Source organism: Pseudomonas sp. B6001, assembly GCF_013386015.1.
GTDB lineage: Bacteria > Pseudomonadota > Gammaproteobacteria > Pseudomonadales > Pseudomonadaceae > Aquipseudomonas.
Genome location: NZ_JACAOX010000016.1, coordinates 1 through 57,671 on the forward strand (window position 1 = coordinate 1; position 57,671 = coordinate 57,671).

The 57,671-nt window shown below is 61.4% G+C and carries 34 protein-coding genes, 3 pseudogenes and 1 riboswitch (1 of these 38 running past the window's edge); of the genes and pseudogenes, 19 read left to right on the top strand and 18 right to left on the bottom strand.

What is annotated here, in order from left to right; translation table 11 throughout:
- Window positions 1-75 precede the first annotated feature (75 nt).
- The 4 genes from gspE to HX821_RS16730 all read left to right on the top strand — a co-directional run bounded on the left by gspE (window position 76) and on the right by HX821_RS16730 (window position 17,117).
- A complete protein-coding gene (gspE, locus tag HX821_RS16715) occupies window positions 76-1,494 on the top strand; it encodes a type II secretion system ATPase GspE (RefSeq protein WP_003210467.1) in 1,419 nt (472 codons plus the stop codon).
- Window positions 1,494-2,705 (top strand): type II secretion system inner membrane protein GspF, encoded by a 1,212-nt coding sequence (gene gspF, locus HX821_RS16720; protein WP_008432563.1) that lies wholly within the window; start codon window positions 1,494-1,496, stop codon window positions 2,703-2,705. Before gspE ends, gspF begins: the two co-directional genes overlap by 1 nt.
- A gap of 483 nt (window positions 2,706-3,188) precedes the next feature.
- A complete protein-coding gene (locus HX821_RS16725) occupies window positions 3,189-4,352 on the top strand; it encodes a substrate-binding domain-containing protein (RefSeq protein WP_003210472.1) in 1,164 nt (387 codons plus the stop codon).
- A 201-nt stretch (window positions 4,353-4,553) separates the two neighbouring features.
- The gene (locus tag HX821_RS16730; RefSeq protein WP_177036093.1) at window positions 4,554-17,117 is read left to right on the top strand and encodes a filamentous hemagglutinin family protein; all 12,564 of its coding nucleotides are present in this window, start codon (window positions 4,554-4,556) and stop codon (window positions 17,115-17,117) included.
- Window positions 17,118-17,409: 292 nt separating this feature from the next.
- Here HX821_RS16730 and HX821_RS16735 read toward each other — a convergent pair whose 3' ends face one another.
- The 3 genes from HX821_RS16735 to HX821_RS16745 are packed head-to-tail and all read right to left on the bottom strand — an operon-like array spanning window position 17,410 to window position 20,605.
- Complete coding sequence (locus tag HX821_RS16735; RefSeq protein ID WP_177036094.1) at window positions 17,410-18,330, bottom strand: ABC transporter substrate-binding protein; 921 nt, start codon at window positions 18,328-18,330, stop codon at window positions 17,410-17,412.
- Window positions 18,327-18,659, bottom strand: coding sequence for a (2Fe-2S) ferredoxin domain-containing protein (locus HX821_RS16740; protein WP_177036095.1), 333 nt, complete (start codon window positions 18,657-18,659; stop codon window positions 18,327-18,329). The genes HX821_RS16735 and HX821_RS16740 overlap by 4 nt, the downstream gene beginning before the upstream one ends.
- 11 nt (window positions 18,660-18,670) lie before the next feature.
- Window positions 18,671-20,605 (bottom strand): TonB-dependent siderophore receptor, encoded by a 1,935-nt coding sequence (locus HX821_RS16745; protein ID WP_003210480.1) that lies wholly within the window; start codon window positions 20,603-20,605, stop codon window positions 18,671-18,673.
- 93 nt (window positions 20,606-20,698) lie between these two features.
- A riboswitch (cobalamin riboswitch) is annotated at window positions 20,699-20,906 on the bottom strand.
- A gap of 101 nt (window positions 20,907-21,007) precedes the next feature.
- Here HX821_RS16745 and lexA point away from each other — a divergent pair.
- From lexA to uvrA, 6 genes are all read left to right on the top strand, one after another.
- A complete protein-coding gene (gene lexA, locus HX821_RS16750) occupies window positions 21,008-21,625 on the top strand; it encodes a transcriptional repressor LexA (RefSeq protein WP_017475310.1) in 618 nt (205 codons plus the stop codon).
- Complete coding sequence (gene imuA, locus HX821_RS16755; protein ID WP_008432576.1) at window positions 21,625-22,236, top strand: translesion DNA synthesis-associated protein ImuA; 612 nt, start codon at window positions 21,625-21,627, stop codon at window positions 22,234-22,236. The genes lexA and imuA overlap by 1 nt, the downstream gene beginning before the upstream one ends.
- Before the next feature lie 7 nt (window positions 22,237-22,243).
- Window positions 22,244-23,659, top strand: coding sequence for a DNA polymerase Y family protein (locus HX821_RS16760; RefSeq protein WP_177008684.1), 1,416 nt, complete (start codon window positions 22,244-22,246; stop codon window positions 23,657-23,659).
- Window positions 23,635-26,724: an error-prone DNA polymerase gene (locus tag HX821_RS16765; protein WP_371316180.1), complete on the top strand. Its 3,090-nt coding sequence runs from the start codon at window positions 23,635-23,637 to the stop codon at window positions 26,722-26,724. Before HX821_RS16760 ends, HX821_RS16765 begins: the two co-directional genes overlap by 25 nt.
- A gap of 113 nt (window positions 26,725-26,837) precedes the next feature.
- On the top strand, window positions 26,838-28,547 hold the full coding sequence (locus tag HX821_RS16770) for an ATP-binding protein (RefSeq protein ID WP_023658732.1): 1,710 nt from the start codon (window positions 26,838-26,840) through the stop codon (window positions 28,545-28,547).
- Between the two features lie 165 nt (window positions 28,548-28,712).
- Window positions 28,713-31,241: an excinuclease ABC subunit UvrA gene (uvrA, locus tag HX821_RS16775; RefSeq protein ID WP_177036097.1), complete on the top strand. Its 2,529-nt coding sequence runs from the start codon at window positions 28,713-28,715 to the stop codon at window positions 31,239-31,241.
- A gap of 37 nt (window positions 31,242-31,278) precedes the next feature.
- Here uvrA and HX821_RS16780 read toward each other — a convergent pair whose 3' ends face one another.
- Window positions 31,279-32,226, bottom strand: coding sequence for an AraC family transcriptional regulator (locus HX821_RS16780; protein WP_087694703.1), 948 nt, complete (start codon window positions 32,224-32,226; stop codon window positions 31,279-31,281).
- Between the two features lie 161 nt (window positions 32,227-32,387).
- Here HX821_RS16780 and HX821_RS16785 point away from each other — a divergent pair, with 161 nt between their 5' ends.
- The 3 genes from HX821_RS16785 to HX821_RS16795 are packed head-to-tail and all read left to right on the top strand — an operon-like array spanning window position 32,388 to window position 34,945.
- Window positions 32,388-32,816 (top strand): hypothetical protein, encoded by a 429-nt coding sequence (locus HX821_RS16785; protein WP_177036098.1) that lies wholly within the window; start codon window positions 32,388-32,390, stop codon window positions 32,814-32,816.
- A 3-nt stretch (window positions 32,817-32,819) separates the two neighbouring features.
- A complete protein-coding gene (locus HX821_RS16790) occupies window positions 32,820-34,292 on the top strand; it encodes a M48 family metallopeptidase (protein WP_023658733.1) in 1,473 nt (490 codons plus the stop codon).
- Window positions 34,289-34,945 carry a hypothetical protein gene (locus HX821_RS16795; RefSeq protein WP_003210505.1) on the top strand — a complete coding sequence of 219 codons (657 nt, stop codon included), beginning with the start codon at window positions 34,289-34,291 and terminating at the stop codon, window positions 34,943-34,945. The genes HX821_RS16790 and HX821_RS16795 overlap by 4 nt, the downstream gene beginning before the upstream one ends.
- A 74-nt stretch (window positions 34,946-35,019) precedes the next feature.
- On the opposite strand, the gene HX821_RS16800 is transcribed toward HX821_RS16795, so the two are convergent.
- Together HX821_RS16800 and HX821_RS16805 are read right to left on the bottom strand one after the other, a co-directional pair.
- The gene (locus HX821_RS16800) at window positions 35,020-36,072 is read right to left on the bottom strand and encodes a DUF1176 domain-containing protein (protein WP_177036099.1); all 1,053 of its coding nucleotides are present in this window, start codon (window positions 36,070-36,072) and stop codon (window positions 35,020-35,022) included.
- A 163-nt stretch (window positions 36,073-36,235) separates the two neighbouring features.
- A complete protein-coding gene (locus tag HX821_RS16805) occupies window positions 36,236-36,997 on the bottom strand; it encodes a BPL-N domain-containing protein (RefSeq protein WP_177036100.1) in 762 nt (253 codons plus the stop codon).
- Window positions 36,998-37,330: 333 nt separating this feature from the next.
- Here HX821_RS16805 and HX821_RS16810 point away from each other — a divergent pair, with 333 nt between their 5' ends.
- Entirely contained in the window at window positions 37,331-38,062 is a 732-nt protein-coding gene (locus HX821_RS16810) for a hypothetical protein (RefSeq protein WP_177036101.1), read from the top strand.
- Window positions 38,063-38,312: 250 nt separating this feature from the next.
- Here the strand turns inward: HX821_RS16810 and HX821_RS16815 are convergent, their stop codons facing one another.
- A complete protein-coding gene (locus HX821_RS16815) occupies window positions 38,313-39,914 on the bottom strand; it encodes a PLP-dependent aminotransferase family protein (protein ID WP_008432589.1) in 1,602 nt (533 codons plus the stop codon).
- Between HX821_RS16815 and HX821_RS16820 the strand changes: the two genes are divergently transcribed.
- Both HX821_RS16820 and HX821_RS16825 read left to right on the top strand, forming a co-directional pair.
- The gene (locus HX821_RS16820; protein WP_008432591.1) at window positions 39,913-40,575 is read left to right on the top strand and encodes an FMN-binding negative transcriptional regulator; all 663 of its coding nucleotides are present in this window, start codon (window positions 39,913-39,915) and stop codon (window positions 40,573-40,575) included. The two genes, HX821_RS16815 and HX821_RS16820, sit on opposite strands and share 2 nt — an antisense overlap.
- Window positions 40,560-41,324 carry a sulfite exporter TauE/SafE family protein gene (locus HX821_RS16825; RefSeq protein ID WP_003210527.1) on the top strand — a complete coding sequence of 255 codons (765 nt, stop codon included), beginning with the start codon at window positions 40,560-40,562 and terminating at the stop codon, window positions 41,322-41,324. Before HX821_RS16820 ends, HX821_RS16825 begins: the two co-directional genes overlap by 16 nt.
- 435 nt (window positions 41,325-41,759) lie before the next feature.
- Here HX821_RS16825 and HX821_RS16830 read toward each other — a convergent pair whose 3' ends face one another.
- Window positions 41,760-42,959, bottom strand: a complete 1,200-nt coding sequence (locus HX821_RS16830) for an MFS transporter (RefSeq protein WP_177028431.1) — start codon at window positions 42,957-42,959, stop codon at window positions 41,760-41,762.
- Window positions 42,960-43,057: 98 nt separating this feature from the next.
- Here HX821_RS16830 and HX821_RS16835 point away from each other — a divergent pair, with 98 nt between their 5' ends.
- Window positions 43,058-43,999: a LysR family transcriptional regulator gene (locus HX821_RS16835; protein ID WP_177036102.1), complete on the top strand. Its 942-nt coding sequence runs from the start codon at window positions 43,058-43,060 to the stop codon at window positions 43,997-43,999.
- A gap of 102 nt (window positions 44,000-44,101) precedes the next feature.
- Here the strand turns inward: HX821_RS16835 and HX821_RS16840 are convergent, their stop codons facing one another.
- The 7 genes and pseudogenes from HX821_RS16840 to HX821_RS16870 all read right to left on the bottom strand — a co-directional run bounded on the left by HX821_RS16840 (window position 44,102) and on the right by HX821_RS16870 (window position 53,202).
- Window positions 44,102-44,902 carry a GNAT family N-acetyltransferase gene (locus HX821_RS16840; protein ID WP_177036103.1) on the bottom strand — a complete coding sequence of 267 codons (801 nt, stop codon included), beginning with the start codon at window positions 44,900-44,902 and terminating at the stop codon, window positions 44,102-44,104.
- A gap of 385 nt (window positions 44,903-45,287) precedes the next feature.
- Window positions 45,288-46,784, bottom strand: coding sequence for a methyl-accepting chemotaxis protein (locus HX821_RS31935; protein ID WP_177036104.1), 1,497 nt, complete (start codon window positions 46,782-46,784; stop codon window positions 45,288-45,290).
- Between the two features lie 286 nt (window positions 46,785-47,070).
- A complete protein-coding gene (locus tag HX821_RS16850) occupies window positions 47,071-49,479 on the bottom strand; it encodes a TonB-dependent siderophore receptor (protein WP_371316414.1) in 2,409 nt (802 codons plus the stop codon).
- Between the two features lie 113 nt (window positions 49,480-49,592).
- Complete coding sequence (locus tag HX821_RS16855) at window positions 49,593-50,540, bottom strand: FecR domain-containing protein (protein WP_256344178.1); 948 nt, start codon at window positions 50,538-50,540, stop codon at window positions 49,593-49,595.
- Window positions 50,540-51,040 carry a sigma-70 family RNA polymerase sigma factor gene (locus tag HX821_RS16860; protein WP_177036105.1) on the bottom strand — a complete coding sequence of 167 codons (501 nt, stop codon included), beginning with the start codon at window positions 51,038-51,040 and terminating at the stop codon, window positions 50,540-50,542. Before HX821_RS16860 ends, HX821_RS16855 begins: the two co-directional genes overlap by 1 nt.
- A 396-nt stretch (window positions 51,041-51,436) precedes the next feature.
- Window positions 51,437-51,884 (bottom strand): annotated as a pseudogene (locus tag HX821_RS16865) (transposase); the annotation flags it as partial.
- A gap of 304 nt (window positions 51,885-52,188) precedes the next feature.
- Window positions 52,189-53,202, bottom strand: a complete 1,014-nt coding sequence (locus HX821_RS16870; RefSeq protein ID WP_177036106.1) for a hypothetical protein — start codon at window positions 53,200-53,202, stop codon at window positions 52,189-52,191.
- 452 nt (window positions 53,203-53,654) lie between these two features.
- On the opposite strand from HX821_RS16870, the gene HX821_RS16875 reads away from it, so the two are divergent.
- Window positions 53,655-53,954 (top strand): hypothetical protein, encoded by a 300-nt coding sequence (locus HX821_RS16875; protein WP_087694689.1) that lies wholly within the window; start codon window positions 53,655-53,657, stop codon window positions 53,952-53,954.
- Window positions 53,955-54,045: 91 nt separating this feature from the next.
- Here HX821_RS16875 and HX821_RS16880 read toward each other — a convergent pair.
- Window positions 54,046-54,156, bottom strand: a pseudogene (locus HX821_RS16880) (YeeE/YedE family protein); the annotation flags it as partial.
- Between the two features lie 328 nt (window positions 54,157-54,484).
- Between HX821_RS16880 and yiaY the strand changes: the two are divergent.
- Window positions 54,485-55,633, top strand: a complete 1,149-nt coding sequence (gene yiaY, locus HX821_RS16885) for an L-threonine dehydrogenase (RefSeq protein WP_102368759.1) — start codon at window positions 54,485-54,487, stop codon at window positions 55,631-55,633.
- A gap of 141 nt (window positions 55,634-55,774) precedes the next feature.
- Here yiaY and HX821_RS16890 read toward each other — a convergent pair.
- Window positions 55,775-56,572, bottom strand: a pseudogene (locus HX821_RS16890) (methyl-accepting chemotaxis protein); the annotation flags it as partial.
- Window positions 56,573-56,855: 283 nt separating this feature from the next.
- Window positions 56,856-57,671 carry the 3' portion of a LysR family transcriptional regulator gene (locus tag HX821_RS16895; RefSeq protein WP_003209726.1) on the bottom strand. It continues 78 nt past the right edge of the window, so 816 of the gene's 894 nt are visible here — the last part of the coding sequence; its start codon lies beyond the right edge, outside the window; its stop codon occupies window positions 56,856-56,858.

Sequence of the window (57,671 nt, forward strand, 5' to 3'; positions counted from 1 at the left end):
CGCTGTAAGAGCGGAACCAATCGAAGCCGTAACCGAAGGAATGGATATGTACTCAACCAAACGAAGCCCAAAAGCATGAGCCTCCTGCCTTACGCCTGGGCCAAATCCCAACGCATCCTCCTTCACCCGGGAACCCAGGGCCCGACGCTGACCATCTGCCCCTCGACCCCCGGCTGGTCCATCAGCGAAGTCCACCGCCAGTTCGGCCAAACCCACCTGATCCAGGTGCGCGACGACGAACTGGACGGCCTCCTGGCCACTGCCTACGCCGACACCGGCAGCGCCGCCGCCGTCGTGGGCGCCGCCGAAAACGAAGTCGACCTCGACCGCCTCATGCAAGACATCCCCGAAATCACCGACCTGCTCGACACCCAGGACGGCGCCCCGGTGATCCGCATGATCAACGCCTTGCTCACCCAGGCCGCCCGCGACGAAGCCAGCGACATCCACATCGAACCCTACGAAACCCACTCCGTGGTGCGCTACCGCGTCGACGGCACCCTGCGTGACGTGGTGTCCCCGCGCAAGGCCCTGCACGGCGCCCTGGTCTCACGCATCAAGATCATGGCCCAACTCGATATCGCCGAAAAACGCCTGCCCCAGGACGGCCGCATCGCCCTGCGCGTGGCCGGTCGCCCCATCGATATCCGCGTCTCCACCGTGCCCACCGGCCATGGCGAGCGCGTAGTGATGCGCCTGCTGGACAAACAAGCCGGCCGCCTGCAGCTGGAAACCCTCGGCATGGACCCCGCCGTCCTGGCCAAACTCGACACCCTGATCCGCCAACCCCACGGCATCGTGCTGGTCACCGGCCCCACCGGCAGCGGCAAGACCACCAGCCTCTACGCCGCCCTGGCCCGGCTGGATGCGAGCACCAGCAATATCCTGACCGTCGAAGACCCGGTGGAATACGACCTGCCGGGCATCAGCCAGATCCAGGTCAACGCCAAGATCGACATGACCTTCGCCCTGGCCCTGCGGGCAATCCTGCGCCAGGATCCGGACATCATCATGATCGGCGAAATCCGCGACCTGGAGACCGCACAAATTGCCGTCCAGGCCTCGCTCACGGGCCACCTGGTGCTCGCAACCCTGCACACCAACGACGCCGTCTCGGCGGTCAACCGCTTGATCGACATGGGCGTCGAACCGTTCCTGCTGGCCTCGTCACTGCTCGGCGTATTGGCCCAGCGCCTGGTGCGCCGGCTGTGCCCGCACTGCAAGCAGGAAGACCCGGCCGCGCCCGGCACCTGGCGGCCGGTCGGGTGCGCGCAGTGCAACCAGATCGGCTACAGCGGGCGTACCGGTATCCATGAATTGTTCTGCATCGACGACGAGCTGCGCGGGCTGATCCACCAGGGCGCCGGCGAGCAGGCCTTGAAAGCCGCCGCACGCCGCGCCGGCATGTTCAGCATGCGTGAGGATGGCGAACGCTGGGTACGCAGCGGCGCCACCGCCCCCGAAGAAATCCTGCGCGTAACACGGGACGCCTGATGAACCGATACCGCTACGAAGCCGCCGACGCCAGCGGCAAGCTGGAGTCCGGGCACCTTGAGGCAGACAGCCAGAGCGGCGCGTTTGCCCACCTGCGCAGCCGTGGCCTGACGGCCTTGCGGGTGCAGGTCGAGAACAACAACGAGCGTGCCGGCGGTGGCGGCCGGTTCAGCGCCAAACTCTCGGACAATGACCTGGCCTGGGCCACGCGCCAGTTGGCGAGCCTGCTCGGTGCTAGCCTGCCACTGGAGGCCGCGTTGAGCGCCACGGTGGAGCAAGCCGAGAAAAAACACATCGCCCAGACCTTGAGCGCGGTGCGCGCCGATGTGCGCAGCGGCATGCGCCTGGCCGATGCGTTGGCCGCCCGGCCCCGGGACTTTCCGTCGATCTATCGGGCGCTGATCGCGGCGGGGGAGGAGTCCGGCGACCTGGCCCAGGTCATGGAGCGCCTCGCCGACTACATCGAGGAACGCAATAACCTGCGGGGCAAGATCCTCACGGCGTTTATCTACCCGGGCGTGGTGGGGCTGGTGTCCATCGGCATTGTGATTTTCCTGCTCAGCTACGTGGTGCCGCAGGTGGTCAGTGCGTTTTCCCAGGCTCGCCAGGACCTGCCGGGCCTGACGTTGGCGATGCTCAATGCGAGTGACTTCATCCGCGCCTGGGGCTGGCTGTGTTTTGCCGGGATCGTGGGTGGTTTCTGGAGCTGGCGCCTGTACCTGCGCAACCCCGTGGCACGGTTGAGCTGGCACAGCCGGGTGTTGCGCCTGCCGTTGATCGGGCGTTTTGTACTGGGCCTCAACACCGCGCGGTTTGCCTCGACCCTGGCGATTCTCGGCGGGGCGGGCGTGCCGTTGTTGCGCGCCCTGGAAGCGGCGCGCCAGACCTTGTCCAACGACCGCCTGAGCCAGTGTGTCAGCGACGCGACGGCCAAGGTGCGCGAGGGCGTCAACCTGGCTCCTGCGCTGGCGGTGGAAAAGGTCTTTCCGCCCGTGCTGATCCACCTGATCGCCAGCGGCGAAAAAACCGGCTCGCTGCCGCCAATGCTCGAGCGCGCGGCGCAAACCCTGTCGCGGGATATCGAGCGTCGGGCGATGGGCATGACGGCGTTGCTTGAACCCTTGATGATCGTGGTGATGGGCGCCGTTGTGCTGGTCATCGTCATGGCCGTGCTGCTGCCGATCATCGAAATCAACCAACTGGTGACCTGACTGCTGACGAAACGCGGTCAAAAAGGTGGGAGCGGGCTTGCTCGCGAAAGCGGTGTGTCAGTCAACACATGTCGCGCCTGATCCACCGCTTTCGCGAGCAAGCCCGCTCCCACATTTGAACTGCGTTTCTTCAAGACTATTTTCGCGCGCCCGACACGCGGGTCCCAACCTCGGGTTCCTCATTCTGTCATCTGCCCAACCCCACCACACGGCCCGTAACGCCTCCAGCCCGGTACTCGAAATCCGCGCTGAAACCTCGCTGTCACCTCACCCCCAAACCGCTCAAAAGTGTGACCAAAACACCCGAGAATCTTTTTAAAAATCAAGCCGTTCCTCCCGAGGTTTTTTCCTTTAGCTGTCATCGGATGCTGCGAAATTTCATACCCATGGCCTCACCCCTGGGTACCCCCCGGAACACAGCCCGGGACCGAAGCCATAGCGTCATCTACCCCAACGTACAAACACGACGAAAGGAGCTTCTTCATGTTTAAGCGCAACGTTCTCGCGGTATCCATGACCCTCGCTGCACTGTGCTCGGCCCAGGCTGCTATGGCAGACATCAACGGCGGCGGCGCCACCCTGCCACAACCGCTGTACCAGACCTCCGGCGTATTGACCGCCGGTTTCGCCCCGTACATCGGCGTGGGCAGCGGCAAGGGCAAACTGGCGTTCCTGAACAACGACTACAGCCAGTTCGGCACCGGCACCAAGAACGTTCACTGGGCGGGCAGCGACTCGAAGCTGACCTCGACTGAACTGTCCACCTACGCCTCCACCAAACAAGCGACCTGGGGCAAGTTGATTCAAGTGCCTTCGGTCGCCACTTCGGTTGCCATTCCATTCAACAAGGCCGGTACCAATGCAGTTGACCTGAGCGTTGATCAACTGTGCGGCGTGTTCTCGGGCCGCATCACCACCTGGAACCAACTCCCGGCTACCGGTCGCACCGGTAACATCGTGGTGGTTTACCGTAACGAAGCCAGTGGCACCACCGAGCTGTTCACCCGTTTCCTGGCGGCCAAGTGCGTCAATGAGTCCAAGAAATTTGTGGTCACCACCAACTTCGCGGACAGCTTCGGCGTGCCACCAGGCGCCGTGCCTGCCGTGACCAGCCAAGGCGTGATGACCGCGCTGAACGCCGGTGATGGTCGCATCACCTACATGAGCCCGGACTATGCCGCGCCTACCTTGGCTGGCCTGGATGACGCCACCAAAGTGGCCAAGGTCGCCGGTGTTTCTCCAGCCCCTGATAACGTTTCCGCCGCCATCGCTGCTGTGCCCGTACCGGCTGCTGCCAACGTCGCCAACCAGAACGCCTGGGTACCGGTGTTTGCTGCCGCCGCCGATGCCAACGACCCAAGCGTCGTGCCTTACCCAAGCAGCGGTTATCCGATCCTGGGCTTCACCAACCTGATCTTCAGCCAGTGCTACGCCGACGCCACCCAGACCTCGCAAGTGCGTGCATTCTTCACCCGTCACTTCGGTGCCAGCGCCTTGAACAGCAACGACAACGCGATCAAGGCCAACCGCTTCGTGCCACTGCCAGCTGCCTGGAAAGCCGCGATCACCAGCAACTTCGTTACCGCAACCAGCGCGCTGAGCATCGGCAAGTCTGATGTCTGCAACGCCATCGGTCGTCCGCTGTAACCCACGCTTTTACCGACCGGCAACACCCGATCAGCAACGGCCTGTGCCGTTGCTGATTTTTGCGTTTGCGGCTCGGCTATCAGCCTTACATGAACTTTCCATGACAGAAGTTCAGTCCCGCCCCTCGCCAACCGCCTAACTCCCATACGTGACGCACGTCGCCAGTTCCCCATGGGCAATAACAAAGAAGGAAGCTTCCTGATGGTCCGCTGCAAACCACCGGTCAACCTGAATGCCCAAGGCCCTGGCGGCCAGACGATCCTGCGCCTCAAACCCCTGGCCCAGGCGATTGCCTTGTTCATGGTGGCAGGCAGCGCCCACGCGGCGACAGCGTTCAGCTCCGGCTGGTTTGCCGACAAGGGTGCCTCCCAGGCGGCGACAGCGGCCCGCCTCAACGGGGCGCAGGTGCCGGGGATTCCGTCGTTGAATCAGCAGGCGCGGGCGAACCAGCAGTTGTCACGTTCCATCAGCACGCTCAACAACAGTGTCGCGGCGATTGCGGCCCAGCAGGCCGCCCAGGCCGCTGGCCGGCAAGCGGCGCTCGGCCAGGTCTCGACGATTCCCGACGGCCTCGGCAAGGGCGGCTTGCAGGTGGACAACAGCCTGACCCAGGGCTGGACCAACGCCAAGGGCCCGACCCAGAGCCAGTCCGGTGGCAAGACCACGGTGACCATCGAGCAGACCGCCGACAAGGCGATCCTCAACTGGGAAACCTTCAACGTCGGACGCAACACCACGGTCGATTTCCAGCAGCAATCGAATTGGGCCGTGCTCAACCGTGTCAACGACCCCAACGCGCGCCCCAGCGAAATCCAGGGCCAGATCAACGCCCCTGGCACAGTGATGATCATGAACCGCAACGGGGTGATCTTCAGCGGCAGCAGCCAGGTCAATGTGCGCAACCTGGTGGCGGCCGCCGCCACCATCACCGATGACCAATTCACCCAACGCGGGATCTATGTGGATGCCAACGGCACCCAGCCGACCTTCACCGACGCGGCGGGCAAGGTCGAGGTGCAGCGCGGCGCGTTGATCCAGACTCACAACCCGGCCACCTCTACCGACGCCGGTGGCTACGCCTTGCTGCTCGGCTCGGAGGTCGAGAACGCCGGCAGCATCATCACCGCCAGGGGCCAGGCCACCCTGGCCGCCGGCGACAGTTTTTATATCCGCAAGGGCGTCGGCACCACCGGCAACGACCGCTCCACCACCCGTGGCAATGAAGTGGCCACCAGCCTCAAGGCCGGCAGCACGTCGGGCAAGGTCAGCAACAGCGGCCTGATCATGGCGTCGACCGGCGACATCACCCTCACCGGGCACCAGGTGCAGCAGAACGGCGTGGCCCTGGCCAGCACCTCGGTGGATACCCGCGGCACGATTCACTTGCTCAACGCCGCCAGCGACACCAGCGCCAGCGTGACCCTGGGCGAGGGCAGCACCACGGCGATCCTGCTGGACGCCAGCGGCAGCACCGCCCTCAACAGCCAGAAGGACAACGGCCTGATCAAGCTCGACGGCTTGCCTGCCAACCTGATCACCGGCCAGTTCAACAACCTCAGCGCGGTGGCCGACCGCACTGACCAGTCGCGGATCGAGATCGTCAGCGGCGGCACTGTGGATTTGCGCAAAGGCTCGATCACCCTGGCCACCGGCGGCCAGGTGGCGGTCAGTGCCGGCCAGCGCAGCCTGGTGCGTGACGGCGCGATGATCGACGTGTCCGGCGCGATTGGCGTCAAGGTGGCGATGGAAGCCAACAACATCAAGATCAACGTGCAAGGCAACGAACAGCGCGACGCGCCCGCCAACCGTGACGGCGGGCAATTGATCAACAATGACGTGTGGGTCGATCTGCGGGACCTGGTGTTCGTCCCGGCCGGCACCAACGGCTATGCGACGGACCGCTGGTACACCGCCGGCGGGCTGCTGGAAGTCGGCGGTTACCTGGGCACCCAGGGCCACTCGGTCGGCGAGTGGATGGCCCAGGGCGGCACTGTGACGTTCACCGGCAAGGACGTGGTGACCCAGCAGGGGGCCCAGGTCAATCTGTCGGGCGGCACCGTCGATGTGCAGGCCGGCTACATCCGCCAGACCTGGCTCAAGGGGCCTGACGGCCAGCTCTATGAGCTGTCGAAAGCCCCCGGGGACATTCTCTACGCGGGGATCTACAAGGGCTTTGAAGACACCAGCGCCCGCTGGGGCCGCAGCGATTTCTACTACAACCCGCTGGTGGCCCAGCAAAGCCGCTACGAGGCGGGCTACACCGTGGGCCGCGACGCCGGCAAGCTGGTGGTGGGCACCACCAACGCGGTGCTGGAAGGCCAGTTGATCAGCGATGTATTCCAGGGCGATCGCCAGACCCAGGCACCGAATATCAACCTTGATGGTTATCAGCAGTCACAGCAGGCCATGGCCCAGCGGGCGCAGTTGATCATTGGCCAGTACACGCCGGTGTACAACAAGGCCACCGGCACCTTGCGCTACGCCTTGACCCCGACCATCGACCAGGTGCTGATCGAGAGCAGCGCGCAAAAAATCGCCGACGGCCTGGACCTGGCCACTGCGCTGCCGACCGAACGCCAGGGCAAACTGGTGCTCGACAGTGACCAGCTCAATGGCTACCGATTGGGCGCGATCAAGGTCGGCGCAAAGCAGCAGATTGACGTCAATGGCGCACTCAAGGTGGCTGACGGCGGCGACATCACCCTGTTCGGCCCCGTGATTTCAGTCAATGCCAACCTCACGGCCCACGGCGGCAGCATCAACGCGGGCAACCTGCTGAATCAGGTCGACCTCAATCGCTCCAATGTCGTTGGCGATGTGATTCTGCCGGGCATCGGCCGGCTCGATGTGGCCGCCGGAGTCAAGCTGGACAGTTCCGGGCGCTGGAATAATCTGGCGCTCGACCCCTCGGCCACTGACGGGGTGGCGTATATCAACGGTGGCAAGGTGTCGTTGCGCAACTCCGGCGACGTGAACCTCGCGGCGGGCAGCCTGGTGGAAACGTCGTCCGGGGCGACCATCGGCCTGGATGGCAAAGTCCGGGGCGGCAAGGGCGGCGACGTGACCGTGGGCGCACTGGGGGCTTTGGACCTGGGCGCCGAGATTCGCGGCTATGGCGTCAGCGCAGGCGGCACCCTGACCTTGCAGGCCAACAAGGTGCGGATCGGCCAGAGCCCGCAGGCGCCGGACGCCAAGACCTTGCAGTTGGCCGGGGATTTTTTCAACAAGGGTTTTTCGGCCTATGACATTACCGGCAACGAAGGATTGCTGGTCGCCGATGGTACTCAGGTGGATGTGAACGTGCCGGCCTACCGGCTCTCGGAGCAGGCCGCCACGACGCCGGGTGGCGGCGATGCGGCCAGCGTGATGGAGCGCTGGACCCCGCCGCTTTACCAGGAAGACGCCAGCAAGGGCGTACTCGGCCAACGCCGTGGCGCCAGCCTGACTCTTTCCGCCGGCCACCTGGAGTCGCCTGCCGAGCAACTGCCGACAACCGCGCTGGTGGTCGGCAAGGGCGCGGTGATCCGCGTCGACCCGGGCCAGTCGATCAACCTGCGCAGCATCGGTCAACTGACGGTCGACGGCACGCTCAATGCCTGGGGTGGCAGCGTCAACCTGAACGGCCTGACCACGCGCGCGTTCGAGCCGGCCAACGCGGTTGGCCACGGCCGCTCCATCTGGCTGGGTGAAAACGCACTGATCGATGTCTCCGCCCGGGCCGCGACTGCCGTGGACAATCGCGGGAGCCAATACGGGTTGGTCCGTGACGGCGGCAAGATCAGCATCGGTGGCGAGATCAACCTGAGCACCGGCACGGTCACTGCCAGCGACCTGTTTGTGGTGGTACGCGAGGGCGCCCGGCTGGACGCGTCGGGCACGCAAGCGGTGTTGGATGTGCCGGGGCAGGGCGCAACCCGGGTGGCCAGCAATGGCGGCAGCATCAGCCTGGCGTCCAACAATGGCTTGTACCTGGACGGCAGTCTGGTAGCCCGGGCCGGCGGTGCCGGCGCAGCGGGCGGCAGCCTGAACGTAGCGCTGGACAGCCCGTATTACACCAAGAGCAGTGTCACGGATCGCGTGCTGAAGGTGCGTGAATTGGTGCTCGGCCAGACCCATCAGGCCCACACGCTCGCCGGCACCGCCGCCGACGCGGCCGACAGCCTGGAATACGGCCACGCTCGCCTGGGCGTCGACCAGGTCAGTGCGGGCGGCTTCGACAACCTGGCATTGATGAGCAACGGCCTGTTGAGTTTCGACGGCGATGTGTCCTTGAACATGGGCCAGAGCCTGCGCCTGTACAGCGGTGCCTTCAACCTCAGTGAGGGCGCGGCAGCCAATGCCCGGGTGAATCTGTCGGCACCGTCTCTGCTGCTGTCCGGCATGGATTCGCCGGCCCGGGAGTTCTACGTGAACCCGGTGTCGGTGTTGCCGTTACCCTCGCTGCGTGCCACCGAGGCGCAGTTCAATGCCAGCGGCAGCTTGATCGATGTGCGCGGCAGCGTGTTGTTTGGCAGCAAGGGCAAACTGCGCCAGGCCGACGACAGCCTGATCGGCCTTGAGCGTCGCGGCTTTGATCAGGTCAACCTGACCAGCCAGGGCGATCTGCGCTTCCTGGCGGGTGCGAACCCGGACGGCGTGGCCTTGAGGGTCAGCACCCAGTTATTGACCCAGGGCGATATGACCTTGCGGGCGGCGCAGTTGTATCCGGCCACGGAGGTCGGTGCGCGGGTCATTGCCGGCTACCTGAGCGAATTCAACAGCCTCAACATCACGTTCGACCCGCTGCGCACCCTGACCATTGGCCGTACCGGCAACACGGATGCCGCGGTGCCTTACTCGGCATTCGGGCGCCTGCAACTGGGCGCCGCGACGGTGCGGCAGGGCGGTGTGGTGCGGGCGCCCCTGGGGTTGATCGATATCGGCAGCATGGGCAGCAGCCAGGTGCAATTGCTGCCGGGCAGCGTGACGTCGGTGAGCGGCAGGGGCCTGGTGCTGCCGTATGGCGGCACCCTGGACGGGCAGGTCTATAAGTACAACGGCAAGACCGTGACGTTTGTCGGCCAGGGCGGGCTGGTCAACCAGGACGCGGAACTCAGCGTCGGGGTGATTCTCGGCGGCCAGTCGGTGCAGGTGCAGCCTGAGGCTACCCTGGATCTGTCGGGCGGCGGCGAATTGCTGGGGGCCGGTTTCGTTTCTGGGCGCGGAGGCTCTACGGATGCGCGCTACAGCCCACTGGTGCAGTTTGGTGCCAATGGCGGTTTTGTGTTGCCGGGCCTGGGCACCAACCCGATTTACGCCATCGTGCCCGGGGTGCAGCCTGGCTCGGCGCCGGTGGCACCGGAGAAAGGCGCAGTCGATCCGTTGGTGGGCCAGCAGGTCACCATCGGCGCCGGAGTGCCGGGGCTGCCGGCGGGCACTTATACCCTGATGCCGTCCACCTACGCCTTGATGCCCGGCGCTTTCCGCGTCGAGATCAACGGCCTGGCCGGGCTCGGCAGTGATGCCGCCACCCAGCGCATGCGCAATGGCTCCTGGTCCACCGCCGGGCGCTTGTCCATCGCCAACACCGGGATCGGCAACAGCGTTGCCAGCCAGTTGATTCTGACCTCGGCCGATACCTTGCGTCGCTATTCCCAATACAACGAAACCAGCTACGCCCAGTTCGCCATGGCCGACGCTGCGAAACAGGGTGTGCCACGCCCGATGCTCGCCGTCGACGCCAAGACCCTGAAACTGGCCTTGCGGCCAGGGGGCGGCGCTGATGCGTTTTCGTTCCAGGGCATAGGCCGTTTTGAGGCCGCGGCGGGTGGCTATGGCGGCGCGGTGGCGGTGATTGATCCAGGCAAACTGGGTATTGAAGTCGTCGCGGCGGGCAGTTCCGCAACCAGCGGTTTTTCCGGCATTACCTTCAACGATGACAGCCTCAACGCCTTGGGAGCCTCGCGTTTGATGGTGGGGGGGATGACGGCAGTTACGTATGGCCAGTCCGGGAATTACATCGTCCTGGCTGGCGGTACGAGTCGGGCCAACAGCACCGTCACGCTTCGGGAAGGTGTGACGCTCGCAGCGCCGGAAGTCTTTTTGTTGAGTGACACCAACGCGATCGTCCTGGAGCAGGGCGCATCCATCAACACCATCGGCCGTGGCAAAGCCAGCTACGACGCTCGTGACGGTTTTATCTACAAAGTCACCAATATGCTGGCGGCGTCCAACGGCTTGCTCAATGTCATTGCATTCAATACGACGGTGCCCAGCGGCGGGATCAGCATCGGTGTGTGTGACACGGGCCTGTGCAGCGGGCAAACCGGGCTGTACTCCGAAGGCAGCATCGTGGCATTGACCAACAATACCTTCCAGTTGGGCGACCAGGTGCGCTACGGCACCCGTCACCTCAACCTGGGGGTCAACACCATTAACCTCGGCAGCGCCCAAGCCCTGGCCGCTGCCGCTGTGGCCAATCAGTTGCCGGCCGGCCTGACACTCACCCAGGCGCTTCTTGATCGCCTGCTCAAAGGTGATTCACAGTTCGGTGCGCCGGCGCTGGAAACCCTGCAGCTCTCGGCACGGGACAGTTTCAACTTCTACGGCAGTACCTCCCTGGACACCTATGACCCACTGACGGGTAAATCGCGGCTGAGCAACCTGATGCTTTCCACTCCGGCGATCTACGGTGCCGGTGGCGCTGGCGACGTGGCCAACATTCATACCGCCAACCTGATCTGGCAGGGCGCGACCACCCCACCGGGCTCGGTGATCGCCGGCGGGGCGGGTACTGGCAGCGGGCGCCTGGATATCAACGCCGAGCGTATTGAGTTCGGCTACGGCGCCTTTGCCCAGACCAACACCGTGAGCAGTTTCGATCGCCTGGCTTTGGGCTTTGCCAGCGTGAACCTCAATGCCAGCGAGCGCATTACCGCCAACCACAAGGGCAGCCTCTCGGTGTATCAGAGCCAGGGCGCCTATGATCCGGTGAAGGGCTTCCAGTACAGCGGCGGCGACCTGAATATCCTCACCCCGCTGATGACCGGCGAAGCCGGTTCGGTGAACCGCATGACCGCAGGTGGGGCGATTGATATTGCAGCGTCCGCGGGGGCGCGTGGCAAGGCCGACGGCCAGGGCGCCGAACTGTCCCTGCAAGGCGATAGCATTCGCCTGGCCACGGCGGTAGTGCTGCCCAGCGGCAAAGTCAGCCTGGGCGCCCGGGGTGATGTGGTGCTGACGGATGCGGCGTTGATCGACGTGGCCGGTGGCGCCACTGTGTTCAACGATGTGAGCCAATACGGCGCGGGCGGCACTGTGCTGCTGGACAGCCGCAGCGGCAACATACTGCAGGCTGCCGGCTCGACCATCGACCTCTCGGCCAAAAACAACCAGGCCGGCAAACTGCGGGCGGTTGCGGTGGACGCGGCGGGCGGTATCGTCGACCTGCAAGGCACGATCCTCGCCGGCAGCAGTGGCTATTACGATGCGGGCGGGACCACGATGCCTTATGAGGCCGGTACCGTGGAAATCCAGGCCCAGCGCCTGGGCAGCAGCGGTTCGCTGGACCAGCAGTTCGCCGACCTCAACCAGCGCCTGAATCAAGGCCAGGTGTTCGGCACACGCAGCTTCCAACTCAAGCAGGGCGACTTGACCATCGGTAATGGCCTCAAGGCCGGCACCGTCAACGTCTCCGTGGACAACGGCAGCCTGCGGGTCACCGGCCTGGTGGACGCCAGTGGCGAGCGCGTCGGCAGCATCAACCTGGCCGGCAAGCACGGCCTGACGCTGGACGGCGGCGCGGTACTCGACGCCCATGGCAGCAAGCTGCGGGTGGACAGCTACGGCAAGATCATCGATTCGCCCAACCGGGCCATGGTGGTGCTCGGCTCCGGCACCGGTCAACTGACCCTGGCCGATGGCGCACGCATCGACCTGCGCCACGGCACCGAGGCGGTCCAGGGCAATGACGGGCGCAACCGCGGCACCCTGGAACTGAATGCACCACGGCTGATCAACGTCGATGGCACCAGCAACGACATCAACATCGATGCCCATGGCCGCCTGACGATCCAGGGCGCGCGCTCGATCACCCTCAACGGCATGATCAGTTACGACGATGCGCCACTGGTCACCGATCCGACGGCCAGCGGGCGGCCTTACCAACAGATCGACCAGGCCTACCTGGATGGCAAGCATGTGCTGAGCACGGCCTTTATCAACGGTGCATTGCTCAACCAGAACCTGCTGCAAAACAAACTCGCCGGGCTTAACAATGCAACCTACGCCGATGCCTTCCACCTGCGCCCGGGCGTGGAAATCGTCAGCAAGACCGCGGACAGTGACCTGGTGGTGCAGGGCGATCTGGACCTGTCCGGCTTCCGTTACGCCAGCCTCAACCCCAACAGCCAGAAAACCTCGGTGTATGGCTCCGGTGAGTCGGGCAGCCTGACCCTGCGCGCCGGTGGCGACCTGAATATTTACGGCAGCATCAACGACGGTTTCGCGCCGCCACCACAGACCGTCGATGACAAGGGCTGGGTGTTGTTGCCGGGCATCGACTTTACCGGCGGCACGATCATCGTGCCGGGTAACGGCATCACCCTGGCGGACGGCACGACCTTCCCGGCGGGCACCGTGCTCAACTACGACCTGCCGATCAAGGCCGTGGGCGTGGCCGCCGGTACGCGCTTGCCGACCCGGGCGACGCTGAACCAGGACCTGACGCTGCCTGCCGGTACGGTATTGGCCGCAGCGGTGTTCGACAGCGCGGGCAATGTGCTGTTTGCCGCAGGCACGTTATTGAGCCAGGCACACACCCTGGCGGCCGGCTCACAGCTGGACGCCGGCAGCCTGCTGACCCAGGACACCCGGCTCGGGGCGCTGACCTGGCCCAAAGGGGTGCCGTTGCCGACGAACTACGAGGCGCTTAACCCGACGCAAAACTACGTGACCCTCAATGGCGACATACCGCTGCCGCGCGGCGCGTTGATTCCTTCCGGCACCAACGTCAAGTTGCCGGGCGGGGCTGAGTCGGTGGCGTTGCGCCCGGAAGTGGCGGGGCGCCAGGGCAAGCTGTGGGCCCTCTCGCCGATGCTGGCCGAAGGTTCGCAATCCTGGTCGCTGCGGTTGGTTGCAGGTGCTGACACCGAGGCGGCCGACAGCCGCATCCTGCAAGCCCATCCGCGCAGCGGCGACCTGCGTTTGGCTGACAGCCACTACGGCATGTTTGCCAAGGAGATGCCCGCCAAGGGCAAGTTGACCTGGACCGCCTTCGCGGTGGAGGACTTTGCGGCCAATGGGGTGGTGGTCAAGGAAGGCGACCCGATCGACCAAAAGATCCTCGATGATTTCGGCCTGGGTTCGATTGATGATTTCTGTGGGGGCAATCCGGCGTACTGCGCCGTGAAAGTTGGCTATGTCTGGACCGAATTCGGCGCCAAGGACCTGGCGGACAACGGGATTATCGTCACCGTCGGAACGCCGATCGAGCAAAGCATCCTGGACCAGTTCGGTATCCCTTCCATCGATGAGTTCTGTGCAAGCTCGCCCGCCTACTGCCAGGCCCAAAGCGGCAAAGAGTATGCGGCGACCCCCTCCAGCAGCCGTTTCAGTGTGATTCGCACCGGTACGGGCGACCTCGAACTGCTCAGCGCCGGCAACTTGAGCATGTACTCCCTGTATGGGGTCTACACCGCCGGTACATCGTCCACTGCAACCGGTGCCAGTGACCCCTACAACCAGCCCAAGGCGCTGAACAGCGCGAAGACGGTGCTGAACGATACCAACAGTTATTTTGAACAGTTCGTCAACGGCTCATCTGACAGCCTGTACCGTGCCTGGTACCCGGAGGCAGGGGGGAATTTGAGCATGAACGTGGGGGGCAACCTGACGGGGAATATCCTGGGAGGCGTCTTCAACCCAAGTCGGCCCAACCCCCTGGATAACGGCATCGACTCCGCCGATGTGGCCAACTGGCTGTGGCGCCAGGGCAGCGGCACGGTGAACACCGGCGGGCAGGCGCAGCCGACGGCCTGGTGGATCAATTTCGGGAGCTATACCGCCAACGCCTCCAAGGCTGATGCGTTCGTCGGGTTTACCGGTTTCGGCACCCTCGGCGGCGGTGACGTAGATGTTCAGGTAGGCGGGGATGCCGGTGTGCTTCGGCGCATGGACGGCAACCCAATGTCGGCCTCTGCCAACCCGCGCAGCCAGGGGCTGGTGCTGGCGGTCGGCAGTACCGGGCGGGTTGCCGGTGATGGCAGCCTGCAGTTGACGGGCGGTGGTGATTTACGGGTGCGTATCGGTGGCGCCCTGAACCCTGGCAGCGTGGTTGATGTAAACGATCAGAACGGCCAGTTGGTGAATATCCGGGGCAATGTCCAACTGCAAAGTGCGACCACGGGCCGGATCGACCTGACCTACGGCAGCAACAGCTCTGAGCAGAGCCCGGGCGAAACCCGCGCATTCGATCCGTTCCAGGCGACCCGTGGCCGGGCAGTGGGGGGTATCACCCTGGTGCCGGGGGATGCCACATTCAACCTGACGACATTGGGTGACCTGGTGCTGCAGCAAGTGATTGACCCGGGCCGTGTCGTCCTGCTGAACAACTCATCGTTTACCCGTGGCGGGACGAGTGGGACCGGCGAAAGTTGGTTCTCGTTGTGGACCGGTCACACGGCAATCGACCTGTTTTCAGCGGGGGGCAACTTGACGCCATCTGTCTCCGCCGCAGCGTCCGACCTGGCAACTGTCTACCCATCGATCGTTCGAGCGACGGCGGCTGGCGGCAGTATTTATTACGGAAGCGCCGTCCTGGGGTACCAAGCCGATACGAGTCCGATAAATGCCTTGGTGCTCGCCCCCGGTGCCAGCAGCCAGTTGCAATTCCTGGCCCATGACTCGATTTATGCGGGCGGTATGTTTGTCACGCCTTCCGGGGCCGACCCCAGCATCATGGCCACACCTTGGCGGCCGGCGTTCGTCGGGACCATTGATGGTCAGGTGGTTGCCGATGGCAACAATCTGTCGGAGAACGGTAGCTCGTCGGGTTCCATTCCGCGTCCTTTGTTTGCCTTTGGCTCCGCCACGGCGTCGGCAGCCGCTTACGCGCCAACGGAACCGGCGCGGTTCTATGCCTTGACCGGCGATCTGGTGGGGGTCAGCAGCGGCCGGACCCTGACGTTCAATTCTTCCCCCTCGTTTTTGCATTCGGGGCAGACCTGGTATGAGGGTAACGGGCCGGTTTGGATGATGGCGGGGCGAGACATTGTCAGCAGTGGCAGCCGTTTTAATACGGCCCCCGGTGCGGTCAGCGAGCAGTCGACCGGCAACCTGTTCATCCACAACAACCCCACTGACATCTCCATCGTCTCCGCCGGGCGCGACATTCTGTACAGCAACTTCCAGGGTGCCGGTCCTGGCCTGCTGGAAGTGACGGCGGGCGGCAATATCCTGATGTCCGGGCGTGACCCGGCGAAGGGCGGCGAAGTCAGCATCACCAGCCTGGGCCCGGTGGTCGCGGGCGACAACCGCCCTGGCGCAGGCATCGTCATGCAAGCTGGCGTCGGCCCCAACGGCCCGGATTACCGGCGCTTTGTCGAGGCCTACCTGGACCCGGCCAACCTCGTCCAGCCAGGCGAAGCCCTGTCGATCCAGGGCGGCAAGGTCGCCAAGACCTATGAGAACGAACTGGTCACCTGGCTCGCCGAGCGCTTCGGTTTCGTCGGCACCCGCGAGCAGGCCCGCGCGGTTTACGCCGCACTGCCCGCTGAACAGCAACGGGTGTTCGCCCGTGATGTGTACTTCGCCGAACTCAAGGCCGCCGGCCGTGAGTACAACGCGGTGGGCGGTGTGCGCCAGGGCAGCTATGTACGGGGGCGTGCAGCGATTGCCGCGCTGTTCCCGGACAAGGACGTGGCCGGCAACCCGATCACCTACAAGGGCGATATCACGTTGTTCGGCGGCTCCGGTGTACACACCAATTTCGGTGGCTCGATCCAGATGCTCACCCCGGGCGGTGGGCAGACCTTCGGCATCGAAGGCGCGGCACCGCCGTCCACCGCCGGTGTGATCACCCAGGGCGCCGGCGATATCCAGCTGTATTCCATGGGCAGCATCCTGCTGGGCCAGAGCCGCATCATGACCACCTTCGGCGGCTCGATCATGGGCTGGTCCGGCGAGGGCGACATCAACGCCGGTCGCGGATCCAAGACCACCGTGGTGTACACGCCGCCCAAGCGTGTCTACGACAACTGGGGCAACGTGACCCTGTCGCCGGCGGTGCCGAGCACCGGGGCGGGGATTGCCACCTTGAACCCGATTCCCGAAGTGCCGGCCGGAGACATCGACCTGATCGCCCCGCTGGGCACCATCGATGCGGGTGAAGCGGGGATTCGGGTCTCGGGCAACATCAACATTGCCGCGTTGCGCGTCGTTAATGCCGCCAACATCCAGACCCAGGGCAAGTCGTCCGGGGTGCCGGTGTCGGCGGCGGTAAACACCGGGGCCATGACCTCGGCGAGCGCAGCCGGTGCGGCGGCGTCCCAGGCGGCGGAAGATGCCGCGCGCAGCCAGCAGGCGGCGGCCAAACAGGGCCGGGCGTCGATTGTCACAGTGGAAGTGTTGAGCTTTGGCAGCGAGCCAGTGGAGCGCAAGCCGGAGGACGGGCAGAAGACTTCGGGCTACAACCCCAACAGCCCGGTGCAGGTACTCGGCGCCGGACCGTTGAGTGACCAGGCGCGGGCGCGGTTGACGGATGAGGAGCGCCAGCAGATCAGCTTGTAGTTTTAGAAAAGGACCTCTCGTTGTATTTGGGGCGATCATTGATCGCCCCTTTTTTTCGTCTTGGGGGCCCGGCTTTTCCCGGTGGATGGTGGCGCGGTCGAGCCGGTAGTCACTGAGGCCGGGATGAGTGATATCTCGGCCACCAAGTGCGAGCTCTATCACCCTGATCTGTCAGGCCAGGAGCTGGAGGCGATTAAAAGTACGAAGCGCTCAGCATTGGAAACCTACAGCGTTTCACAACTTTGGTCGGTGGCATGGACTGAGTAAATTGGTCAGGCGCTTCGCTCGTGAATTATTCAGCCAGTTGTTTGAATTGCCTCGCCAACTCCAACACGACTCGGCCGCTATTCGCGGTGGGCACCAAATGGGTAAAGGGAATATCGATCATCCGGTTCTCCCGCACCGCCCGCAAACGCGACAGCACCGGGTCGGTGGTCAGCAACTGACGTTTGCGGCTGGCCGGTGACCACAGCGCATCTGCCAGCAAAATCACATCCGGGTCACTCATCAGCAGGGTTTCGCTGCTCACGGTGACGCGGTATTGGTTGATCCCGGCAAATAAATTGCGCGCACCAGCAGCCGCCACCAACGTGGTGACAAAACCACGCCGACCCTCGCTGTCCAACCCGTTGACCTCACTGTCCAGGTAAAACACCGACAGCGGTTTACCCTCACCAGCCAGCGCCTGGGCACTGGCCAGGTCGGCGTCCATGGCATCGCTCAACGCCCGCGCCCGTTGCTGTTTGTGCACCAGGGCGCCGAGGGTAAACAGGTCGTTGCGAATATGCCCGAAGTAATCCAGCGAGTGCCCGTCGCACGCCGACTCCAGCAAGTACGACCCAACCCCGTTGCCTGCCAACCCTGTGCGAGAGGTGACACCAGTGCCAAAGGCAGTGGCGAATCCACCGACCACCAGATCCGGTTTCTGCGCATAGAGCACTTCGCTGGACGGGTACTTGGGCGCAATCACCGGCACGCCGAAATACTCGCCGTGTCGGTGGGCCACACCGTTGTCATCCAGATACGCCACGCCCACCAATGCGGGACCGACATCCAGCGCCAATAACAGGTCGGCCGCATGCTGATTGAGGGCCACGATGCGCGAGGGCGGTGAGTGGGTGGCCGTCCAATCCTGGTTGCAGTTGCGATAACGGTCCGCCAGCGCCAACGATGGGCAGAGCAGGGCGCCCAACAGCAACCACGACGCTTTCATGGGCGCTCCTTGATCAGCAGATCCTCGACGACTTCGCCGCCCACCAGATGCACTTCCACCAGCCGTTGCACGTCTGCGTTGCTGTGCACGCCGTACCAGCAAGTGTCCGGGTACACCGTCACGATCGGCCCCAGGTTGCACGGGAACTGGCAGTGGGTGCGTGTCAGCAGCACGCCGCCAGGCTTTTCGATGCGGTCGTGTTGCAGCAGGTGGCGGCGCAGGGTTTTCCACAGTTGCAGCGCGCCACGCTGGGTGCAGCGCGGGCCGGTGCACAGGAACACGTGACGGGCGTGGTCAGGCACATGGGACCAGTCCGGATGAGTTTCCACGGGCGTACTCATCAGAAGCGATACGTGTAGCGTACTTCGGAGGTGAACGGCCGCCCGAGGTTGTCGACGTTGCTGGCGCGGCTGGTGACGTAATCGCGGTCGAACAGGTTCTCTACCAGCAGGCTGACGCGGTGTTGGTGGGCGTTGTCGAGGTAGCGATAGGCGTCGGCATCCACCACGGTGTAGTTGCCGTATTCGACCTTTTTCGAGCTGACGATATCGCCGATGTAACGCACGGAGGTGCCGGCGCCCCACAGGCGGTCCGCCGATTCATAGCCGACCCGCGAGCGGGCGAAGAAGCCCGGGATATCGTTGATGGTGACACCCGCACGGGACTCGGTGAGGTTGCGGGTCATGTCGGCCTGCACGCTCCATTGTTCATTGAGCTGCAGCTTGGCGTCGGCCTCGAAACCACGCATCTGGATCTGCCCCTGGCCGTTGACCCACTGGATATCGTCCAGGGTGATCAGGTCGGTGATCTTGCGTTTGAACAGCGTGACGCTGGCGCTGAAGTCCCGGGCCAGCAGGCTGCCCTTGTAGTCGACGCCCAGTTCGGCGTTGCGGCTCTTCTCCGGCTTGAGGTTGCGGTTGCCTTTTTCATCGTCTTCGTTGACGAACAGTTGCTCGGCATTCGGCAGTTTGTAGGCAGTGCCGTATTGGCCGCGCAGGGCCCAGTTGTCGTTGAGGTCGTAGAGCGAAGTGAGCATGCCGACGGTGGCGCTGTCGCCGCCGCTCATGGCTTCGTGGCGTACGCCGATGCTCGGGTGCCAGTTCGGCAGGGCTTCGATAGTCGGGCGCAGTTGGGTGTACAGCGCGTGGGCCTGGGCCTTGTTGTCGTCGATGATCAATACATCGTCCTGGCCCTTGAACCACTGGTTATCGGACCCGAATACCAGCACGTGCTCGCCGGGCAGCACGGCCTTGCCTTCGGCCTGCACGCCCCAGTCGGTGAAGCCCCAGTAGTCGTTGTGGTTGATGACCCGGGTGCCGCCGCCTTCGATATTGTTGATGCGGGTATAGCGCGTGTCCCAATCGTTGATATGGCCTTTGACGAAGTAGCTCAGGCGCTCGTTGAGGGTTTGCTCGAAGGTGGCCGTGGCGATCTGTTGCACGCGGTCGTTGGTGGTCTTGTGGTTGTCCACCGGGCGGGCGAAATCGAGGTTGGCGTCGGCGTACTGGTAAAACAGCTCAAGGCGCGTGTCATCGCCAAACGACTGGATCGCCTTGGTGCCGAAGGTGGTGACTTCGTAGGAGCGTTTCTTGTCGCTGACGTTTTTCATGTCGCGGTTGCGAAACGGCTGGTAGCCCTCGGAGGCGTTGCGGCTGACGTAGGCCAGCAAGCCGAGGTCGCCAAATCCGTTATTGAAAATCTTCTCGACCCGGGCGTCGCCGGTGGTGCCGCCGAAGGTGTCGGCACCCAGGTTCACCTCGCCGGACGCCTCGCGGGTTTGCGGGCTGCGGGTGACGATGTTGATCACTCCCGACACCGCCTGGGTGCCGAACAGCAGGCTCTGGCCACCCTTGAGCACTTCGATGCGCTCGATGGCGTTGGCGGGCAGGGTGTCCAGGTACAGGCCGCCGTACAGGCGGTTGTTCAGGCGCACGCCGTCCAGCAGGATCAACGTGTCATCGTTGCGCCCGCCCAGCAGGGAATAGGTGCCGTAGTCGAACGGACCGTTCTTGGGTGCCACGTACAGGCCGGGGATGAACATCTGCATCACGCGCGACACATCGGCGGCGGGGCCGGCGCGTTCGATCTGTTCGCGGGTGACGATCTCGACCTTGCTGCCGTACTGGGCCATGTCGGCCACGGTAGTGGATTCCACCGACGGTGCGGAAATGATCTGCTGCTTGAGCTCAAGGGGAGGGTCGTCGGCCAGCAGCAGGGGGCTGAACAGGCAGCCGAGCAGCAGGCTGGGCACGGAAGTATTGTAAGGTCGAATCATAGTCTTCTCGGAAAAGTATCTTTCGCGAAAAGCACGCACGAGTAGGCACCGAGCACACGCCAATACCGGCCCATGCCCGCCCACCGCAGGATTTTGCCAAACAGAATTCCAGGCCGGTCTCCGGGCTCACGCGTATGGACACCTTCACCTTCCCATGGCGCGCAGGCCACAGTGGTGTGTCGAAGGGGTCACGCGTCTACCGTTGCGGGGGCAGCACCGGACTGGCTCGAAAAGAGCGGCACCGGTTTCCCGTTTCACCCCATGCACGGCGGCATGAGGCACCTGAAACAGGCCGGCATCTGAACATTCGAAAGACCGTTCGTCAACTTGGCGGGTACTTTTCCGGCGGTTGCCAGGGAAGCGACTGACGGATATTGCCAGAAAATTCCCACAGGAGTACAAATGTACTCCATGACGAATCTAACGCCCCGCCGTACCGCCATCCTGACCTTTATCCGCGACCGTATCGCGCAGCAAGGCCAGTCCCCCAGCCTCGCCGAGATCGCCGAGGCGTTCGGCTTTGCCTCCCGCAGCGTGGCGCGCAAGCATGTGCTGGCGCTGACCGAGGGCGGCTTTATCGAGGTCAACCCCAACCAGGCGCGCGGCATCCGCCTGCTCAATCAACCGGCGCGGCCGGAGCTGCTGGATATTCCGGTGCTCGGCCGGGTGGCCGCCGGTTTGCCCATTGGCGCCGATGCCGAAGTGCACAACCGTCTATTGCTCGACCCGGGCATGTTCGCGAAAACCCCGGATTACCTGCTGCGGGTGCAGGGCGATTCGATGATCGAAGATGGCATCCTCGATGGCGACCTGGTAGGCGTACGCCGCAGTGCCGAGGCCTTGAACGGGCAGATCGTGGTGGCACGCCTGGACGGTGAAGTCACCATCAAACGTTTCGAACACGTGGGCGAGCGCGTGCGCCTGCTGCCGCGCAACCCCGCCTATCAACCCATCGTGGTGCGGCCCGATCAGGACCTGGCCATCGAAGGGGTGTTCTGCGGCCTGGTGAGGCAAGGCTGATGGGCGCCGTCGTTGCACTGGACTCGCTGTTCAATGGCGGCCGGGTCTGGAAAGGCCGGCCCGCCGCGCCGCCGGCCAGCGTCCATCCCACCGGGCTTGCGGCCCTGGATGCGGTGCTGCCCAGCGGTGGCTGGCCGGAAGCGGCGTTGAGCGAAATCCTGATGGCGAAGGAGGGCGTGGGCGAGTTGCAGCTGGTGTGGCCGACCCTGGCACGGTTGGCGGCGGCCGGTGAGCGCATCGTGCTGGTGGCGCCGCCCTACACGCCGTACCCCCACGCCTGGCAAAACGCCGGGGTGGATGTGCGCCAGCTGTCAGTGATCCAGGCCGATGAACGCGATGCCTTGTGGGCAGTGGAGCAATGCCTGCGTTCCGGCAGCTGTGGCGCGGTGCTGTGCTGGCCGCGCAAGGCCGATGACCGCGCCTTGCGCCGCTTGCAGGTGGCGGCGGAAACCGGCCAGACCCTGGCCTTTGCCTGGCGCTCCTTGAACGAGGCCATCAACCCGTCACCGGCCGCGTTGCGCCTGGCGGTTGAGGCGAGCCCTGCGCAAGTGCGGGTGCTCAAGTGCCGGGGTGGCCTGGCCCATCCCGCGCCCATTGCGCTTGGGCACTGAGGTTGGCATGCGCTGGGTGTGTATTGTGTTCCCGCAATTGGCGCTGGACGGGGTGCTGCGTTCGCGCCCCGAACCGGACCAGCCGTTGGCCCTGCTGGCCGGCACGCCGCAGCGGCGGGTGCTGCAAACCGTCAATGACGCCGCGCGCAAACTCGGCCTGCGCCCCGGCCAGTCGCTGACGGCGGCCCATGCCTTGACCAAGGCTTTTGCCTGCGCCGAATACGACCCGGCGCAGATCGAATACTGGCAGCAGTTTCTCGCCGCCTGGGCCTACCGTTTCAGCTCCCAGGTCAGCGTGTTCTACCCACGGGCGTTGCTGTTCGAGATCGAGTCGAGCCTGGGCCTGTTCGGGCCGTGGCCGTTGCTCGAAGCGCGCTTGCGCAAGGAACTGACCGAACTGGGGTTTCGTCACCGCATCGTCGCCGCGCCGAACCCGGCGGCGGCGCGGATATTGGCGAATGTCTACGACGGCCTGGCCGTGGCCGATGAGCAATACCTGCAACACGCCCTGGCACCGATCCCCATCGACCGCGCCGGCCTCGACCCGCAAGCCGCCACCGCATTGTCGCGCATGGGCTTGCGCACCCTGGCCCAGGTGCAGGCGTTGCCTCGGCATACCCTGGCCCGGCGCTTCGACGCTGCGCTGCTCAAGCACCTCGATGCACTGTGCGGCCAACGGCCCCTGGCGCTGGCGTTCTACCAGCCGCCGGACCGGTTTGATGTGCGCATCGAGCTGAATTTTGATGTGTTGTCCCACCAGGCCTTGCTGTTTCCCTTGCGCCGTTTGACTGGCGATCTGTCGGCGTTCCTGTGTGGCCGCGACAGTGGCGTGCAGCGTTTTGACCTGCACCTGGAGCACGCGGCCGAGCCCGACAGCGTGATCAAGGTCGGCCTGCTCAGCGCCGAGCGTGACGCGGCGATGCTGTTCGAACTGGCCCGCGGCCGCCTGGAGCAGGTGCAAGTCACCTCGCCGGTGCGTGGCTTTCGCCTGGTGGCCCAGGACCTGCCGGTGTTTGTGCCCCAGCGCCAGGACCTGTTCGACGAGCGCCCGCAACAAACCCTGCCGTGGGAACAACTGCGCGAACGCCTGCGGGCGCGGTTGGGGGACGAAGCGGTGCAAGGCCTGCGCTTTCACGCCGACCACCGCCCAGAATGCGCCTGGCAAGCCGGTGCTGATCTTCGCCCGTGCTCACCCTCAAACAACGTGCAACGCCCGGGCTGGTTGCTGCATGAACCGACGCCTCTGGCCGAGCAAGGTCTACACATCCTGATGGGCCCGGAACGCATCGAGTCCGGCTGGTGGGATGGCGCCGATGTGCGCCGCGATTACTACCTGGTGCGCACCCGCGCCGGCCAGCAGGGCTGGGCTTACCGCACCGTGGGCGAAAGCGGCACGCTGTGGCTGCAAGGCTGGTTTGCATGAAGTACGCGGAGCTGCACTGCCTGTCCAACTTCAGTTTCCAGCGGGGCGCCTCCAGTGCCCGCGAGCTGTTTGAACGGGCCAGGCAGCAGGGTTACGAGGCGCTGGCCATCACCGATGAATGCACCTTGTCGGGCATCGTCCGTGCCTGGCAGGCGGCCAAGGAAGTCGGGTTGCCGCTGATTATCGGCAGCGAGATGCGCCTGGAAAACGGCCCCAAGCTGGTGCTGCTGGTGGAGAACCTGGAAGGCTATCAACACCTGTGCCGGCTGATCACCATTGCCCGTCGCCGTGCGGGAAAAGGCCACTACCGCTTGCTGCAGGAAGACTTCACCGCGGTACACGGCTTGCTCGCGTTATGGATGGTCGACGACACCGACACCCAGGCCCATATCCAATGGCTGTGCAGCACCTTCACCGATCGCCTGTGGCTGGCGGTGGAACTGCATTGCGGCCAGAACGATGCCCGTCACCTTGAGCAACGCCTGAACCTGGCCGCCAGCCTGCACCTGCCGGCGGTGGCCTGCGGCGATGTGCATATGCATGTGCGCGGTCGCCGTGCGTTGCAAGACACCATGACCGCAATCCGTCACCACGTCCCGGTGGCCGAAGCCGGCGCGCGCCTGCATCCCAATGGTGAACGGCACTTGCGCAGCCTCGATGCATTGGCCGCGCTGTACCCGGCGCACTTGCTGGAAGAGTCCCTGAACATTGCCCGGCGTTGCACCTTTGACCTCGGCCAATTGCGCTATCAATACCCCAGGGAGTTGGTACCTGAAGGCCAGGATGCAAAATCCTGGTTACGCACCTTGACCGAGCAAGGCATCGCCCAGCGTTGGCCGAAAGGGGTCGACGCCAAGACCCTCCAGCAGATCAATAACGAACTGGAACTGATCAGCGACCTCGGCTACGAAAGCTACTTCCTCACCGTACACGACATTGTGCGCTTCGCCCGCAGCCGTTCGATCCTGTGCCAGGGCCGTGGCTCGGCGGCCAACTCGGCGGTGTGTTTTGCCCTGGGCATCACCGAGATCGACCCGAGCCTGATGAACATGCTGTTCGAGCGCTTCCTGTCTCGTGAACGCAACGAGCCGCCGGACATCGACGTGGACTTCGAGCACGAACGCCGCGAAGAAGTGCTGCAATACGTCTTCCAGCGCTACGGTCGTACCCGCGCCGCGTTGACGGCGGTGGTCAGCAGCTATCACGGCGCCGGCGCGGTGCGCGACGTGGCCAAGGCCCTCGGGTTGCCGCCGGATCAGGTCAACGCCCTGGCCGACTGTTGTGGGCGCTGGAGCGACGAAGCACCGCCCCTGGAACGCTTGCGCGAAGGTGGTTTCGACCCCGACAGCCCGGTGCTGCGCCGGGTGCTGACCTTGACCCAACAACTGATCGGCTTCCCCCGGCACCTGTCCCAGCACCCCGGCGGCTTCGTGATTTCCGAACACCCGCTGGACACCCTGGTGCCGGTGGAAAATGCCGCCATGGCCGAGCGCACCATCATTCAGTGGGACAAGGACGACCTCGACGCCGTGGGCCTGCTCAAGGTGGACATCCTCGCGCTGGGCATGCTCAGTGCGATTCGCCGCTGCTTCGACCTGCTGCGCCGCCATCGCAACCGGGACCTGAGCCTGGCTTCGGTGCCCAAGGAAGACGCGGCAACCTACGCGATGATCAGCAAGGCCGACACTATCGGCGTGTTCCAGATTGAGTCGCGGGCGCAGATGTCGATGTTGCCCCGCCTGCGACCGGAAAAATTCTACGACTTGGTCATTGAGGTCGCCATCGTGCGGCCGGGGCCCATCCAGGGTGGCATGGTGCATCCGTACCTGCGGCGGCGGAACAAGGAGGAAGAAACCACCTACCCGTCGCCGGAACTCAAGTCCGTACTGGAACGCACCCTGGGCATCCCGCTGTTCCAGGAACAGGTCATGCAGATCGCCATGGTCGCCGCCGATTACACACCCGGCGAAGCCGACCAACTGCGCCGTTCCATGGCCGCCTGGAAACGCCACGGCGGCCTCGAACCCCATCAGCAACGCCTGCGCACCGGCATGCTGAAAAACGGCTACAGCGAAGCCTTCGCCGCGCAGATCTTCGAGCAGATCAAGGGCTTTGGCAGCTACGGTTTTCCCGAGTCCCACGCCGCCAGTTTCGCCTTGCTGACCTATGCCAGTTGCTGGCTTAAATGCCATGAACCGGCAGCGTTTGCCTGCGCCCTGATCAACAGCTGGCCCATGGGTTTCTACAGCCCCGACCAGATCCTGCAGGACGCCCGTCGCCATCATTTGCAGATCCGTCCGGTGGATGTGCAGGCCAGTGACTGGGATTGCAGCCTTGAGCCGATCGAAGGCCAGCAACCGGCGATTCGCATGGGCTTGCGCATGATCTCCGGGTTTCGCGAAGAGGATGGCCGGCGTATCGAAATGGCGCGCCAGGCCCGGGCGTTTTTTGATATTGCCGACTTGGGCGAGCGTGCCCAATTGGACACTCGCGCCCAGGAACTGCTGGCGGATGCCGGTGCCTTGCGCGGCCTGGCCGGGCATCGGCACCGGGCGCGTTGGGAGGTGGCCGGGGTGCAGAAACAACTGGGCCTGTTTGCCGGTATCGCCAGCCCGGAAGAGGCGGTGGTGGAGCTGCCGCAACCGACAGTCGGCGAAGATTTGTATGCCGACTACGCCAGCGTCGGCACCACCCTGGGCCCACACCCGTTGGCGCTGTTGCGCGATGAACTGCGCGCGCGGCGTTGCCGCAGTTCCAGGGAATTGCTGCGGGTTGAACATGGCCGCAACGTCAGCGTCGCCGGCCTGGTCACCGGTCGACAACGCCCGGGCACGGCCAGCGGCGTTACCTTCGTCACCCTGGAAGATGAGTTCGGCAATATCAATGTGGTGGTCTGGCGCGATTTGGCCGAGCGCCAACGCCAGGCGCTGGTGGGCTCGCGGTTGCTCAAGGTAGATGGCCGCTGGGAGGCGGTGGGCGAGGTTCGGCACTTGATCGCCGGGCGCTTGACCGACCTGACCCCGTTGCTGTCGGGCATCAGTGTGCGCAGCCGGGACTTTCGCTGAGCCGGCCCTTGCTCCTTCCTGCCGGCATAAGCAATATGCGATGAAACCAACCGCCGCTGCCGGGCTCAAAGTTTTCATCGCCGCCCACCTTTTATCTTTTGCAGAGCCGACCGATGCAGTTTTTATCCAATACCCACGGCTGTGAGGGTTGGGCTGGGGAAATGGCCCAGAGGATTCGTGCTTTCGATTGGTCCACCACCGACCTCGGCCCGATGAATGCCTGGCCCTCCAGCCTGACCAGCGCCGTGCAGATGATGCTGGCATCGCCCATGCCCATGGTGATGCTGTGGGGGCACGCCGGTTACATGATCTACAACGACAGCTATTCGGTATTTGCCGGCGGTCGCCACCCTTATCTGCTGGGTGCGCCGGTGGAACTGGGCTGGCCGGAAGTCGCCGACTTCAACCGCAATGTGGTCGACACCTGCCTGGCTGGCGGCACCTTGTCCTACCGCAACCTGCCCCTGGAACTGTTGCGCGACGGCCGCCCGGAAGAAGTCTGGATGGACCTGTATTACAGCCCCGTGGCCGGTGACGACCAACGACCGGCCGGGGTCCTGGCGATTGTAGTGGAGACCACCGAACATATGATCTCCGAGCGCCTGCGCCAGGAACTCACCCACAACCTGGAGCAGCGCGTGGCCGCGGAGGTGCAAGCCCGTTCCGCCGCCGAGGAACAGTTGCGCCAATCACAGAAGCTGGAAGCCATTGGCGGCCTGACCGGCGGCGTGGCCCACGACTTCAATAACCTGCTGCAAGTGGTCGCCGGCAACCTGCACCTGCTGGCCCGGCATGAACCGGACAACCCCCAGGTGCAGCGCCGGGTCAGCGCCGCCATCGCGGCAGTGGAACGTGGGGCCAAACTGACCTCGCAACTGCTGGCCTTCGCCCGTCGCCAGCCATTGTCACCGGCGGTGTACAACCCGCTGCGCATCTATGAAGGCCTGGGCGAGCTGCTGCAGCGGGCGCTGGGAGAAACCATCCACATTGATGTGCAACTGCCCCAGGATCCATGGTGCATTAACGTCGACCGCAACCAACTGGAAAACGCACTGCTCAACCTGGCGATCAACGCCCGGGATGCCATGAAAGGCGAGGGCGTGATTCGGATCACCGGCGAAAACATTATCCTCAACCCTCCGGATTGCGCCGGTAAAAGCATCAACCCCGGTGAATATGTGCGCCTGGCCGTCGCCGACAGCGGCGCCGGCATGTCACCAACGATCCTGGCACGGGCCTTCGAACCGTTTTTCACCACCAAGCCGAATGGCCACGGTACCGGCCTGGGCCTGAGCATGGTGTTCGGGTTCGTGCGCCAAAGTGGCGGGCATGTTGAGGTCGAGAGCGTGGAGGGCAGCGGCACCGTGGTGCAGATGTATTTCCCGCGCAACCTGGGAGAGCCGGAAAACCACGATGCGCCCGTCGAGCTCACACAACCCACCGGCGGCCATGAGACCATCCTGGTGGTTGAGGACAACGAAGGCGTACGCGCGGCCGCGGTGGAATTGCTCGAACAATCCGGCTACACCGTGCTCACCGCCGAAGACGGCGACCGGGCCATGCTGATGCTCCAGGCCGGCCTGCAACCGGACCTGATCTTCACCGACGTGGTGATGCCGGGCCGGGTCAAAAGCACCGACCTGGCCGAGTGGGCGCGCAGGCAAGTGCCGGCGATAGCGGTGCTGTTTACCTCCGGACATACCCGCGACATTCTTTCCAGCAACCACCTGCTGGGCAACGACATTCACCTGCTGAGCAAACCCTATGGCCCGGATGACTTGGCGCAACGGGTGCGCTCGGTACTGACCTCCCGAATGATGTGACGAATGAAGATCCAGCCAGTAACACCAAGCCACTGTGGGAGCCGGGCTTGCCCGCGATGGCGGAGTGTCAGGCACCCCATCCGGTAACTGGCACACCGTCATCGCGGGCAAGCCCGGCTCCCACAGTGGATCTTCACTGCCTTGAACACACCGATAAGGTTACCCATGACTTCCCAGCGCAATCTTCCCCCAGACACCTCACTCACCACCCAACGCCCAGGCTTCGTGCGGGTGCGGGGTGCCCGGGAGCACAACCTGCGCAACGTCGACGTGGACATCCCCCGCGACGCCCTGGTGGTGTTCACCGGCGTGTCAGGCTCCGGCAAGTCCTCGCTGGCATTCTCCACCGTCTACGCCGAAGCCCAGCGCCGCTATTTCGAATCCGTGGCGCCCTACGCCCGCCGCCTGATCGACCAGGTCGGCGTACCGGACGTCGACGCCATCGAAGGCCTGCCGCCCGCCGTGGCCCTGCAACAACAGCGCGGTACACCCAGCACACGTTCATCAGTGGGCAGCGTCACCACCTTGTCCAGCCTGATCCGCATGCTCTACTCCCGCGCCGGCAGTTACCCGGCGGGGCAACCGATGCTCTACGCCGAAGACTTTTCCCCCAACCTGCCCCAGGGCGCCTGCCCGCAATGCCACGGCCTGGGCCGCGTGTACGAAGTGACCGAAGCCCTGATGGTGCCCGATCCTTCCCTCACCATCCGCCAACGCGCCGTGGCGTCCTGGCCACTGGCATGGCAAGGCCAGAACCAGCGCGACATCCTCGTCACCCTCGGCTACGACGTCGACATCCCGTGGCGCGACCTGCCGAAAAAGCAGCGCGACTGGATCCTCTTCACCGACGAAACCCCCACCGTCCCGGTGTACGCCGGCTTCACACCTGCCCAAACCCGCGACGCCCTCAAACGCAAACTCGAACCCAGCTACCAGGGCACCTTCACCGGTGCCCGACGCTACATCCTGCACACCTTCACCCACTCCCAAAGCGCCCTGATGAAAAAGCGCGTGTCGCAATTCATGCAAGGCAGCCCATGCCCGCTGTGCGAAGGCAAGCGCCTGAACAAGGCCGCGCTGTCGGTGAAATTTGCCGGCGTGGATATTGGCGAACTGTCGCAAATGTCCTTGCTGCAACTTGCCGAACTGCTGCGCCCGGTGGCTGAAGGGCAGGGCGATAAAAAGCTCTCCGTGGAAAAACGTCTGGCCGCCCAACGCATCGCCCAGGACCTGCTCGAACGCGTCAGCACCCTGACCGACCTCGGCCTCGGCTACCTGGCCCTGGAACGCAGCACACCGACCCTGTCCTCCGGCGAACTGCAACGCCTGCGCCTGGCCACCCAACTGGGCTCGCAACTGTTCGGCGTGATCTACGTGCTCGACGAACCTTCCGCCGGCCTGCATCCCGCTGACGGCGAAGCCCTGTTCGCCGCCCTCGACCGCCTGAAGGCCGCCGGCAACTCACTGTTCGTGGTGGAACACGACCTTGAAACCATGCGCCGGGCCGACTGGCTGATCGACGTCGGCCCGGCTGCCGGTGAACACGGCGGCCAGGTCCTGTACAGCGGCCCACCCGCCGGCCTGGCGCAGGTCGAAGCCTCGCAAACCCGCGAATACCTGTTCGCCGAAAAACCCCCGGTCAGCCAACCACCGCGCCAACCCACCGGCTGGCTGAGCCTGGAAGGCGTCACGCGAAACAACCTCAACGACCTCAGCGTGGACTTTCCCCTGGGCTGCTTCACCGCCGTCACCGGCATTTCCGGCTCGGGCAAATCCAGCCTCGTCAGCCAGGCGCTGTTGGAACTGGTAGGCGCAGGCCTGGGCCGCGTGGTGGAAGCCGAAGACGAACCCAGCCTCGAAGACGACGCCCCGCAAACCAGCGGCGGCCGTATCAGCGGCGGGCTGGAACACATTCGCCGCCTGGTGCAGGTGGACCAGAAACCCATTGGCCGCACACCGCGCTCCAACCTCGCGACCTACACCGGCCTGTTCGACAACGTACGCAAACTGTTCGCCGCCACACCCGCGGCGAAAAAGCGCCATTTCGACGCTGGGCAATTTTCTTTCAACGTCGCCAAAGGCCGCTGCCCGAACTGCGAAGGCGAGGGGTTTGTCAGCGTTGAATTGCTGTTCATGCCCAGCGTGTACGCGCCATGCCCGACGTGCCACGGGGCGCGGTACAACCCGGAAACGTTAGCAATCAAGTGGGAAGGGCTGACCATCGCCCAGGTGCTGGGGCTGACGGTTGAACAGGCGGTAGAGGTATTTGCTGAAGAGCCGGGTGTGCTGCGCTCGCTGCAAGTGCTGCGGGATATTGGCTTGGGTTATTTGCGCCTTGGCCAGCCGGCGACCGAGTTGTCAGGCGGGGAGGCGCAGCGCATCAAGCTGGCGACCGAGCTGCAACGCAATGCCCGGGGCGCGACGTTGTATGTGCTGGATGAACCGACGACCGGGCTGCATCCGCGGGATGTGGACCGGTTGTTGAGCCAGTTGAATCATCTGGTGGAGGCGGGGCACACGGTGATTGTGGTGGAGCATGAAATGCGTGTGGTGGCCCAGAGTGATTGGGTGATTGATATTGGGCCGGGGGCTGGGGACAGAGGCGGGAAGGTGGTGGTGAGCGGGACGCCGCAGAAGGTGGCGAAGAGTAAGGGGAGCCGGACTGCGCCGTTTTTGGGGCGGGAATTGGGATAGCTAATGGCCGGAAGGGGTCTATTCATGGCTTTGCTCTCTAGCGTTCGGCACCTGGCGGGTGACCAAAGTAGGCCTTGTAGGCATGGTTGAAGTTAGCGGGATTGGCATAGCCCAGGCGGTAGGCGATCTGCGCCACCTGCCACTTGCGCTGACGAAGCAGATTGCGCGCAAGCTCCATGCGTTGCTGGCGCACATAATCCAGCATCGACTGGCCGTAGATTTGACTGAACGCCCGGCGCAGCGTGGTTTCCCCCACACCCAGGCTACGGGCCAGCGCTTGAGTGCCGGGAGGGTCGATCAGGTTGGCATCCAGTTGAAACCGCGCTTCATGGGCCAGGTCTGAATGACCGCGTACCGCAGGTATTGGCCTGGCAGGTTGAGGGGCAAGATGGGCTGCCAGCTCCACCAGCGCTGCCAGGCTCAGGCTTTCCTGATTAAGGCGCTCCAAGGCGCCTTGGTAGGGAGAGTGATATATCCGCTCCAGCAAACGCCCCAGTGCCGGGCACCCGTGCAGTCCCGAAAATTGAACGCCGTCATTGAGCAGGCTGAGTAACGGCTGGAGCGCCGAGTCTTCTTCGGCCAGCTCGCGCAAATAATCGCCTGCGATGCGTAGCCCGGCCATGCGCGCATGACTGCCGGCGGGCAGTTGATCGACGGTTTCCATGCTCTCACTCAGGCCCAGCACATGGACTGCGCCCGTGGTGTATTCATTGAGCACACCGTCGACCCGATGCTGCCACTGGCCGCCGAGCACCTGCACGATGCACACACTGTCGGGCAATACCTTGTGGATCTTCAGCGGCTCGGGGAACTGCAAGTCACAGTCGAAATACTGCAGGTCTGGCCGAACGGTCCGTGCGCGGTAGTGGCCGATGGCAGAACCAATAACCTGACGAGCGCTGTCGTCGAATACGCCGGCCTGGTCCAGGGGACCCGGGTGATCGAAGCAGAAGTGTGTGTCGAGATAAGGATTCTGGCGTTTCATCGAGAAGAGTTTGAGTCATGTCCTTATGTGTTCGCGCCATTGTACCCCGTCACTCGTCGTTGTGAACCGCAGTCTCATTGTTGTGCGCAACGGCCTGCACGGTTGGCAGATCGCCGAGGGTGACTTTCAATGGTCGGCCGTGAAATTCAAGGAACCTGAGTATGCTGATTTATCGCAAATGGGCTGCCGTGCTAAGCATGGTACTGGCCGTCATGACGGGCAATACCTTCGCTCAAGATCGCCCGGAAGTCGCAGATAAGGTCGCTGCGTATTCGGGTGAGGCCGGGGTGAAAGTCTGGACACTGCGTATCGGGGCCCGTGACGAAAATCAGGCACTGGTGCAAGTGGAAGGGGCTGACCACGACTGGAACCTGAAAATCCAAAAGATGTCTGTCGAGAAGACCAGCAAGGACGCGCGCTATTACACCACGGTAGACGGTCAGAAGTTCGTCGTACTGATTCTGCAAAACGGCTGGGGAGAGCTGTACTTGCCAGGCGAAGCAAAAGCGCTGGCCGTCGCCTATAACGAGGCGCTGGCGAGTCAGGGCAATGCGCAAGCATTTCTCACTGACTATCTCCAGGCGAACTGAGCCATGAGCCTGTTGAGACGATGGTCGTGGGGCCTGGCGATGTTGCTGCTGCCGCTGGTACTGATGGGCTGGAGCAGCCTTCAGAGCTGGCGTGCCGACAGTACCCTGGAAGAAGCGCAGGTGATGCGCCAATGGCTCGCCAGCCCGAGCGATGAATTGAGGCAGCAACTGCCGCAACAATGGCGCAAAACGCCGGTACTCCCGGACGACAGCCTGCGCGGCTACCTGCAGCGTGAGGTCGCTCGGGCCGATGCCGACCAGGGCTCGGTGCACATGCGCCAGGTCTTGGCGTTTCTCGGTTACTGGCTGGCGGTCGCGGCCGTGCTGGCGGGCTGCGCGACCTGGGTAAAACTGCGCCTGGATGCCTGGCGCGCGTTGCGTTCGCGGGACTTTCTTTATGACCGACTGGTCCTGAGCTGGCGTGCGCTGGGGCAGTGGCTGGTGGTCTACACCGGGTTGATAGTGGGGGCGCTGGCGATGGCCCTGCTGTATGAAGTCAGCTGGGGCTGGAGCAACCGCCAGAACAGCGGCATGGTGATACTGCTGGTGGTGGTGCCCTTGCTGGTGATGCTGTACCTAGGCGTGCTGTTGATTGGGCGCCTGCGTCGGCAATGGCAGGATATGGAAACGCCGCAATCCGGGTTTCTGGGGCGTTCAATCAGCCGGGCCAGCGCCCCGGCCTTATGGGAGTGGATAGAAAAACTGGCAGCCGTCACCCGCGCGCCCGTGCCAGACCACATCGTGATTGGGGTCGACCAATCGTTTTTCGTCACCAGTGTCCAGGTGGCCCTGCAACCCTCGGGGCAACTGTTGACGGGCCGTACGATGTACCTGCCGCTGACTTTCCTGTCGACCTTGAGCCAGGAAGAAGCCGCCTCGATTATCGGCCATGAGCTTGGCCACTTCAGCAGCCGCGACACCGAGCGCGGCAGTGAAGCCGGGGCACGGTTCAGCCTGATGTACATGCATTTCCTGAACATCAGCGCGGTGGATGACATGCCGTCCTGGATCGAACGCCCGGCGATCTGGATGACGTGGCGCTTTCTGCACCACTTCCAGATAGCCGTGCACCATTGGAGTCGTGCGCAGGAATTGGTGGCGGATAAGGTCGGGGCGCAAATTGCCGGCGAGCGGCTGTTTTGCCAGGCGCTGCTGCGCGTCATCGCCCTTGATGCCGAAGTCAACAAACTGCTTGGGCAGCGTACCCACAGCAACTTGATCCAGGCGTTAGCGGACCACCTTCGCCAGGCTCCGGTGATCTTGAACGAGGCGGTGATGGATCACGCGATCGCTCATCCGTTCGATACCCATCCCCCCACTGCCGTGCGCCTGCAGCAACTGGGTGTGGTTCTCGACGATCAGTTGCTGGCCCAGGCAACACGGACGCCCACCGCGCACGACCGGCAGTGGTTCAGTCAACTCACTCATGATCCGCAGTCGGCTGAAGATGCCAACAAGAATGGAGTACCGGTATGAACCACCCTGATGATCCACTGGCCAGCCTGGCCCAATCCCTCACTGAGGATTTTAATCAGCACACTGGCGATCAGTTGCAGGCGGCCATCCAGGAACGCGAGGAGTGGTTGGCCGAGGTTCCCGCAGTCACCGAACTGGCCTACCCACGCAAGGTGCGCCGCACCCTGTTGCTCTTTTCAGTGTTCGCTTTCGTGATGGCTGGCGGGAGTGCATGGGATGGCAAAAACGCGTTCATGGGAGGCATTTTTGCAATCGTGGCGCTGGTTTTGCTCAGCGGGGTGTGGCTGCACCGTCGGGCCGGCGAGGAGATCCTGATGCGCCTGACCCATAGCCACTTGTGGTTTCGCAACCTTGATGCAGAAATCGATCTGCTGGATATCGGTGATATCCACATCAAAGAGGGCCGCATCAAGCTATGGATCACGCTGACATTGCGCGAGGGTGCGCCATTGCCCGCCTGCAAAAACGCTGCGGGCCCCCTGATGCCCCACGTCAAGATCAAGCGCTCCCGGGAGCCTCAGATATGCTTGACGCTGTTCGGCCTGCAACTGAACGGTAAAGTCCTCACCGGCGAACAAGTGCTGGAAATGCTGGACACCTACTGCAACGCGGCGCGTGTAGAGGGTGAGTTGCGGGCGTTGAAGGCTTCCTGAAGGGGTAGGGGGCTACATCCGTGTGTGGCGAGGGCGCTCGCTCCTCGCCACACACATTGATGTATTCGACAGTTTCAGCGACTTGCCTCGGTACGCCACAGCACAGGCCAATGAACCTGCTCCAGCCCCATGCAGGTGTTCATTTCAGCCGCATGCGTCAGCGTGAAACCGTTACCGTCGTAGCGCCAGCGCAGCGCAGTGCCACAACCGCCCATGCCCATCGCCATTGCCTGGCTGCTCAGTTCACCCGTGGCCGGATCAAAATCGACCAGGCCGTTGGGCTCTCTTTCCGGCAGATTTGGCACTTCGGCGACCCGCGCTGGGCGCGCCTGCTCAGGGTGGTCCAGGGGCGCCTGGTAGATATTGTAGAAACAGTTGTATGCCCCACAGCCGGTTTCGATGATCACCAGCGCTTGATCTGCACTCAAGGCATAGGCGTTAGCCTTTGGCGCAACGCCTTCATTCAGATCCGCTTGCCACTCCTTGCGCGTGGCCGCCACCACAGCATCCGCGACTTCTTTTGCCCTGTCCGGGGTTAGCGCAACGGGTGCCTGCCAACTCGGTACCGGCGGTGCGGCCGGTGCTTGCGGCACGCTGCTGGCGGGCGCCTGCCCCTTGGAAATCAGTGCGTCCTGTGTGCCAACCCGCCCCTGAACCGAGTCGATCAGCAAAAGCGCCGCGCTCATCCCGTTTAGCGAGGCGACGGAGGTACCGCCCTCAATGGGTAAAATCAACTCCCGCCCGTTGCGCAACTCTGCAATCAAGGCGTCGGCATTCGTTCCGGTCAGAGCAAACACCTCAGATATCTCACCTTTTTTGAGTTCGCCAGGCTCGAATCGATTTTTCAGCGGCTTGCCATCGAGTGTTGGCTGACCCTGGGGGGCGGTGTAGCTGAACACGCCTACCCGCAAGTCTCCATGTGGGCCGGCTTCACGCGTTACCCGCAGGCTGAACGTCGAGATACCGATATCGTCACGCTCCGGGACGGCACCGATAGCCGTGCAGGCACGCGTGTTATCACAGCCGACAATCCAGTCCTTGATAGAACGCTCCAAAGGGACATTGTCGGCGGCGTTCGCACTGGTAACTGCAGCAGCCATCAGGAATATGAGGGGGAGTCGGGTCATCAAACAGGTGCCTGTAGACTGGAAAAACGCTATTAGGGCAGGGTTCTTTGCCAATACCTATTGCATGGCCGTCAGGCACAACAGAAACCCCGGCTGGAACAATCGGTACGGTGTTCCAGCCAGCGCCTGAACGTGGGATGTCGCCAGTCCAGTGCGCTGCACATCAGGGTGACTTTGCGCCGTTGCGCCCCTCAATGCTGCGCACCAACGCCCCAAAAAGCTCACCCTGCGGCATCTCGCTCAAGGGAATATTCGCCTTCTCGAACCACTCCCGATCCGCCTCTGGGTGCGGGCCGCTCAGAACCACTACCCCGTTTTCATAGGTGTAACGCGCTGCCGCCACATCACCATTCCGGTAGGTCGCAATGGTTGAAGAAGGCGAGGTCGCGTCAGGCCTGGGGAAGTAAGGCCCATCCTGATAAAAGACGCTATCGGTTTTCCCATCCCACACAACCTGCACCGCCGCGTCTGCAATGCCCGCGACCTCAAACCCAGGCCTGCCCGCCTCTGAATCAAGGTCGTAGGGTATCAGGCCAAAGTTGCTGTCGTCGGCCAGATAAGCACCCATACAAAGCCCCAGGTAGCGCCCACCCTGGGCGACAAAGTCACGAATGGCCTGCACCCGCGCATCCCCCAAACTATCAAGCGCCGCAGGGATGTCCTGACCGCCACCCGGTTGAACGTAGAGGTCATAACGAGCGAGGTTTTGCGGCGTGATGTCGATCGATTCATCGGCACCTACAAAGTCAATCTGCGCAGTTGGGCGGACGCGCAGCAGGGCTGTTTTGACATTCTCTGAACATCCCTCGCAGCCCGCCGGGCCTCGGTAGATAGCGACATGGGCGATGGGTGTCGCGGCGTGCACTGAGGAAGGAAGCAGTGTGAAAAACGCAAAAAGCGTCGCGGCGATGGCGTGCAGATTCATGGTTGTAGAGTCGTCTTAGAGCTGATTGGGTCCGATCGGACTTTGTGATTCGAAGCCTAAAGCCAATAGCCAGTTGAAGGAGTTAACATTTGTAAAACGGCTAGGAAAAATCGGGATTGATGATCGCAACGACGGTTTTCCCATTGAAATTTATGGGTTTTCCTTTAGTGCATAAATATCGAAGAGAGCGTTTCTTCCATTTTCAGTCCCCGGAATTTTTCAGGCCGTTTGAGTCAGCTCTCGGCCATGCGCGAATGCTATCGGCCAATAGCACACACTCAAGTATCGACTATGCTTGGAGCGATTCAGCCCTGTACCTGAAGGATCTAAACAATGGGGTACCTTGTCGTTGCTCACGCGATGAATGTGAAGCCGGAGTTAGAACCACTTTCTACGTTGCCGGTGAGCATTGGTTGGTCATTGCACCAGGATGAAAACGCCACGTCGTTCTACTTAGACACGTTCAAGGCTGGCGAAGAACGGAAATGGCCCTTTACGTCTATGCCACCCATCAAGGATGTACCGCTTGAGCTCCCTCAAGAATTGGCAGCGCTATCGCGGATATACAAAGTGCTTAAGGATGCTCAGCTAGCCGACTACTTCAAGAGAGCTTTCCTGAATGTGAATTTAGCGCTGAGTAAAAGCCTTCAATTACACGTTTGCAGCTTTTGCACGGATGACGACGGGCTGGATTTTGTGTGTGTATCTTCGAATGGTGAACTGCAAAGGCTGCGTTGCGTTTGCGGTGATCTGGATATCACCTACGAGCTTGGGACGGTCATGATCCAGCCGCTTCTGATAGACGGCGTTGAAGGCACCGATGTAAGTGGTCTGCATGACCCAGAGAGCGGCATTCACGTCTTGAGTCGGAATATAACGCCCTCGTCGTTACTGCATGCAGTGGCTTCAGCAGAAACCACTCGCTTTCTACAAGCAGAAAGCCCCCCTCTGGGTCTAGGTAGCTTCGATGGTCTGGACGTCGCACCGGTAAAGATTGCTGGCTCTAAGATCGCCTCGCTGAAGCCTGGGGTGGTTGCTCAGAAAGCGTGGTGGAGGCGGTGGTAGTTGTATCGACGACTTCGACCCAAGCCAGGAGGTTTTTCGGGGAAAAGTAGTCAATTATCAGCATCGAAAAATTGGGGCCGATAATGGGGGCCAATTTTCAAAAAGCTACCCGTCACGATGGGCTGCAATCGGCCAATAGCAGTCCCTCCGTCCAGAACCATTTTCCACCCTTAGCAGTCACTCAAGCCGACCACTTTTTCTTATTCGCCTTATCTCTACCTTGTAAATTTGCTCGTGTTCGAGCCGCATATTAGATGACATAGTCATCCACTGATCCGGACCGAGCCCCAAGCTCTTCAACCTCCCGAACCACCGTGCCAAGAATGCCGATCCCTTCATGAATCTGCTGCGTTGTCAGGCCGGCATAGCCCAAAATGAGCCCTGCCGGTCGCTCGTATTCTACCGACGTGGGTTCGGCAAACAGCGGCGAAAGCGGATATACGCCAACCCCGCGTTCGAGCGCTATCGCCTGCAACGTCGGCTCATCCTGAGCGCGAAGCGCGGGTAGCGTTAATACGCCGTGTAAGCCCGCCGCCATGCCGGCCAGTTGCCCATATTCCGCCAGATGCTGTTCAAAAGCCTCCAGTAATGCCCTTCGCCGCAGTTCATTTTCCCGCCGCAGGCGGCGAACGTGACGCTCATAGGTTCCACTTTCGATCAATGAGGCGAGCACGTTTTGCTCCCAGCGCGGTGAGTGTCGATCGGTCAGCCGTTTTGCTTCACGGAAAACGTGAACCAACTCGCGTGGAAGAACCAGATAACCCAACCTGAGTTGCGGTGAGAGTGCCTTGGAGAACGTTCCGACATAAATGACGCGAGCATCTGCGTCCATGGATTGCAGTGCGTCGATGGGCCGCTGGCCATAGCGAAACTCGCCGCCGTAATCGTCCTCAATGATCCACGCACGATGCCGCCTCGCCCAACTCAGCAGTTCGAGGCGACGTGCGACAGGAAGCACCGCCCCCATGGGAAACTGGTGCGACGGAGTGACAAAGGCCAGGCGCACGCGATCACCTTCCGGCAGAGCACTGGTATCCAGTCCAGAGGCATCGACGGGTATGGGCAACGCCGTCGCGCCCGTGGCCTCAAAGCAATATCTGGCCATGCGGTAGCCAGGCTCTTCGAAGACGAATGCATCTTGCGGGTTCAGCAAAAGCCGGGCGCACAGGTCAAGTCCTTGCTGCGAGCCATGCACGACGAGTATTTGATCCGCATCGCACGCCAGACCGCGTGCGCGTCGCAGATAACCTTGCAGCGCATTGCGCAAGCGCTCTTCCCCTTCGGGGTGGCCGTAAGCGAGGCTCGGTTGACGCTTGACTAGTTCGGAACGGTAGGCGCGCTGCCAACCCAGCGCCGGAAAATCCCTGGTAGCGACCGAGCCGTACCTGAAATCGATGCGGGCTTGGGGTGACGCCATGTTGTACGGCTTCATGATGGCCACTCGTTGCCCGTAAAGGGAAAGCACTGGCGGCAGTTCCTTTTGCTGCGCCGAGTCCCCTTGGGCATGCCCGGATTGAGTGCTGATTATGCTCGCTACCGTGGCGGCCTTGCCCACTGATGTCAGGACAAAGCCTTCGGCCGCCAGTTGCTCGTAAGCCGCCGTTACCGTGGTTCGCGACACGCCGAGTTCGGCCGCGATTGCCCGCGTCGACATGAGCCTCGTGCCGGCGGCAAGCGTGCCGTCTTCTATCTGCGCGCGCAGCCTGGCATAGATCCGACGTTGCGCGCCGCGGGAAAATGCATCCGGATTGGCTGAAAACTGGCCCATGGAAAAACCTCGAAACTGGCACTTTCGATGATGCAGGTCGTGGTCGACATTATGGACTCCCAACAATCCGTAGTGAAATCCCATGTACATTCCCGAACACTTCGCAGAGCACCGCCCGGAACAGTTGCACCGAATTATCCGCGACAATCCGCTGGGCATCCTCGTGACTGAGGGTGAATCCGGCATGGATGCGGACCACATTCCCTTTGAACTCGATACCGGCCACGGAACATACGGGTTGCTGACCGCTCATGTGGCCCGCGCCAATCCTGTGTGGCAACGTTGCGCCGGCGGCACGCCTGTCATGGTGATCTTCAGGGGGGCAGAAGGCTACATTTCGCCCAACTGGTATGCGTCCAAGCACGAAACGCATCGCCAGGTTCCCACATGGAACTACGAGGTGGTGCATGTGCATGGCGTCATGCGCGTGATGTCGGAAGAAAAGCTCCTGCGCCGCACCCTGGCCCAGCTGACTCGCCACCAGGAGTCCAAGGAGATCAAGCCCTGGAAGATGGGCGATGCGCCGCGTGAATATCTGGACGAGATGGTGTCGAGAGTTGTCGGTATCGAGATCGAAATGCAGTGCGTTGAATGCAAGCGCAAGCTCAATCAAAACAAGTCGCACGCTGATCGCTTGTCTGCGATCGCGCACTTGCGCGAGCGCGGGCACGTTGAGCTTTCTTCGATAATGCTGGCCAACCTTGAGCAGCCGGATCAGGGGGCAGCACCGTGGACCTTGAGTTGACCACCACCACGATTCTGGTGACCTTCGCCGGAGTTTTTTTGATCTGCTTTATGAAAGGTGCTTTCGGTGGAGGCTTCTCCATTGTCGGCATTCCGCTGCTGTCGCTGGTGATGGATCCGCTCACAGCCGGCGGACTGCTAGCGCCGTTGTTTATCGCGATGGACCTGTTCGGCCTGCGTTACTGGAAGCCATCCACTTGGTCTAAACCCGACTTGGTGCTGTTGTTACCAGGTCTGATTGTCGGCATCGGTGTCGGCTATCTACTCTTTCGCGTCATGGATCACCGCGCAGTCGCGTTAGTGATGGCGGCGGTTACCCTGATTTTTGTCGGCCTCTGGTTCAAAACCGGTGGGGAAATCAGGGTCAGCCAGCGCTCATCGCTCAAGGCGGTGTCCGCAGGCGTCACCTCTGGGATCACGACTATGGTCGCGCATTCTGGTGGGCCACCATTAGCGATGTACCTGTTGCCGCTCGGTCTAAGCAAGAAAACCTACGCCGGCACCACCAGCATGTTCTTTACCGTAGGCAATCTGCTCAAGGCAGTGCCTTGGCTGCTGTTAGCCAGGCCCACCGGTAACGTGCTAAGCCTGATGGTCATCTGCCTGTTAGCAGTTCCAAGTGGTGTCTGGCTGGGCTGGCGACTGCACACCAAGCTGGATCAACGCCAGATGTACCTTGCCTGCTACTGCCTGCTCGTAGTCACGGCGGTAAAACTTCTGTGGGACGGCATAAGTGGCTATATCGTCTGAAAATGCCTCACCACTATGAGGCCCAACGTTACGGCCATTATCCGACTGGCTGCCAACGGAATGTTAGCAGTCAGAGGCCGTTCAAATGGCCTGTGACACTAGGATGCTCTGCTCGGCTAGGCGTGCTTCATCGAGCTAAAATTAGCGCTTGAGGACTTCGTCAGGGTAGTAACCGAGCATCTGAACTGGACGCAGATACTCAGACGGCGCTCCGAACAATTTAATCGAGCTGCTTAGAGTGACGAAGTTGAGATTGAGCGGCGGCGTAATATCACCGGCATTGCGTGCCGTCGCTTGAGCCTCATCGAGTGCCTCGGAGATGCTGTTGATTGCAGCTCCGGAACACTCCGAGGAAGGCATCACACAGCATTTGTGTGAACTGGCTTGCCTGCATTTTGGCTGAGCCGAATTCGGACTAAGCGGCAGTAAAACCGGTCAGGGCTTGGACAAGCTCCTGAACCCAGCTTGGCCACCCACCTTAACAACCAACCAGGCCAGCAGCACCAATCCCAAGGTTGCCCAGGGGATCGATCCCACGCCTGTCGTCTCAAGCAGTACACCGCCCACTACGGCACTGCCCGCAAACGCGAGGTTCAGCACGGTCACCAGCATCGACTGAGCCACATCGGCACCGTCGGCAGCAGCATTCGCCAAAGCTGTCTGTAGCAGGGTCGGTGCACCGCTGTAACTCAGGCCCCAGGCAGCCATCGCCAGATAAACCGCTATGGCAGGCAAGCCACCCAACGCCAATGCCAGCGATACCAGCGCAAACCCGGCCAGGCTCAACAGCACCAACCGCCGCAGCCAGCGGTCAATCAATAGCCCGGTGAGCCAGATACCCACGAGAGCCGCAATGCCGAACGCAAGCAATGCCTGCTCGACCTGTCCATCCAACCCGACCGATGCCAGGAATGCCGCAATATAGGTGTAGAGCATGTAATGAGCCATGATCCACAGCATAACTACCGTCAGCACCGGTCGCACGCCTGGCCTGGACAAAACATGGCCCAGGGACAAGCGCTGACCAGCCCGTTGCCCGGCAAAGTCAGGGACATTCAGCCGAATCCAAACCATCAGCGCCAGGCTCAACGCCGCTAGCAGCCCGAACACATTGCGCCAACCGATCTGTTCACCCAGCCAGGCACTCAGTGGTACGCCCAACGCCAAGGCGACGGGGATACCCAGCATAGCCACTGCCATCGCGCGGCCTTGCAAGGGCGCGGCGACCATGCGTCGCGCATAACCGGCCAACAGGCTCCACGCCACACCAGTGGCGACCCCGACGATCAGGCGCGCGACCAGGGTGAGGGCAAAATACGGCGACAAGGCAGTTACCGCGTTGCACAAACAGAACACCCCCACTGTCAGTAATAACACAAGGCGCCGTGGCCAACCTTGCAAGGCCAAGGTCAAGGGAACGGCCGCCAGCCCGGAACCGAGGGCACACGCGGTGACCCATTGCCCCGCCCATGCCTGGGAAACCTCAAACGTGTCGGAGATGTGTGGCAACAGGCCGGCGGGTACGCTCTCGTTGGCAGTGGCGATAAAACTCGCGGTGGTCAGGGCCAGTAAGCCAGTGATAGGTAGTTCTGAGGACGGCGGGGGGGTGGGTTGAATCGATTCTTCGCGGTTCATGAGCTTGCTCGAAAAACAGGTGAGGCCTGATTGTGATGAAGTGTCTGTGATTTGATAATTGGTCTAGAATTTGATGCTTAATCAAATCTGGATTGAAGATGGCCACTGATCGATTGGGGGACATGCGCTTGTTCGTTGAGGCTGCCGACCTCGGCAGTCTTTCAGCCGCTGGACGCAAGTTGGGGTTGTCGCCGGCGGCGGCCAGCGCACGGTTACTCAAGTTGGAGGCGGCGCTGCATACCCGCTTGTTTGATCGCACAACCCGTCAACTGCGCCTGACTGATGAAGGCCGGTTCTATCTGCAGCAATGCTGGGTCGCCTTGCGCGCCATTGATGAGGCGGAGGCGGGGTTGCAGGCGAGTCAGCAGGAAGTACGCGGTAAAGTCCGTCTGTCTGCCTCTACTGACTTTGGCCGTCATCTGCTTAATGACTGGCTCGAGACCTTTTGCGCGCAGCATCCGCAGTTGAAGGTGGCGCTGACCTTGTCGGACGCTATGTCTAACCTGGTACAGGACGATGTCGACCTAGCCATTCGTTTCGGCCCACTGCGTGATAGCTCGTTGATCGCCCGGCAACTGGCACCCAACTGGCGGGTGCTTTGTGCCTCGCCGGACTACCTGGCGAGCCACGGCGAGCCGCAGACGCCGGCCGAGCTCACCGGGCATAAATTTATTCTGCTGGTGACTCCGGCGGGTCCTTTAAACACCTTTCATTTCAGGGTGGACGGCCAGACATGGAACCACAGTGTGCCATTGGAAAGCGCCTGGGAAACCAACGATGGCGCCGTGGCACGTGCTTGGGCATTGGCCGGTCATGGCATTGCACGCAAGACCATTTGGGACGCAGCAGCGGATATCCGTGCCGGGCGGTTGAAGGTGCTGCTGCCTGACTATTGCGTAGCAGAAGCTGGGGTGTTTGCGGTGCTGCATGGCAATCGGTACCGAATTGCCAGAGTGCGGGTCCTGTTGGACTTTCTGGTGGAGCGTTTCAAATGTGCCACCGAGGAACTTCTGCGCGACGTCGATGTGCCGAGGTTTTAAATGAATATGAACAGCTCTGGCTGACTTACCATTTTCGCCATAGGCGCAGCAGCTTTTTACATCTACCGTTCGCACAAGCGGAAGGTAGATTACGAATCTGTTTCAACCATCTGCCAAGCGGTACAGCGCCTGAGCATGAGACGCCGCCAGCCCAATGCGCTGCAAATTACGGCGACTCTGTGAACTTGGAAGCGCAGTTGCAGCAATCACCAGGCTGCCGTGCTTCTTTGCTTGCTCTATCCGGTGAGATATCAGCGCTCCATGATAGCCCAAGCCTCGTGCATTTTTTCGAGTGGCAGCCGTGCCCAGGTAGGCAACGCCATTGCTGGCCAGGTACATCAACGCGCCTGCAACGACTTGCCCATCAGCTTTAAGGACGTAGATTTTCAGGCGTTCATTCGACATCAGTCCTGCAAAACAAGCCTGGCTCAACTGACGATGCTCTGGCTTGGTATGAAAGCCACTCGCATGAACTGCCGCGAACTCCGGGAGAGAGTCTGAAGTGGCCTCTTCGATGTTGAATAATTGGGGGGTCAACACCGCATCCTCGATGGGGCACGCAAGCTGCAGATGCGTCCACCCCCTCAAACGCTCGAATCGCTCCTCACCCACAAAAGCGAATTGCTCCAACGTCGAGGCTTTCCCGATAAGGGGCGTTACTGTTGAATACTCCGCTGACTCCTTGAGCAAGCTCAGCAGTGAAAGGGGGTTGCCGGTGCTGTCACCGTAGATACGATTGAACATCGGGCTAGGTGTTGCCTTCACCTGAAAGCACGGAAAGGCCCCATTGAAAAACACACGAGCACCAAAAGGATTTCCACTAACCCGCGACAAGCTCTCAACGCGGGAACACAAGTACTCGCTTTCTGCGGCTTCGATGGCATGCGCCCATTCAACATCCATGTGCATCGTCTCTTTGCAAGATTTCCAGGGAAGGTAGCGGTAAATCAACCCCTACGCACCTGGGAGGGCAGTGAAATAGATTGTCGGGCCAATGGGAGAAGTTTGGGCATCTGCCACAGAAGAGACATCGCTTGGCTTGTCGATAATCGACCCGGCTGCGTACATGCTCAAAGCCAATCCGATGTGCGATGACTTGATGGAAGAGGCAAGCCGCTATGCGTTATCCGGCCCACGCTCAAAATGAACACGCCACGTCCAAATAAAGGAGCAGAAAGGGCCCGATTCATTTGATTGAAACCCGATCTGCCCGTAGCGACGCTCACGCCTGGACTATCCATCCGCGTCAGAAGCAGCGCTTGAATCGAGCACCGGCCAATGCTCCCACTCACTGATGAAACCGGCGCCCCAGCGCATCCAGCCGTACCGCAATCGGCGGTAACCGCTCACTGCTCCTGGCCAGCGTCTCCACATCCTGCGCCGTATTCTGCGCGATGCTCTGCACCGACTGCAGCCGCCCGACAATCTCCACATTCGCCGTGGATTGCTCACGGGTGGTCGACACAATCCGCCCATTCAACTGGTCGATCTGCGAAATATCATTGCCCACCGCCCGCAGCATCTCCACCGCCAATTGGCTGTCCTCCACGCAGCGCTCCACGCCCTGGCGACTGTCGTGCATGGCCTCTACCGCTTGCCGGCTGCCGTGTTGCAACCCTTCAATAATCGTCTTGATCTCCTGGGTCGACACCGCCGTGCGTTGCGCCAGGCTGCGGACCTCATCGGCGACCACGGCAAACCCGCGCCCTTGCTCACCCGCGCGGGCGGCTTCGATGGCGGCGTTGAGGGCCAGCAGGTTGGTCTGGTTGGCGATGCTGTTGATCACCTCCAGCACCGAGCCGATTTGTTCGGCCTGCACGGCCAGCCCTTCGACCGTCTCGTTAGTGTCGTGGAGGCGGGTGGCGAGCTGAGTGATTTCCAGCTGGGCACGGCCGACGCTTTCCTGGCCACGGATGATCTGCTGGCTGGCTTGCCCCGCGTGCTCGACGGCATGCTCCACGTGCACGGCGATATGGCCCATGGCATCTTCCATGCGCTGCATGGAACCGGTCATCTGGGCGATTTCCGCCAGTTGGTGGCGCGCGCCTTTTTCCAGGGTGCCGCTGGCGTGAGCCAGCTCCTGGCCGAGTTGGCCGAGGCCGTGGGAGTCGCGGGCGACGCCGTCGATCAGGCCGGTGATCTGGGTCAGAAAGTGATCGAAACGGGTGGCAAGGGAGACATGCACTTTTTCCGGACTGCCCTTGACGGCCTCACCGCTGAACTGCGTGGTGACGGCGAGCATTTTTTCGAGCATTTCCTGGCTTTCTACCGCTTCTGTCTGGCTGTGCACCGCGAGGTAGAGCAGGGCGACCGTCTCCATCACCACGTAGAACGCGTGGATGAAAATCATGCTCCAGCCGCCGTGATGCTCCATCACAAACACCGGGAAACCCTGATGCTGCAACGCATGAAACACCACGTGGTGGACCGCGATGGTGACGGCGGCCACCAGGATAGGCAGCCAGTCGCGGTAGAACGTCAGCACCGCCAGCAGCGCGAAGATACCGAAATGCGATTCGATGACACCCTGGGCCTGGTTGATGTGCAGCGCCGCCATGACCATCAGGCCGACGCCAAGGGCGCAACGCATCAGGCGCGTGCCGCCGATGACGCGATAGGCCAGGGTCAGCACCACGCTGGTGCCGCCGCCTATGAAGAGCGCTTGAAGCAGCGTGTCGTGCCAGAACGCCAGGCCGAGGGAGAAGAGGGTCATCAGCCAGATCAGGGCGAGCATGATGCGGTCGGCTTTGCGGTAGTGCTCGATGAAACGGGCTTGGACAGGCATTCACTCGTACTCCATGTGGACGGGCCGGGGTGAGGCAAGCATGCGACGTGCCATACGAGCATGCGGGGAGCGAATCGGGTGTAGGGGAGCGGGGGTTGATTGATGGTAGGAGGTTATCGGCGGTGTTGGGTGGGGCTTTAGGGGGGATAAGCCAGAAGCTGCTTGTTACGAGGGGCTGCAATCGGCCAAAAGCCGTCGATCATGATCTGAAAGATCCGGGGCGACTCAACGTCCTGAACGACAACACCTACCCTAGCAGGATGTTGTCATTCTCAGAATATGTGGCTTACATGCTCCACTTCATGGTCACGGCCACGTTACGCGGGTCGCCGAAGATGTTTGCGCCCGCCGGGTTACTGATGCTCTGGTAGTAGTGCTTGTCGAACACGTTGTTCAGGTTGGCTTGCACCTTGAGGTTTTTGTTCACGTTATAGCCGGTCATCAGGTCGACGATGCTGTAGCCGCCCTGAGACACGCCGTAGGTTGTGTATGTGCTGCTCTGGCTACGGAATGAACCGCCGATCGACCATTTTTCGAGATCGCCCGGCAATTGATAAGTGGTGGACAGCTTGAGCAGGTTGTATGGCGTGTCGCTGTCGAAGCGACCGCTGCCGCCCTTGACGTTTTTGGCACCGGCATAGGTGTAACCGGCCGAGGCCTGCCAGCCACGGGCAAGCATGCCTTGCAGTTCAAGGTCGACGCCTTTGGTTTCCACTTCGCCGGAGGCCACGGAGCAGGAAGCAACACCCGGTGCACAGGCATCAAGCCCTTGGGCGAGGTTTTCCTGGTTCAACTGGAAGTAGGCCAGGCTGGCGTTCAACGCGCCGTCAAAGTACTCGCCCTTGATCCCGACTTCACGGTTGGTACCGGTGACCGGCGGCAGCAGGCTGCCCTGGAAGTCCACGTTGGCTTGCGGCTGGAAGATTCTGGTCCAGCTGGTGTACACCGAGTAGGTATCGTTGATGTCGTAGATCAGGCCGGCATAGGGAGTGTATTCCCGCGTCGCCTTGTAGTCGGCGCCGAATGTGTATTCGCCGGAAATAGTGTTCTGTTCGTATTCGTACCAGTCCAGGCGTGAACCGAGGATCAGTTTCAGGTCGTCGCGCAGATGGAAGCGTACGGTGGCGTAGGTGCTGTATTGATCGACCTTGCCCTTGCGCGACCAGTTGTAGTTGATGGCCGGTTTCTCTACGCCGTGATAGTCGAAGTTTGACGGGTCGAGCACGATGTTCGGGTCGTTGAGGAAACCACCGCCGGGGCCATCGTCGGTTTTATCATTGCGATAACTGCCCCCGAGCACCAGTTCGTGGGTCGCACCAAACAGGGTGAAGGGGCCGGACACGTAGCCGTCGACGCTTTTTTGCGTGTGCTGGTAGGTGTAGCGGCCCACGTTCAGGTTCAACTGATCCGCACTGGAGTCCAGTCGATAGAAACTGGTGCCCAGCATGTCCAGATCGCCTCGCAGCCACGTGGTATTCAGGCGCAGTTTCCAGTCGTTGTCGAAGCGGTGCTCAATTTCGGCAAATGCGCTGGTGTTTTTCTTGTTCCAGTAGGTCCAGTTCGGGCTCATGCGCGTCGAACGGGATATCGGCAGGAACGTGCCATCGGCACGGGTCGGAATGCCTGACCAGTCGGCACCCGGGTTGTCCTCACGGTTGTAATACGCTCCAAGGGTCAGGGTAGTGGCTTCGCTCAGGTCAAACTCGGTGATGCCGTACAACAATTGGCGCTTGCTGCTGTAGCCATCGGTAAAGCTGTCTTTGTCCTGGAAGGCACCGACCACGCGGCCCCTGATCGAACCGCTGGAATTGAGGGCGCTGCTGGCATCGATTTCGGTGCGGTAGTTGTCCCACGAACCGGCACCCAGGGTGACCGACACTTGCGGCTCGACGGTGGGGCGTTTGCGGATCAGGTTGAGGGTGCCGGACGGGTTGCCGGCACCGATCATCAGTCCCGATGCACCGCGTACCACTTCCACCCGGTCGAACATCGCCAGTGTCGAGGTGCCGAGGGTGTCGCTGTCATACGCGACGGGCAGGCCGTCAATCATGATGTTGTCGATGGCGGATCCGCGGGAGTAGAACTCCGGGCGTTCACCGCCGGTCTTGCGCATGGTCAGGCCTGGGGTATAAGTCGAAATATCCTCCAGGGACTGCATGTTCTGGTCATCCATGCGCTGGCGGGTGATCACCGTGACCGACTGCGGCGTCTCGCGCATGGAGGTCGACAGTTTGGTCGCAGTGCTCATGGAACCGGTGGTGTACGATCCGCTCCCCTCTGTCGTTGCTCCCAGCGATTGGCCCGTGACACTCGTCGCGCCAAGCACCACCGTTGTTCCGTTATTGGCAGGGATTAACACGTATCCACCATTGCTCTGACGCTGCGCTTGTAACCCGCTGTTCGCCAACAAGCGCATCAGTCCCTCCTCGACGCTGTACACGCCAGCCAGGCCCGTTGTAGTCAGACGGCGGGTTTGCTCGGTATCAAATGAAATAGTCACGCCCGCTTGCACTCCGAACTGGATCAGGGCAGTGCCGAGCAGACCTGAAGCGATCTGGTAGGACGTCTGGCTCTGCGCCAATACTGGCGTGGACATTAGCGCCGGCCCCGACAGACTCGCGAGGCTCAGTCCAAAGAGGGCCAAGCGAACCGGACGGGTCATTGAAGTCTTTGCATAGGGGGGAAGCAGGGGCATTTCGTTGATCCTTTCGTAGTCATGGCAGAGAGTCGCTGTCATCGCGGCTTGTGTCATTGACGGATGAGAATCAAAATCAGCAAGGTGACTCGTCAAACATTTTCAAATCGAACTCATGCCGGTTCGATGCTAGCCCAATAGCGCGTCAGGTAGCGCACTCTCACCGGTAAGGCTTGGCTCAGGTTTTCCAGCACGGTATCCGTATCATCTATGCGGAACGCCCCTGAGATGCTAAGCCCCTGAACCGATGCAGCGCACCGCAGTACGCCAGGGCGATAGCGTCCCAACTCTTCGATGAAATCGCCCAGCCGCCAGTCATTCACGCTCAGCATGCCCTGTACCCAAGCGGTCGAGCCCGGGGGTAAAAGACTGGCGGCATCGACTTCATCGCGGTCAAAGGTGACTTGCTTTCCAGCATCGAGGCGCAGAGTGCGTTCAACATGCTGGAGCGGACTTACTTCAACAGCGGCTTGCAGTACTCCAACACGCGTTTGTTCGGTCAGTTGACGGACGCTAAACCAGGTGCCGAGCGCACGTACCCGACCTTCGCCAGTCTGAACGATAAATGGGCGCTGAGTGGGATCCTGGGCGGTCTTGACAAGAATTTCACCACGGTACAACTGGATCAACCGCTGCTTTGAGTCGAAGCGGATATCCAATGCAGTATCCGCGTTCAGTTCCAGTTGTGAGCCATCGTCCAGGCGTAGCGAGCGACGCTCACGGATACTCGTACGCTGTTGAGCGAGCATTGAACGATACGGAACTTGCTCAACTGCCAGCCACGTACATCCGCCAACGGCCACTAGCATGCCAAGTATTTTCAGCACATCACGACGTTGTATTTTTGCTGCGCTGAGGCTGGATAGGGCCGCTTGTTTGGGCACCATTTTCCATTGTTGTTGCAGCGTTTCGACGCGCGCCCAAGCCGCAGCGTGCTGTGGGCTGGATTGCATCCAGATGTTCCAGGCTTGGGTTCTTGCCTCGTTGACCGTCCCGTCATTGAGTTGCACGTACCAGGTGGCGGCAGCTTCAAGTATCTTGAGGTCCAGGGAGGAAGGCATCAGCTTTCGACCAGCAAAAGGCACCGGGTCATGGCGCGAATTAAATGATTTTTGACCGTGGTGACCGAGACGCCGAAACGTTCAGCCGTTGCAACATAGCTTAGCCCTTCAAGCTGGACCGCCAGGAATATCTCCCGAGTCCTGGCACCCAATTCGTCGAGTAGGCTATCGACCGCGATCAGCATTTCGATGATGGACAAACGTATTTCTGGCGAAACATCTACGGGTTCAGGTCGCTGGGCCAAGGCATGCAGGTACGCCTGCTCAATGGTGCGGCGGCGGGATTTATCGATCAACAGGGAGCGCGCAATGGCGCTGAGGTAACCCCGCGGCTCGCGGATTGGGGTGTCATGGCGAGCGGTCATGACTCGCAGGAATGTGTCCTGGGCCAAGTCCGAAGCATCGGCGGCATTGCCCAGCCGGACTCGTAACCAGCCCTTCAGCCAACTGTTGTGTTCGCTATAGAGCCGATCGAGAACTGAATGATCAAGCGCCGACATGATAGTGTCACCGATGAGTAAATGCTAATCGATCTCATTGTCGTCATGGCAAGCTGTTTATGCAAGTGTCTTTTCTAAGGCTGGTGAAGGCTCATAGAGAGTTCAAGAGATTTGTTTAGCTTTGGAAACAAGGTGATTTCCCCTTGCGGAGAATAATCTGTCTGATGTTTTGAATCGGCTCGGATTTCTCAAATCCGGGCCGATTTCAGCCGAGTTTCGACTGGCTGCAATTGGCCGATTCTGTTGAAAACAGTCGGATTTTCAGATCGCCTAAACTCAGGCACGACCACCACTGGAGAGCCTACTCACCACATTGAGTGGTTTTTCGGCCCATCGGTGACTTTTGCTGCTCAGTTATTTGGTTAATTCGAGGTTTTTTGCTTGGTGCAGGCGCAACTATTCCGTGAATGGTGGCCCTTGAGATGAAAATTTGGCCAGCCGTCGTAGGTTCTGCACCGCAGCGGTCAGCGTGAATTCATCTGTCGCGCCACTCATGCCACGTAGTCGCAAGCGATCCAATGTAGGGATGCGCTTGAGGTGGGTAAACAACATTTCGACCTTTTTAAGTTCGTGGCGAGAGCGCTGATACGCCGGCGTTGCTGCAATTCGCAGGTCCGCATCCCGAGCAGCTTCATGGACGCTGCGGGCGATCTTACGAAAACGCAGTGTTCGGGCAGCACTTGGCTTTCATCGGACACGTCGCGCAGTCGGTCTGTCTGGATCGGAAGATGATGATGTTGGCTTTGGTGACGTGTGAGCGCTCATTTTTGAAGGCTCGCCACTCGCTGCGCAATGGGTTGCCGGCCGGGCAGGAGTATTCCTAAGCCTCGTCATTCCAGTGGAATCGGATGATACTGGTTTCTAAGGTTCTCAAGGGGGCGCTTTCTAGCCAACCTGCTTAAGCTGGTCTCGCGTTATAGATCGACAGGAGACCTACTTTTTCAACAGAATCGGCCGATTTCGGTCTGTCGCGCCAGGCAAAAATCGGCCAAAAGTGGTCATTCGCGAGTTGCCATCAGCAGTCAGTATTTTGATGTGCAGTCGGCCACGACTCCCTGAATCGGCGATGATTGCCAAATAAAAAAGGAGTGCCTCTGTAAAGAGCACTCCTTCCTGCTTACTCGCAATGCTAAATCGCTTGGTTTTGGTCAAGCGCTGTGGCTTACCGGTGCGAACTCTGCTTTCACAAAATATGTTTTTTCTCCGGTTTCGAGATTCGATATGCCGGCCTGCGCACCAACCTCTACTAGCTTTGCCTTGACTGACAGTTCCAAATTTTTGTCTGTGGAGAATGACGTGTTTTCTTTAATCTCTAGGGACGCAGTCAGACAACCGCCCACTTCGCGTGCAAACACGACCGCCTTCCACGAAGGCTCATACGACAGCCAAAAGAAGTTCTCACGATCGACTTTGCTATCTGCTTTCCAAGGCTTGCCGGTTAACGAGAATTCACGTGTATCGAGTGAATCAGTATCGCATTCAGTTTTACCTGCGTAACTGACTGCACCGCCACCCATAGGGCCAACTTGCACGGATGCTTCTGCGCTGATGGAACTGCGGGTTTTATCGGATACTTTCTTGGTGATGCGGATTTTGGTCGCTCCAAGTTGAACCAGTAGCTTGACCAGTTCCGATTCGCGCTCCTCCAGCAGGATTGCATCGTAGCTATCGCTGGGAATGTAGAGGTTCTTGTTATCCGGGTTCGAGTAGTCGGACAGTGGGTGTTTGCGGTAAGCCTTTCCAACGACTGGGTGCCCTGGCTGGAAACGATAGTCAGACTCTCTGGCTTGGGTGCGGGAAAGCGAATGGCGTTGTACGTAAGCAGTGAGCAAACGTGTTTCTTCGGCTATGGCTAGAGCTGTGGCTGATTCATCGGTTGTGGAGCTGCGATCTTTGGCGATTAGTGATGCACCCGCGCCTGCAACACCGGCAGCGGTAGCCGCTGCGCCAATAATCATAGAAATAGGCAGAATAGGAATGAGGAATGACGATGCTGCGGCCGCCGCGGCCGTAGCTACCGCTACGCCGGAATATGCAGTTTTTCCAGTCTGCGGTGTTGTATTTTGGCCAGAAAGTGTGAAGTTTGGGGTGTAGCCGCTGTCATTTTGCTGGGAGGTATCTGAGGCGAAATGATCTTCTACGATGTAAATAAGATCTAGCATTGGGTAACGCTCCTTGTTGGCCAAACACATGGTTGCCAAGCCTGCATCTAGTGATCGTTTCCTTGTCAGGGAAGTGTCTATTGATGCTTTTGTGTCGGCCGTGCTCGACGAATCTTGAATCGACGCTGATTTCCTAGGCGCTTTTGACTGGCTGCTTCTGGCCGATAGCAGCCGGTCGTTTCGTAGGCTGCACGCCATCTTTCAGCTGGCAGTATCAGCCCGAGAAGGTGAGATTAAAGTTGATCCAAGCGCGGCCATTTGCATGTGGAACAGCAGGATCAGTCATGTGATTGCCCTTCTCGGCTCGTACTGTCCGCCTTCAATCGTCAATTGTCCTGGTTCTAACCGGGACGTGCTTAACCACCATTAGCCCGGTTGAACTGCCAACGCGTGGAACGACCCGCTATGCCGGCAAGTCTACCTGTATCTACTCATGGGTAAGGTACAGCGCAATGGATAAGACAATCACCGTCGATCAACTAGCGACCACCGACCTTGGATCAATCAACGAAATATGGCTTGGCGGGACGCATACCCAGCTATGCCTATGGCGTGGCGAACAGGTCTTCACCCACGAGATGATGAGCGAGGGCACCCACGATCAGAATGTCCAACGCCTATGCTTGCAGTTGGTCAACCCTGACGATCAAACCGCCGTAGCCAGCGTTGAGGTAATTGTGCGCGAACGGCTGAAAAAAATGGGGAAGGAGGGCGAGTTTTACCCCGCTGAGGAGGCTGATACTCATCAATAAGAAGAGGAGTATCGGCCATTTATGGGGAGTCAATCCAAGGCCTGTGCTAGATGAGCAAGCCCCGCGCTACAACACTGGCGATGAAGACCTACCCCCGCAGCAATGGCGCAATCACCAGGCCAAGCAGAAACAACGCTTTCTCGCCCCAGCCCTCACTGCCAAACCGCATCACGCTGCCCAGCAAGCCGCTGATACCTGCGACAACTTGATCCAATCAATGCTCATTTTGCAGTTCCTGCACAGGAGAGTCGGTGAGGGCTGTTGATCAGCGAACCATCATAACCATCCGGGCGGGTCGGGGTCTGCGCAAGTCAGATTTTGCTGCCGCCCCCCATGGAATGGGTGAAGCCCTGCTCCCAGTACTAAAGGAGGTGTCAATGCCCGCTAAAGGACCATTTCGGTCTGACGCCATAGGTTTAGGCTCAGCTTTGTGATCGTCAACGATGACAACAAGACGCGCCGCATCACCTGCGAGATGAGTAGAAAACCTCACTGACTCCCGTGTCTCCATAATAAAAAGAGGATTTATCATGAGTAGCACCTTCTTCATTCCTTCCGTGAACATGATGGGCATTGGCAGCCTCGACGAGGCGATGCTCGCAATCCGCAAGTACGGATTCCGCAAAGCCTTGATCGTCACCGATGCCGGCCTGGCCAAAGCCGGCGTGGCGGCCAAGGTCGCTGGCCTGTTGGCCCAGCAAGACATCGACTCCACCCTGTTTGACGGCGCCAAACCGAATCCGACCGTCAGCAACGTGGAGAAGGGCCTGGAACTGCTGGCCCGCAGCGACTGTGATTTCATTATTTCCCTGGGCGGCGGTTCCCCCCATGACTGCGCCAAAGGCATTGCCCTGTGCGCCGCCAACGGTGGGCACATCAGCGACTACGAAGGCGTCGACCAATCCGCCAAACCACAAATGCCACTGATCGCCATCAACACCACCGCCGGCACGGCGAGTGAAATGACGCGTTTCTGCATCATCACCGACGAAGTCCGCCACGTGAAAATGGCCATCGTAGACCGCAACGTCACCCCCCTGTTATCCGTCAACGACCCCTCGCTGATGGCCGCCATGCCCAAAGGCCTGACCGCCGCCACCGGCATGGACGCACTGACCCACGCCGTCGAAGCCTACGTGTCGACGGCGGCCACGCCGATCACCGATGCCTGTGCACTCAAAGCCATCGAATTGATCTCGGCCAACCTGCGCACCGCCGTTGCCCAGGGTGACAACATGACCGCCCGGGAAAACATGGCCTACGCGCAATTCCTTGCCGGCATGGCCTTCAACAATGCTTCGCTGGGTTACGTGCACGCCATGGCGCACCAACTGGGCGGGTTCTACGACCTGCCTCACGGCGTGTGCAACGCGATCCTGCTGCCCCATGTGTCGAGCTTCAACGCCAGCGTATGTCCGGCCCGGTTTAAGGATATCGCTCATGCGATGGGGGTTGAGACTCAGCAACTGGATGCGGAGAAGGGCGCTGCGGCGGCTATCACGGCCATCCGTAAACTGTCTGCGGATGTGGGGATTCCGAGTGGGCTCGTTGAGCTGGGTGTAAAGGCTGACGATATTCCGACACTGGCAGCCAATGCCATGAAAGATGCCTGCGGTTTTACCAATCCGCGTCCTGCCAATCAGGATGAGATTGAGCAGATTTTTCACACGGCGATGTGATTGATGTGAAGTGAGGTAAGAGAGAACACCCCGCCTTTGGTTGAAGTGCGGGGTGTTTTGGTTTTACTCATCGATAGGGTCGAAGTGGCTCAATGGCTTGGCTGGAAGTGGTCTGTCATGAGCGGCTACTGTCGGCCATTAGTCCATGCGCTGCATGGAACCGGTCATCTGGGCGATTTCCGCCAGTTGGTGGCGCGCGCCTTTTTCCAGGGTGCCGCTGGCGTGAGCCAGCTCCTGGCCGAGTTGGCCGAGGCCGTGGGAGTCACGGGCGACGCCGTCGATCAGGCCGGTGATCTGGGTCAGAAAGTGATCGAAACGGGTGGCAAGGGAGACATGCACTTTTTCCGGACTGCCCTTGACGGCCTCACCGCTGAACTGCGTGGTGACGGCGAGCATTTTTTCGAGCATTTCCTGGCTTTCTACCGCTTCGGTCTGGCTGTGCACCGCGAGGTAGAGCAGGGCGACCGTCTCCATCACCACGTAGAACGCGTGGACGAAAATCATGCTCCAGCCGCCGTGATGCTCCATCACAAACACCGGGAAACCCTGGTGCTGCAAGGCATGAAACACCACGTGGTGCACCGCGATGGTGACGGCGGCCACCAGGATAGGCAGCCAGTCGCGGTAGAACGTCAGCACCGCCAGCAGCGCGAAGATACCGAAGTGCGATTCGATGACACCCTGGGCCTGGTTGATGTGCAACGCCGCCATCACCATCAGCCCAACGCCAAGGGCGCAACGCATCAGGCGGGTGCCGCCGATGACGCGATAGGCCAGGGTCAGCACCACGCTGGTGCCGGCGCCTATGAAGAGCGCTTGAAGCAGCGTGTCGTGCCAGAACGCCAGGCCCAGGGAGAAGAGGGTCATCAGCCAGATCAGGGCGAGCATGATGCGGTCGGCTTTGCGGTAGTGCTCGATGAAACGGGCTTGGGCAGGCATTCACTCGTACTCCATGTGGACGGGCCGGGGTGAGGCAAGCATGCGACGTGCCATACGAGCATGCGGGGAGCGAATCGGGTGTAGGGGAGCGGGGGTTGATTGATGGTAGGAGGTTATCGGCGTTTTTGGGTGGGGCTTTAGGGGGGATAAGCCAGAAGCTGCTTGTTACGAGGGGCAGCAATCGGCTTGCAGCCGGTCGCGCCCGACGCAGTCGATCAAAATCATCTGCTCATTCACGGTTTGAGGGGGCGGGAAAAATTCAGACGCCTTGAAGGTCGATGACTCAGCTCTTGTAGAGTAACGCCTCAACTACAACGCCAAACGCTGACGAATGTTCACGGCGATTGGGGTAGTAGAGATGGTAACCGGCAAAGGGTTGGCACCAATCTTCCAACACCCGCACAAGGCTACCGTCGGCAAGCTCCTTCGCCACCATGTCCTCTGGCAGGAAAGCCAAGCCACATCCCGCCACGGCCGCACGCAGAATGGGCACGCTGCTGTTGAATGTCCATTGGCCTTCGACGCGGGCCTTGAGTTCGTGGCCATCCTTTTCGAAATCCCATTGCATCAGGCTGCCGTGAGTCGGCAGGCGCAGGTTGATGCAGTTGTGCGCCGCCAGATCTCTCGGTTCCATCGGGTAAGGCCGCTGCTGGAAATACTGCGGTGAGCCGACAACGGCGATGCGTAACGATGGCCCGATCGGCACGGCGATCATGTCCTTGGCCACCTGGTCACCCAGTCGAACACCAGCGTCATAGCGCTGCGCGACGATGTCGGCGAGGGCGTAATCGACGGTGATTTCGACCTTGATGTCCGGGTAGTCGGGCAGCACCTTCAGCAGCTTCGGCCAGAGAATATTGTTCGCCGCATGCTCGGACGCCTGAATCCGTACATTGCCGGCGGGGGTGTCGCGAAACTCGCTGACGGCAGCCAGTTCCAGTTCAATTTCTTCAAAGCGCGGCGCCATCGCTTGATACAGGCGTTGGCCCGCCTCCGTTGGTGAAACACTGCGCGTAGTCCGCGTCAGCAAGCGCACGCCCAGCCGGGTTTCCAGTGCCCGCAGAGTGTGGCTCAGCGCTGACTGCGAAACGCCCAGTTG

Excerpts from the sequence above, each read along its gene's own strand:
- gspE (WP_003210467.1), top strand. The coding sequence starts at position 76 with ATGAGCCTCCTGCCTTACGCCTGGGCCAAATCCCAACGCATCCTCCTT.
- gspF (WP_008432563.1), top strand. The coding sequence starts at position 1,494 with ATGAACCGATACCGCTACGAAGCCGCCGACGCCAGCGGCAAGCTGGAG.
- HX821_RS16725 (WP_003210472.1), top strand. The coding sequence starts at position 3,189 with ATGTTTAAGCGCAACGTTCTCGCGGTATCCATGACCCTCGCTGCACTG.
- HX821_RS16730 (WP_177036093.1), top strand. The coding sequence starts at position 4,554 with ATGGTCCGCTGCAAACCACCGGTCAACCTGAATGCCCAAGGCCCTGGC.
- HX821_RS16735 (WP_177036094.1), bottom strand. The coding sequence starts at position 18,330 with ATGAAAGCGTCGTGGTTGCTGTTGGGCGCCCTGCTCTGCCCATCGTTG.
- HX821_RS16745 (WP_003210480.1), bottom strand. The coding sequence starts at position 20,605 with ATGATTCGACCTTACAATACTTCCGTGCCCAGCCTGCTGCTCGGCTGC.
- lexA (WP_017475310.1), top strand. The coding sequence starts at position 21,008 with ATGTACTCCATGACGAATCTAACGCCCCGCCGTACCGCCATCCTGACC.
- imuA (WP_008432576.1), top strand. The coding sequence starts at position 21,625 with ATGGGCGCCGTCGTTGCACTGGACTCGCTGTTCAATGGCGGCCGGGTC.
- HX821_RS16760 (WP_177008684.1), top strand. The coding sequence starts at position 22,244 with ATGCGCTGGGTGTGTATTGTGTTCCCGCAATTGGCGCTGGACGGGGTG.
- HX821_RS16770 (WP_023658732.1), top strand. The coding sequence starts at position 26,838 with ATGCAGTTTTTATCCAATACCCACGGCTGTGAGGGTTGGGCTGGGGAA.
- uvrA (WP_177036097.1), top strand. The coding sequence starts at position 28,713 with ATGACTTCCCAGCGCAATCTTCCCCCAGACACCTCACTCACCACCCAA.
- HX821_RS16780 (WP_087694703.1), bottom strand. The coding sequence starts at position 32,226 with ATGAAACGCCAGAATCCTTATCTCGACACACACTTCTGCTTCGATCAC.
- HX821_RS16785 (WP_177036098.1), top strand. The coding sequence starts at position 32,388 with ATGCTGATTTATCGCAAATGGGCTGCCGTGCTAAGCATGGTACTGGCC.
- HX821_RS16790 (WP_023658733.1), top strand. The coding sequence starts at position 32,820 with ATGAGCCTGTTGAGACGATGGTCGTGGGGCCTGGCGATGTTGCTGCTG.
- HX821_RS16795 (WP_003210505.1), top strand. The coding sequence starts at position 34,289 with ATGAACCACCCTGATGATCCACTGGCCAGCCTGGCCCAATCCCTCACT.
- HX821_RS16800 (WP_177036099.1), bottom strand. The coding sequence starts at position 36,072 with ATGACCCGACTCCCCCTCATATTCCTGATGGCTGCTGCAGTTACCAGT.
- HX821_RS16805 (WP_177036100.1), bottom strand. The coding sequence starts at position 36,997 with ATGAATCTGCACGCCATCGCCGCGACGCTTTTTGCGTTTTTCACACTG.
- HX821_RS16810 (WP_177036101.1), top strand. The coding sequence starts at position 37,331 with ATGGGGTACCTTGTCGTTGCTCACGCGATGAATGTGAAGCCGGAGTTA.
- HX821_RS16820 (WP_008432591.1), top strand. The coding sequence starts at position 39,913 with ATGTACATTCCCGAACACTTCGCAGAGCACCGCCCGGAACAGTTGCAC.
- HX821_RS16815 (WP_008432589.1), bottom strand. The coding sequence starts at position 39,914 with ATGGGATTTCACTACGGATTGTTGGGAGTCCATAATGTCGACCACGAC.
- HX821_RS16830 (WP_177028431.1), bottom strand. The coding sequence starts at position 42,959 with ATGAACCGCGAAGAATCGATTCAACCCACCCCCCCGCCGTCCTCAGAA.
- HX821_RS16835 (WP_177036102.1), top strand. The coding sequence starts at position 43,058 with ATGGCCACTGATCGATTGGGGGACATGCGCTTGTTCGTTGAGGCTGCC.
- HX821_RS16840 (WP_177036103.1), bottom strand. The coding sequence starts at position 44,902 with ATGGATGTTGAATGGGCGCATGCCATCGAAGCCGCAGAAAGCGAGTAC.
- HX821_RS31935 (WP_177036104.1), bottom strand. The coding sequence starts at position 46,784 with ATGCCTGTCCAAGCCCGTTTCATCGAGCACTACCGCAAAGCCGACCGC.
- HX821_RS16850 (WP_371316414.1), bottom strand. The coding sequence starts at position 49,479 with ATGCCCCTGCTTCCCCCCTATGCAAAGACTTCAATGACCCGTCCGGTT.
- HX821_RS16855 (WP_256344178.1), bottom strand. The coding sequence starts at position 50,540 with ATGCCTTCCTCCCTGGACCTCAAGATACTTGAAGCTGCCGCCACCTGG.
- HX821_RS16860 (WP_177036105.1), bottom strand. The coding sequence starts at position 51,040 with ATGTCGGCGCTTGATCATTCAGTTCTCGATCGGCTCTATAGCGAACAC.
- HX821_RS16870 (WP_177036106.1), bottom strand. The coding sequence starts at position 53,202 with ATGCTAGATCTTATTTACATCGTAGAAGATCATTTCGCCTCAGATACC.
- HX821_RS16875 (WP_087694689.1), top strand. The coding sequence starts at position 53,655 with ATGGATAAGACAATCACCGTCGATCAACTAGCGACCACCGACCTTGGA.
- yiaY (WP_102368759.1), top strand. The coding sequence starts at position 54,485 with ATGAGTAGCACCTTCTTCATTCCTTCCGTGAACATGATGGGCATTGGC.